Here is a 56,662-nt window from a genome sequence, read left to right as displayed (position 1 = left end):
GCATGACGCCAAGTGCAACGTCACCATCTGCCGGCAGGAGGGCGGGGCCGCGATGATGGCCGAGGCCCATGGCAAGCTGACCGGGCGGCCGGGCATCTGCATGGTCACCCGCGGTCCCGGCGCGACCAACGCCTCGCCGGGCCTGCACATCGCCCAGCAGGATTCGACGCCGATGATCCTGTTCGTCGGCCAGATCGAGCGCGGCATGCGCGGCCGCGACGCCTTCCAGGAGATGGATTACACGCAGTTCTTCGGCGACATGTGCAAATGGGTCGCCGAGATCGACGATGCCGCACGCATCCCCGAAATGGTCGCGCGCGCCTATGCCACCGCCATGCAGGGCCGCCCCGGTCCGGTCGTTCTCGTCCTTCCCGAGGACATGCTGACCGAGAGCGCCGACGTGCCGGATGCTCCTTACGTCGAGGCCGCCGAGACCTGGCCGGGCCTCACCGACATGGCGAAGCTTCAGAAACTGCTCTGGGCGGCGAAAAAGCCGGTGCTGATCCTCGGCGGCTCCCGCTGGTCGGAGAAGGCGGTCGGCTCGGTGACGCGCTTCGCCGAGCGGTTCGACCTGCCGGTCGTCTGCCAGTTCCGCCGGCAGATGCTGTTCGATCACACCCACCCGAACTATGCCGGCGACCTCGGCCTCGGCGGCAGTCCCGACATGCAGAAGCTGATCAAGGAGGCGGACCTCGTCATCGCCCTCGGCGGCCGCCTGTCCGAGATCGCCTCGCAGAGCTACACGCTGTTCGATATCCCGAAGCCCCAGATGACCTTCGTCCACGTCCATCCGGGCGCGGAGGAGATCGGCCGCGTCTATCAGGCGGACCTCGCGATCCAGGCGAGCCCGACCGCCTTCTGCGCCTCGCTGGAAGGCCTTCAGCCGCCGCAGCAGATCGCCTGGGCGGGGCGGGCCAAGACCGCGCACGAGAGCTATCTCGCCTGGACCAGCAATCCCGCGCGCCTGCCCGGCGAGTTCCAGTATGGCGAGGTCATGACCTGGCTGCGCGACAGGCTCCCTGACGATGCGATCATCTGCAACGGCGCCGGCAATTACGCGACCTGGGTCCATCGTTTCATGCGCTTCCGCAACTATGCGACGCAGCTGGCGCCCACGTCGGGCTCCATGGGCTACGGCACGCCGGCGGCGGTCGGCGCGAAGCGCGTCCATCCCGACCGCACGGTGGTCGCCTTCGCCGGCGACGGCTGCTTCATGATGAACGGGCAGGAATTCGCCACCGCCGTCCAGTACGATCTCGGCATCATCGTGGTCGTCGTCGACAACGGCATGTACGGCACGATCCGCATGCATCAGGAGCGCGACTATCCGACCCGCGTTTCGGCCACGACCCTGAAGAACCCGGACTTCGCCGCGCTCGCGCGCGCCTATGGCGGTCATGGCGAGACCGTCAGGACCACCGCCGAATTCGCGCCGGCCTTCGAGCGGGCGCAGGCCTCGGGCAAGCCCGCCATCATCCACTGCTTCCTCGACCAGCAGGCGATCACGCCGTCGACGACGATCGACCAGATCCGCGCCAAGGCCATGAACGAATCCAAGACGCCGGCGAAGGGCTGACGACCATGGCGAAACTCTCCACCGCCGACATCCTCGGCAGGCTCGTCGCCTTCGACACGACCAGCCGCAACACCAACCTGCCGCTGCTCGACTGGGTGGAGGAATACCTTGCCGGCTACGGAGTGAGCGGCGAGCGCGTCTATGACGAAACCGGCAAGAAGGCGAATCTCTGGGTCACCATCGGCCCGAAGGATGTTGCCGGCTACGTTCTGTCCGGCCATGTCGACGTGGTGCCGGTGGACGGGCAGGACTGGTCGACGGATCCGTTCAGGCTTGCCGAGAAGGACGGCCGCTATTTCGGCCGCGGCACCTGCGACATGAAGGGCTTCGTCGCCTCCGCGCTCGCAGCCGCGCCGGCCATGGCGACGGCTCCGCTGACGAAGCCGATCCACTTCGCCATTTCCTATGACGAGGAGGTCGGCTGCCGCGGCGTGCGCACGCTGCTCGCCGTGCTGAAGGACCGGCCGCTGAAGCCCGAGGCCTGTTTCGTCGGCGAACCCACGAACATGCAGGTGATCATCGCCCACAAGACCGGCCGCCCGATGCGCGTGACGGTGAAGGGTTTCGAGGCGCATTCCTCGCTCCGGCCCTACGGCGTCAGCGCCATCGAGGAGGCCGCCAAGCTGATCGTCAGGATCAACGAGATCGGCCAGAAGCTGGCGCGCCGGCAGGATCTCGATCCGCTGTTCTCCGTGCCGTTCTCGACCACCTCGGTCGGCGTCATCAAGGGTGGCACGGTCCGCAACATCGTTGCCGGCGAGTGCGTGGTCGATTTCGATCTGCGCTGCGTGCCGGGAGACGACCCTCACGCCATCGTCGCCGAGATCGAGGCCTATGCCCGCGACGTGCTGGAGCCGCCGATGAAGGCGATTTCCCCCGATGCCGGCTTCACCTTCGAGGAACTGGCGCTGGTGCCCGGCCTCGACACGGCGGCGGACGCCCCCGTCACCGTGCTCGCCAAGAAGCTCGCCGGCCGCAATGACCACGCCAAGGTCGCCTATGGCACGGAAGCCGGCCTGTACCAGGAAATCGGCATCCCGACCGCCATCGTCGGCCCCGGTTCCATCGAACAGGCGCACAAGCCGGACGAGTATGTCGAGGCGGCGGAACTCGACAAGGCCGACGCTTTCATGGCCAAGCTGATCACCCACGCATCGGGTCGATAATCCCGGTCCTTGCAGCGATCGCGGAAGCTTTCGGCGGAGCGGGCTGTCATTTCCCGCCGTTTTCCGCTATGAGCCGCGCCTTCCGGCAATCAGGGCGATCATGAAGTTCCTCGATCAGGCGAAGGTTTACGTGAAGGCGGGCGCGGGCGGCGCTGGCGCCGTCTCGTTCTATCGCGCCAAGTTCATCGAGTTCGGCGGTCCCGACGGCGGCGACGGCGGCCGTGGCGGCGATGTCGTGATCGAATGCGTCGACGGGCTCAACACGCTGATCGACTATCGCTACCAGCAGCACTTCAAGGCCAAGACCGGCATGCACGGCATGGGCCGCAACCGCTCGGGCCCGAAGGGTGCGGACGTCGTGCTGAAGGTTCCCGCCGGCACGCAGATTTTCGAGGAAGACGGCGAGACGCTGATCGCCGACATCACCAAGGTCGGCGAACGCTTCGTGCTGCTGGAAGGTGGCAATGGCGGCTTCGGCAACGCCCATTTCAAGAGCTCGACCAATCAGGCTCCGCGCTACGCCAATCCCGGCCAGCCGGCCAAGGAAGCGACGATCATCCTGCGCCTGAAGCTGATCGCCGATGCCGGGCTGATCGGTATGCCGAACGCGGGCAAGTCCACCTTCCTTGCCGCTACGACGGCGGCGAAGCCCAAGATCGCCGACTATCCGTTCACGACCCTGCATCCCGGGCTCGGCGTCGTGCGTGTCCTCGGCCGCGAATTCGTGCTGGCCGACATTCCCGGCCTGATCGAGGGCGCCCATGACGGCGTCGGGCTCGGCGACCGGTTCCTAGGCCATGTCGAGCGCTGCCGCGTGCTGCTGCATCTCGTCGATGGCACCTCAGAGCATGCCGGCAAGGCCTACAAGCTGGTGCGTGAGGAGATCGAGGCCTATGGCCACGGTCTCGCCGAGAAGCCGGAGATCGTCGCCCTGTCGAAAGTCGAGGCGCTCGATCCCGACACGCGCAAGGAACAGCTTGCCCGGCTGAAGCGCGCGTCGAAGAAGAAGCCGATCGCGCTTTCGGCCATTGCCGGCGAGGGCGTCGAGGAAGCGCTCAAGGCGCTGCTTCAGGTTATCGATGCCGCGCGCGCGGCCGAGCCGAAGCAGGAAGAGCCTGACGACGACGTGCCGATGGAGACCGGCTGGCGCCCCTGAGGCGCCGAGGTCCGCGATCTTCGCCGTGCTGCCCGCCTGAAGTCGGTCTTCCCTTGGGCGCCGGCCGGGCTAATCTCGCCGCCCCACGCAGGGAGGGCCGGGCCATGGCACGCGACAGGCGCATCGAGGAACTCTTCGGCATCGATCTGCCGATCATCCAGGCGCCCATGGCGGGAGCGCAGGCGTCGGCCATGGCGATCGCCGTGGCCAATGCGGGCGGGCTGGGCTCATTGCCCGCGGCACTGCTGACCCATGAGCAGATGCGCACCGAACTGGCGATAATCCGGCAGCAGACTGGCAAGCCCGTCAACGTCAACTTCTTCTGCCACACGCCACCGGCGCCCGACGTCACCCGCGAGGCTGGCTGGCGGGCGCGGCTTTCATCCTACTATGCCGAGTTCGACATCGATCCGGCCGCGCCGATCCCCTCATCCAACCGAGCGCCCTTCGACGAGACCTTCTGCGCCATTGTCGAGGAATACCGGCCGGAGGTCGTCAGCTTTCATTTCGGGATGCCGAATGCGGCGCTGGTCGATCGCGTCAAGGCGACCGGCGCCAGGGTTGTGTCCTCCGCGACGACTGTCGCCGAGGCACGCTGGCTGGAGGCGCGCGGCTGCGATGCCATCATCGCGCAGGGCAACGAGGCCGGCGGCCATCGCGGCATCTTCCTCACCGAGGCCATCGGCAGCCAGCCGGGGCTCTTTGCCCTCCTGCCGCAGGTGGTCGATGCGGTCGACGTGCCGGTGATCGCGGCCGGCGGCATCGCGGACGGTCGCGGCATCGCCGCCGCCTTCGCGCTGGGCGCCAGCGCCGTGCAGGTCGGCACCGCCTATCTGTTCACGCCCGAGGCGAAGATCACGCCGATGCACCGCGTGGCGCTGAAGTCGGCGACGGACGACGGCACGGCCCTGACCAATCTCTTCACCGGCAGGCCCGCGCGCGGTCTGATGAACCGGGTCATGCGCGAGGTCGGTCCGATCTCCGCCGATGCACCGGCCTTTCCGACGGCGGGCGGCGCGCTGATGCCTCTCAAGGCCAAGGCGGAGGCCGTGGGAAGCGGCGACTTCTCGTCGCTCTGGTCCGGGCAGTCCGCGGCGCTCGGCCGGGAAATGGGCGCGGGCGAGCTGACGCTGGCATTGTGGGCCGAGGCGCGGGAACGGATTGGAGAGCGCTGAGAACAGGCGCCTTGCATTGCGCAGCCGCTCTGCTCCACCAGTCCTCTACTCGTTTCCCATCGCCGTCTTGGGGAACCGCTGCCTGATGCGCTGCATCAGCATGTCGCGCACCTGCCGGTAGGCGTCGAGCACCTGTTCGCGCGAACCCTGCGCGGTGGTCGGGTCGGGCGTCGGCCAGTACTCGACATCCATGTCGAGCGTGCGGGTGAGGTCGAGCGCCTTGTGGTGCGCATCGGGCGCGAGCGTGACCACGAGGTCGAAGTTCAGGCCCTCCCACTCCTCCAGTTCCTCGATCGTCTTCGGTCGGGTCTTCTGGGTGTCGATGCCGATCTCGTCCATGACCGCGTCGACGAAGGGATCGTGCTCGCCCTTGTGGACGCCCGCGCTCTCGATGAACACGCGGTTGCCGAAGAAGTGCTTCATGATCGCCGCGGCCATGGGCGAGCGCACCTGGTTCATGGTGCAGGCGAACAGCACGGCCTGGGGGTTGCGGCGGCGATCGGAGACCACCTCAGCCCTTCCAGTGCAGAACCGAGATCAGCGTGAACAGTCGTCGCGCCGTGTCGAAGTCGAGGTCGATCTTGTCCTTCAACCGCTCCCTGAGCGTCTCCGAGCCCTCGTTGTGCAGGCCGCGCCGGGCCATGTCGATGGTCTCGATCTGCGCCGGCGTCGCCGTGCGGATGGCGTCGTAATAGCTGTCGCAGATCAGGAAATAGTCCTTCACGATTCGCCGGAACGGGGTCAGCGACAGGATGTGGGTTATGACCTGCCGCCCGTCCTCGTGCTTGACGTCGAGCATCAGCTTGCCGTCGACCAGCGATATGGCGAGCGTGAACGGACCATCCTCGAAACCGACCGGGCAGAAGGAGTTCTCTTCGATCAGGTCGTAGATGGCGATGGCGCGCTCGTGCTCGATATCGGCCGAGGAGCGGCCGATCGAGGCTTCGTCGATGGTGACGGCGACGAGGCGCCTGCCGGTCTTCGGCGCGCTGTTCATGGCATTACCTAACGTTCATGCGGATGGCGACGGAACGCGCATGGGCCTGAAGCCCTTCCGCCTCGCCGAGCGCGATGGCCGCAGGCCCTAGGGCCCGAAGCTGGTCCGGACCGCATTTCAGCAACGACGTGCGCTTCATGTAGTCGAGCACGCCGAGGCCGGAGGAAAACCGCGCCGAGCGGGCGGTCGGCAGGACGTGGTTCGAGCCGCCGACATAGTCGCCGATGGCCTCCGGCGTATGGCCGCCGAGGAAGATCGCGCCGGCATTGCGGATGCGCGCCGCCAGCGGTTCGGGATCGGCGGTGATGATCTCCAGATGCTCGGCCGCGATACGGTCCGCGAGCGCCACGGATTCGGACAGGTCCGCCACCTCGATGATCGCGCCGTAGTCGCGCCAGCTTGCGCCCGCGATATCGGCGCGCGGAAGGGTGGTCAGCTGCCGCGCCACTGCTGCGGCGACAGCGTCGCCGAGCGAGGGATCGTCGGTGATGACCAGCGACTGGGCGGCGGTGTCGTGCTCGGCCTGCGCCAGCAGGTCGGCCGCGATCCAGTCGGGATTGGCCGTGCCGTCGGCGATCACCAGCACCTCCGAGGGGCCGGCGATCATGTCGATGCCGACCGTGCCGAACACCTCGCGCTTGGCCGCGGCGACATAGGCATTGCCGGGCCCCATGATCTTGGCGACGGCGCGGATGGTCTCCGTCCCGTAGGCGAGGGCGTAGATCGCCTGCGCGCCGCCGATCCGGTAGATTTCGTCGACGCCGGCAAGCTCCGCCGCCGCCAGCACCAGCGGGTTCAGGACGCCGCCGGGCGCGGGCACGACCATGACGATGCGCGGACAGCCGGCGACCTTGGCGGGAATGGCGTTCATCAGCACCGATGAGGGATAGGCCGCCGTGCCGCCGGGCACATAGAGGCCCACGGCCTCGATGGCCGTCCAGCGATAGCCGAGCTCGACCCCGAGCGCGTCGGTGAAACGATCGTCCTTCGGCTTCTGGCGCTCGTGATAGGCGCGGATGCGGTCTGCCGCCAGTTTCAGCGCATCGAGCGTGCGGGCGTCGCAGGCCTTCACCGCAGCGGCGATCTCCTCCGCCGAGACCCTCAGGGTCTCGGGTGTCAGCGTCAGGCGGTCGAACTTCGTGGTGAACTCGATCAGGGCGGCATCGCCGCGCGCCCGAACCTCGGTGCCGATGGCCTTGACGACCTGAGTCACCTCCTCGGAGACCTCGCGCTTCATGGCGAGAAGCTCGGCGAAGCGCTCGGGGAAATCGCCGGAACGGGTCGAGAGGCGAAGCGGCATGGCGGTTGTCCTCGTTGGAGGCGAGCCATGCGGGACGGCCTGTCCCTCGTCAAGCCCATGCGGGTTGGCGCATCGTCCGACCCATTCATCCTGACGCTGGAGCATTGGTTCGGCAAGGGCATCCGGGGCAGCGGCGGCCTGCGCGGCCACTGCTTGCCTTGGCGCGGGCGCGCGATCATGGTCCGCGCCCAAGGAGACCAGCATGACCGACGAAGCCGCCAAGACCGCTGCCAGCGCCGCCGCCCTGCCTGGGGCGATGCCCGGCAACATCCCCGAAAATGCCCGCCAGCCCGAGGACTTCAAGCCGGTGGAATGGGGCCGCGAGATCCTCCGGTCGATCCGCACCGGCGCGCTCGGCACGCTCGACCGCAATACCGGCCACCCCGTGACGACGCTCGCCAATGTCGCGACCGACACCGACGGCTCGCCGCTCATCCTGATCTCGAAGCTCGCGAGCCATACGGCCAATCTCGCCGCCGATCCGCGCGCCTCCATCCTGCTGGCGCGCCTCGGCAAGGGCGACCCGCAGGCCCATCCGCGCCTCACCGTGCTCGGCACCTTCGCGCGGGTCGAGGACGATGCCGAGCGCACGCGGCTGAAGGCGCGCTTCCTTGCGCGCCACCCGAAGGCGCAGATCTACATCGACTTCCCAGACTTCGGCATCTTCCGCATGGCGGTGGCCTCGGCCCACCTCAACGGCGGCTTCGCCCGCGCGGCTGACCTTGCCGGTTCCGATCTCCTGATCGATGTCGCCGACGCCGAGGGCTTGATCGCGTCCGAAGCGAGCGCCATCGCGCATATGAACGAGGATCATGCCGACGCCGTGTCCGTCTACGCGACCGTTCTCGCGAAAGAAGAGCCGGGGCCGTGGCGCATGACCGGCGCCGACCCGGAAGGCTTCGACCTTGCGGCTGGCGACCGCGCCGCGCGCATCCTCTTTCCCAATCGCGTGACATCGGGGGAGATGCTGCACAAGACGCTGGTGCAGATGGTGCGCGAGGCGCGGGCGAGGGCGGCCTGAACCTGGTGGCGTGAATCTGGCGGTCTGATTATCCCGCCAGATAGCCGCCCAGCACTTGCGCGGCGATGTCCTCGGCCAGCCGCTCGCGATGCGCGCGCGTCTCGCCCGGCTGCGGCGAGTACCAGATCGCCACCCAGTTGAGCGCGCCGAGCACCGTGCGCATGGCGAGCGAGGGATCGAGCGGTCCGAGCGAGCCGTCGGCATTGCCCTCGGCGAACAGCCGCCGGAACACGTCCTCGTAGGACCGGCGTATGTCCATCAGTTCCTCCAGCACGGCCTTGTGCACGCCGGCATTGCCGAAGCGGTAGAGGTCGGCGCCAAGCGTCAGCGAACGCTGGAAGGTCTGCGTCTCCATCATCGAGAGGACGTGAATGCGCGAAACCCGCTCGAGCCGCTCGGCGGCGCTGCCGCCGCCTTCCTCGGCTGCCGCCGCGCCATTCACGAGGATCGCCATGGCGCGGCGGTAGACCTCGAAGAACAGTTCCGGTTTCGAGCGGAAATGGTGATAGACGCGCCCCTTCGTGGCCCCGAGCGCCTCGGCGACATCGTCCATCGACGTCGCCTCGTAGCCGCGCCGCATGAAACATTCGGCCGCCGCCGCGAGAACCTCCTCGCGGCGGTCCATCGACGCGGCATCGCTGATAGCCGTCGCGGCCATGTCAGTCGGCATCCGGCAGCGGATGGTCGGCGAACTGCTTGCGCAGCGTCAGTTTCGAGATCTTGCCGGTGGCGGTCAGCGGCAATTGCTCGACGAAGACGATGTCGTCGGGCAGCTGCCATTTGGCGATGGCCTTTTCCAGCGTCGCCATCACCTCCTCCGGCTTCGGATCGGCGCCGGCGGCTTTCACCGCGATCATCAGGGGCCGTTCCTGCCATTTCGGGTGCGGCACGCCGATCACGGCGCAGGCCGCGATGCCCGGATGCGCCATGGCGGCATTCTCGACATCGATGGAGGAAATCCACTCGCCGCCGGATTTCACGAGATCCTTGGTGCGGTCGACGATGATCAGGTAGCCGTCCGGGGTGATCTTCGCGACGTCGCCCGTGCCGAACCAGCCCTCGGCGTCGAAGGCGCGGGCGCTGGCATCGGCGTTCTCGTAATAGCCGGAGATGATGCCAGGGCCGCGCACGAACAGTTCGCCCGAGGCCTCGCCGTCATGGGGCAGGCGGTGGCCGGCTTCGTCGACGATCTTCAGCTCGACGCCGAACATGCGCCGGCCCTGCCGGCCCTTCAGGTCGATGCGCTCCTGCAGGGGCTTGCCGCGATCCTTGGTGGCGAGCACGCCGAGCGTGCCGACCGGACTCATCTCGGTCATGCCCCAGCCGTGGATGACGCCGACATCCATGGTCTCGAAGGCCTCGATCATGGCGCGCGGCGCGGCCGAGCCGCCGATGATCACCTCGCCGAGCATGGACGGTTTGCGGCCGCGCTTCTGGATCTCCTGCAGCAGGCCCATCCAGACGGTCGGCACGCCCCAGGACGAGAACACCTTCTCGTTCTCCAGCAGGTCGTAGAGGTTCGGTCCGTCGAGCTTGACGCCGGGCATGATCAGGTTGAGCCCGACGATCGGCGCCGTATAGGGCAGACCCCAGGCATTGACGTGGAACAGCGGTACGACTGGCAGCACGGTGCGGCCAGTCTTCAGGCTCTCCATGCCGGCGGTCAGCGTGAACAGCGCATGCAGCATGACCGAGCGCTGCGAATAGAGCGCGCCCTTGGGCTCGCCGGTCGTGCCCGACGTGTAGCAGAGCGAGACACCGGCATTCTCGTCGATCTTCGGCCAGGCATAGGCCGTCGGTTGACCGGCCAGCAGGTCCTCGTAGGCGTGGATGCCCTCGAGCCCTTCGCCGGTCGGCAGATGCGCCTTGTCGCATAGGGCGACGTAGACCATGTCCTTCGGCCAGTGCGCCCGCATCTTCGCGATGAGGGGTGCGAGGTTGATGTCGAAGAACAGCACCCGGTCCTTCGCGTGGTTGACGATGTAGACGAGCTGCTCCGGGAACAGGCGCGGATTGATCGTGTGGCACACCGCGCCGATGCCGCCGATGGCATAGTAGAGCTCGAAATGGCGGTAGCCGTTCCAGGCGAGCGTGGCGACGCGGTCGCCCTCCTTCACGCCGAGCGCCTTCAGGGCGTGTGAGAGCTGCGCGACGCGCGGCAGCGTCTCGGCATAGGTCGTGCGGTGCGTGCCGCCCTCAATCGTCGCCGAGACGATCGCGCCGTCAGGGTGCATCTCGGCGCCATATTCCAGGGCCGCCGAGACGTTCAGCGGCGTATCCATCATCAGACCGCGCAGCATGGCGGCATCCTCCCGAAATCATGCGCCTTGGGTGGCGCTTTCTCATTGGCTTTACGGTGCCCCGGACGTTCCTGCCCATCGGCCGGAAGACGGACGCCGAAAATGGCGCGATCCCGGACATGGGGGCTCGACAACGGCCGGGGGGCCGAACATACTCTTGAGTATGTCCCTGTGTCTGAAGGGACGTCAACGAACGAAATGCGGCCGGCCATCGAAATGCCGGCGATCTGGGAGGATGCCGATGGACGCGCTGGAGGCCTTCCGGCGGGACACCCGTGCATGGCTCGATGCCAATTGTCCGGCCGAAATGCGCGTGCCCGTGCGTGGCGACGAGGACATCTGCTGGGGCGGCCGCAACTGGGTGTTCAAGTCCGATGCCCAGAAGGTCTGGATGGAGCGGATGGCCGCGCGCGGCTGGACCGTGCCCGCCTGGCCCAAGGCCTATGGAGGCGGCGGCCTCTCCCACGAGGAGGTCAAGGTTCTCAAGGAGGAGATGGCGCGCATCAAGGCGCGCTCGCCGCTGGAGAGCTTCGGCATCTGGATGCTCGGCCCGGCGCTGTTGGCCTTCGGCTCCGAGGAGCAGAAAAAAGAGCATCTGCCGCGCATCGCGCGCGGCGAGGTCCGCTGGTGCCAGGGCTATTCCGAGCCCAATGCCGGCTCCGATCTTGCCTCCCTTCAGACTCGCGCCGACGATGCCGGCGACCATTTCGCCGTTACCGGTTCGAAGATCTGGACGAGCTATGCCGACAAGGCCGACATGATCTTTTGCCTGGTGCGCACGGATTTCTCCGCGCCCAAGCATCTCGGCATCTCCTTCATCCTGTTCGACATGACCTGGCCGGGCGTCTCGACCAAGCCGATCATGCTGATCTCCGGCAAGTCGCCGTTCTGCGAGACCTTCTTCGACGGCGTGAAGGTGCCGAAGGCGAACCTCGTCGGCACGCTCAACCGCGGCTGGGACATCGCCAAGTACCTGCTGACCCACGAGCGCGAGATGATCGGCGGCGGGGGCGGCGGACTGCTCGGCGGCCGTTCGCCCGGACAACTCGCCGCGAGCGAGATCGGCACGGACGAGGCGGGCCGGCTGGCCGATGCCTTCCTGCGCGCGGACGCCGCGCGCGCGGAGGTCGACGCGCTGGCCTTCGCCTCCACCATGGCCCGCTACAAGGACGAGGCGGCATCCGGCGGCAAGGGCGTCGGCGACAAGTCCTCGGTGCTCAAATATTACGGCACGGAGCTCAACAAGCGGCGTTACGAGCTGATGATGCGCGCCGCCGGTTCGTCCGGCCTCGAATGGGAGGGCGCGCGCACCAATGACGGCGAGCTGGCGCGCGGCTGGCTGCGCACCAAGGCCAATTCGATCGAGGGCGGCACGTCGGAGGTGATGCTCGACATCGTCGCCAAGCGCCTCCTACAACTGCCGTCCGCGTGAGGCCGCCATGCTGGTTCTGAACGACGATCAGACGATGCTCCAGGACGCCGCCAGGGGCTTCGTCCAGGAGAAGGCGCCGGTGGCGGCGCTGCGCAAGATTCGCGACGGGAAGGTCGCCGATGGCTTCGACCGCGACCTGTGGCGCCAGATGGCCGAGATGGGCTGGACCGGCGTGCTCGTGCCGGAGGACCAGGGCGGTCTTGGCTTCGGTTTCGTCGGTGCCGGCGTCATCTGCGAGGAAATGGGTCGCACGCTCACCGCCTCGCCGTTCCTGTCCACGGCGATGATGGCGGCGACGGCGCTTTCGCGCGCGGGCACGCCCGCGCAGAAGCAGCGATGGCTCCCCGCCATCGTCGCGGGCGAGGCGATCATCGCGACCGCCATCGACGAGGGCCGCCGCCACGATCCCGCCGGCACCGCGATGACGGCCGAGCGCTCCGGCAATGGCTTCAAACTGTCGGGCAAGAAGACCTATGTGGTCGACGGCCACGCCGCCGACGCGATCCTCGTCGCGGCGCGCACGGGTGGCGCGGCCGGGGAGAAGGGCGGCCTCAGTCTGTTCCTGGTCGATCCCAAGGCCAGCGGACTTGCCACCGAACGGCTGTCGACCCTGGACTCCCGCGGTGCAGCAGAACTGGCCTTTGACGGCGTCCAGGTAACGTCCGACGATGTGATCGGCGAGGTCGATGACGGTTTCGCTCTTCTGGAGATCGTGCTTGGCGCGGGCCGCGCGGGCCTCGCGGCGGAACTCTCCGGCAACGCGCAGGAGAGCTTTGCTCGCACGGTAGACTACCTCAAGGAGCGCAAGCAGTTCGGCCGCACCATCGGCGCCTTCCAGGCGCTGCAGCACCGCGCCGCGCATCTGTTCTGCGAGGTCGAGCTGGCGAGGTCCGCCGTGCTGTCGGCCCTGCAGGCGCTCGACGCGGATGCGGACAAGGCCTCGCTCGCCGTTTCCGTCGCCAAGTCCAAGGCCTCGTCCGTCGCGCGGCTCGCGAGCCAGGAGGCGGTGCAGATGCACGGCGGCATCGGCATGACCGACGCCATCGACATCGGCCTGTTCATGAAGCGGATGCAGGTGGCCTCGTCGCTCTACGGCGATGCCGATTTCCACGCCGACCGCGTCGCGCTGGCGCGCGGCTTCTGATCGAAGAACCGGAGTTTTTCACCCATGGCGACCGTTACCATCGAGGAACTGGCTGGCAAGGTCGGGCAGGAGATCGGCCTATCGAAATGGATCGACATTCCGCAATCGGCCATCGACGCCTTCGCCGACATCACCCACGACCACCAGTTCATCCACATCGACCCGGTGAAGGCGAAGGCGACGCCGTTCGGCGGCACCATCGCCCACGGCTTCCTCACCGTCTCCATGCTCTCGGCGATGGCCTATGACGCGCTGCCCGAGATCGCCAATCGCGTCATGGGCGTGAACTACGGCTTCGACAAGCTGCGCATGGTCTCGCCGGTGCGCTCTGGCGCGAAGATTCGCGGCCGCTTCGTGCTGAAGGCGCTCGATTCCAAGAGCCCCAAGCAGCACCAGACCACCTACACCGTGACCGTCGAGATCGAGGGGTCGGACAAGCCGGCGCTCGTCGCCGACTGGATCACCCTGTCCTATCTCGCTTGAGGGTATCAGCATGAGCATTCGTTTCGACGGGCGCGTCGCCATCGTCACCGGGGCCGGTAACGGCCTTGGCCGTTCGCATGCCCTGGGCCTCGCCGAGCGCGGCGCCAAGGTCGTGATCGTCGATTTCGGCGGCGCCCGCGACGGCACCGGCGGCTCCTCCGAAGCCGCCGAGAAGGTGGTCGCCGAGATCAAGGCGAAGGGCGGCGAGGCCATCGCGCACGGCGCGAACGTCGTCGATGTCGCCCAGGTGCAGGACATGGTGAAGAAGACCATGGACGCCTTCGGCCGGATCGACATCCTGATCAACAATGCCGGCATTCTGCGCGACAAGACCTTCACCAAGATGGAGCTCGCCGACTTCGAGGCCGTGGTGGACGTGCATCTGATGGGCACGGTGAACTGCACCAAGGCGGTCTGGGACATCATGCGCGCCCAGAACTATGGCCGCATCGTTTTCACGTCGTCGTCCTCGGGCCTCTACGGCAATTTCGGCCAGTCCAACTACGGTGCCGCCAAGGCCGCCATGGTCGGCCTGATGAACGTGCTGCATCAGGAGGGCGCGAAGAACGACATCCGCGTCAACACGCTGGCGCCCACCGCCGCGACGCGCATGACGGAAGAGCTGCTGCCGCCGGAATCGCTGAAGCTGCTGACGCCGGAATCGATCACCCCCGGCGTGCTTTTCCTCGTCAGCGAGAAGGGACCGTCGCGCACGATCCTGTGCGCGGGCGCGGGCGCGTTCGCGCGAACGATCATCTACGAAACCGACGGCATCTGGCTCGACGAAGCCGAGCGCACGCCGGAAACCATCGCCGCCCGCTTCGACGACATCTCGAATCCGGACGGCCAGAAGGCGCTGCAGGGCGCCTTCGAGCAGACCACCAAATTCGCCATGAAGGCCGCAGCGGCGAAGGGCGTCACCCTTCCGCCCCGCGGCTGAACATCAGGATCACGAAGGAGAACAGCCATGCGTGAAGCCGTCATCGTTTCCACCGCCCGCACGGGCCTTGCCAAATCGTTCCGCGGTGCGCTGAACAACACCCATGGCGCGGCCATGGGCGGGCATGCCACCAAACACGCCATCCAGCGCGCCAAGATCGACCCGGCCGAGGTCGAGGACGTCATCGTCGGCTGCGCCAATCCGGAAGGCGCGACCGGCTCCAACATCGCGCGCCAGATCGCGATCTCGGCGGGCTGCCCCGTCTCCGTCTCGGGCCTCACCATCAATCGTTTCTGCTCGTCGGGCCTGCAGACGATCGCCACCGCCTCGCAGCGGATCCTTGCCGGCGAGGGCGACATCTACGCGGCAGGCGGCGTCGAATCGATCTCGCTCGTGCAGGGCACGATGAACAAGTCGAACCTGATCGATCCGTGGCTGAAGGCGCACAAGCCGGCGATCTACATGTCGATGCTGGAAACCGCCGAGACGGTCGCCAAGCGCTACGGCATTTCGCGCCAGCTCCAGGACGAATACGGCGTCGAGAGCCAGCGCCGCGCGGCGGCCGCCCGTCAGGGCCGCAAGTTTGACGACGAGATCGTGCCCTTCACCACCTCCATGACCAAGTTCGAGATGAACGACAAGAAGGAGGTCGTGCGCACCTGGCAGGAGGAGGTCACCCTCAACGAGGACGAGGGCATCCGCGCCGACACGACCTACGAGGGCGTGTCCAAGATCCGTCCCGCCCTCGAGGGCGGCGTGATCTCGGCCGGCAATGCCAGCCAGTTCTCGGACGGCGCCTCGATGGCGATCGTCATGGACTCGAAGCTCGCTGAACAGCGCAACCTCAATCCGCTGGGCATCTTCAAGGGCTTCGCGGTCGCCGGCTGCGAGCCTGACGAGATGGGCATCGGCCCGGTCTACGCCGTGCCGAAGCTCCTGAAGCGCGCCGGCCTGAAGGTCGAGGACATCGATCTCTGGGAGCTGAACGAGGCCTTCGCCGTGCAGGTGATCTATTCGCGCGACAAGCTCGGCATCCCGAATGACCGGCTGAACGTCAATGGCGGCGCCATCGCCGTCGGCCACCCCTACGGCGTCTCGGGTGCCCGCCTCGTCGGCCACGCGCTCATCGAGGGCAAGCGCCGCGGCGCGAAGAACGTGGTTGTGACAATGTGTATCGGTGGCGGCATGGGTGCTGCCGGCTTGTTCGAGGTCGTCTGACCTGTTTGACTGATGAGACGGGCGGTCGCCAAAGGCGGCCGCCGGCCCAATTCGATGAGAGCCGCGCGAAGCGGCCGATCGCTAGAGGAAGCACCCGCGGCCGACGAGGCGCCTCATCGCAGGCGCGGCCGCCCGTTTGAGGAGGACTACATGACCCGTATCGACCGCCGCCAGTTCGTCGGCTCCGCCCTGGCCGCCACGGCGCTCACCGGCATGCCCGCGCTCGCGCAGGGCGAGCCGATCCGCATCGCCTATATCGATCCGCTCTCCGGCCCCTTCGCCAATGTCGGCGACAACGGCCTGAAGCAGTTCCAGTTCGAGGCCGCCCGCATCAATGCCAGCGGCGGCATCAACGGCCGCAAGATGGAAGTAGTCGGCTTCGACAACAAGACCAATCCGAAGGAAGCCATCGTCCAGCTGGAAAAGGCCATCGACCAGGGCTTCCGGTTCGTCAGCCAGGGCAACGGCTCGTCGGTCGCCGCCGCCATCATCGAGGCGGTCGAGAAGCACAACGAGCGCAATCCGAACCAGTCGATGCTGTATCTGAACTATGCGGCGGTCGACCCGGCCTTCACCAACGACAAGTGCTCGTTCTGGCACTTCCGCTTCGACGCCGACGCCGACATGAAGATGGCGGCGATGACCGACTATCTCAAAGGTCTCACCAACATCAAGAAGATCTACGTCATCGGCCAGGACTACTCGTTCGGCAAGGCTGTCGCCGATTCCGCGGTGGCCATGCTGAAGGTCAAGCGCCCGGACATCGAGATCGTCGGCAACGAGCTGCACCCGCTCGGCCGCGTCCGCGACTTCGTGCCCTACATCACCAAGATGCGCGCGGCGGGCGCGCAGGCGGTGATCACTGGCAACTGGGGCACCGACATGACGCTGCTGATCAAGGCGGCGTCCGACACGGGCTTCAACGTGCCGTTCCTCACCTATTACGGCGGCGGTCTCGGCGCGCCGACGGCGATGGGCAAGTCGGCCGTCGGCCTCGTCAAGCAGATCACCGAGTGGCATGCCAATATCGAGAATATCGGTATGGACCAGGTGGTCACGGACTTCAAGAAGCTCCACAATCTCGACTACTATTACTTCCGCGTGAAGGTCATGTTCGACATGCTCGCGGCGGCGATGAAGAAGGCGAACTCGGCCGATCCGAAGGCCGTGGCGCTGGCGCTCGAGGGACTCGAGATCGAGACGCCCACCGGCAAGGCCTTCATGCAGAAGGAAAACCACCAGCTGATCCAGCCGCTCTACATTTCGACCTTCGCCGAGAACGTGAAGTTCGACCTGGAGAATACCGGGTTCGGCTTCAAGACCGACGTCAAGATCGAGGCGCAGGCGACCATCACCCCGACGACCTGCCGGATGCAGCGCCCCGCGGCCTGATCCACGCCCGTCGCGTCCAAGGCCGGGGCGTCCTCGCGTCCCGGCCGGTTTCGCCATACCCGGCCGAGGGTTTCCCGCGCCATCCTGACCGGAGCTTCTCCGCATGGAGACGATCGTCTTTTCGACCCTTAACGGGGTGCTTTACGGCCTCCTGCTCTTCATGCTGTCGAGCGGGCTGACGCTGATCTTCTCCATGATGGGCGTGCTGAACTTCGCCCATGCCAGTTTTTACATGCTCGGCGCCTATTTCGCTTATGCGATCGGGGCCACGACCGGCTTCTGGGTCGCGATGTTCCTCGCGCCGATCCTGGTCGCGGGCATCGGCGCGGTGGTCGAGCGCTACGGCTTGCGGAACGTCCACAGGCACGGCCACGTCGCCGAGCTCCTGTTCACCTTCGGCATCGCCTTCCTGATCGAGGAGATCGTCAAGCTGATCTGGGGCCGCAACCCGGTTCCCTACTCGCCGCCGGCCGTGCTGCAGCAGCCGCTGTTCACGCTGTGGGGCACGCAATATCCCTCGTTCCGCGTGTTCATGATGATCGTCGCGGTGCTGATGTTCATCGCGCTCTGGCTGATGCTGAAGAAGACGCGCATCGGCCTCATCGTGCAGGCCGCGCTGACCCATCCGCACATGGTCGGCCATCTCGGCCACAACGTGCCGCTGGTCTTCATGGGCGTCTTCGCGGTGGGCTGCGGCATGGCGGCGCTGGCGGGCGTCATCGGCGGCGCGCTGCTGGTCACCGACCCGGCCATGGCGCTCACCCTCGGCCCCATCGTCTTCGTGGTCGTGGTGGTCGGCGGCATGGGGTCGCTCGGCGGCGCCTTCCTCGCCTCGATCCTGATCGGGCTCATCCAGACCTTCGCGGTGGCTGTCGATGCCTCGCTGTCCGACCTGCTCGCGAGGTTCGGCGTCATGGTGTCCAACCGTTCCGACCTCGGCCGCATCACGCTGGCGCAGGTGGCGCCCATGCTGCCCTTCCTGCTGCTGGTCCTTGTCCTGATCTTCCGGCCGCGCGGCCTGATGGGAGCGCGTGAATCATGAGCCGGACCTCGACACTCCGCACCCTGGCGGTCTGGGTCGCCTTCGCCGCGATCCTCCTCGCCCTGCCGATGGTGTTCACCTCGCGGACCTCGCTCACCGTGATGAACGTCATGGGCATCTGGGTGGTTTTCGCGCTCGCCTACAACATGCTGCTCGGGCAGTCCGGCATGCTGTCCTTCGGTCATGCCGTCTATTTCGGTCTCGGCGGCTATGCGGCGATCCACCTCGTCGTCGCCATCAAGGCGCAGCGGCTGGGCATCCCGGTCTTCGCCGTGCCGCTGGTCGGCTTCATGGCCGGCATGGCGGCGGGCGCTGTCATCGGCTGGTTCTCCTGCCGCCGCTCCGGCACGCCCTTCGCGATGATCTCGCTCGGCATCGGCGAACTGGTCGCCGCCGCCGGCTTCATGTTCGTCTCCGTCTTCGGCGGCGAGGAAGGCATTTCCGGCGATCGCTCGGCCGGCCCGCGCATCTTCGGTCTCACGCTCGGGCCGCAGATCCACGTGTTCTACTTCATCGCCTTCTGGATGTTCGTCTCGACGCTGGCCATGTGGGCCTTCACCAAGACGCCGCTCGGGCGCCTCGCCAATGCGGTGCGCGACAATCCCGACCGCGTCGCCTTCATCGGTTACGACCCCCAGCGCATCCGCTTCCTGGTCTTCCTGATCTCGGGCGGTTTCGCGGGCCTTGCGGGGGCGCTGTCGGCGGTCAATTTCGAGATCATCAATCCCGAGACGCTGGGCGCCCAGGGCTCGGGCGCCGTGCTGCTGATGACCTTCATCGGCGGCGCCGGCGTGTTCTACGGTCCGATCATCGGCGCGGCGATCATCACCTTCATGCAGTCCATGCTCTCCGACTTCACCAAGGTCTGGCAGCTCTATCTCGGTCTGCTCTTCGTGGTGATGGTGCTCTTCGCGCCGTTCGGCATCGGCGGCATCGTCGCGCGCATTCTCGGCGCGGTGAAGCGCGGCGAACTCGCCGAGAAACTGCCCGGCTGGCTGCTCGGCACCCTCGGCGGACTGACGACCTTCTTCGGCGCCGTGATGGTGATCGAAATGGCCTACCGTATCCGCGAGGGTGGCCGGCCATTCCGCGCCTTCGGCCGCGACTTCGTCCATACCAGCCCGCTCAACTGGGTGCTGGCCGGCATCATCGTGGCGGCGGGCATCGCCATCGTGACCGTCGCGGTGCGCTGGCGGCAACGCGGCACGCTCGGCGCGGCCCTGCGCTTCCGGGAGGTCGCGCCATGAGCGCTCTGGTCCTGACCAATGTCGTCAAGAACTTCGGCGCGGCGCAGATCATCCGCGACGTCTCGCTGGAGGTTCCCGCCGGCGAGCGTCACGCCATCATCGGGCCGAACGGGGCCGGCAAGTCGACCCTGTTCAACCTGATTTCAGGCGCCTTCCCGCCGACCTCGGGGGAGATTCTCGTCAACGGCCAGAAGGCCAGCGGCGCGCCGCCGTTCCAGATCAACCGGAGCGGTCTGTCGCGCTCGTTCCAGGTGACCAACATCTTCCACAACATGAGCGTCTACGAGAACGTGCGCTGCGCGACCCTCTGGGCGCTCGGCCACCGCTACGTCTTCTGGCGCTTCATTTCCGGCATGAAGGATGTCGAGCAGCGGACCGAGGAGATTCTCGACCTGATCGGGCTCTCGGCCGTGCGCGAGACCCCGGCGGGCCTGCTCTCCTATGCCGACCAGCGCGCGCTGGAGATCGGCGTGACCATCGCCGGCGGCGCCAAGGTCATCCTGCTGGACGAGCCGACGGCGGGCATGAGCCACCACGAGACGGAGCGGGCCGTGGCGCTGATCCGCAAGGTCACCGAAGGGCGCACGCTGGTCATCGTCGAGCACGACATGAGCGTGGTCTTCGGCCTCGCCGACCGCATCTCGGTGCTGGTCTACGGCCAGATCATCGCGTCCGGCACGCCGGCCGAGATCCGCGCCAACAAGAAGGTCAAGGAAGCCTATCTCGGCGAGGAGGCCGCCTGATGCTCGAGGTTTCGGGTCTCAACGCCTATTACGGCAAGAGCCACATCCTGCAGGGCGTCGACATCCACGTCGATGCCGGCGAGGTGGTCAGCCTGATCGGTCGCAACGGCGTCGGCCGCTCCACCACGGTCAAGGCCATCATGGGCGAGGTGCCGCCGCACGGAACGATCCGCTTCAAGGGCCGCGACATCGCTGGCCTGCCGAGCCACCGCATCGCCCGTCTCGGCATCGGCTACGTGCCGGAGCACCGCGACATCTTTCCGGACCTGACCGTCCGGCAGAACCTCATGCTCGGCATGAAGGACGCGAAGAAGGAAGGGCGCTGGACCATCCAGGGCTCGCTCGACATGTTCCCCAACCTCGCGGCCCGCGCCGACGCGCCCGCCGGCGTGCTGTCCGGCGGCGAGAAGCAGATGCTCACCATGTGCCGCACCATGATGGGCGACCCCGACCTCGTCATGATCGACGAGCCGACGGAGGGGCTCGCGCCGCTGATCGTGCGTCAGGTCGGCGAGCTGATCTCGGAGATCGCCCGGCGCGGCGTCGCCATCCTGCTGGTCGAGCAGAAGCTCTCCATCGCCCTCGACATCTCGCACCGCGTCTATGTCATGGGCCACGGTCGCATCGTGTTCGAGGGCACCCCGGCGGAGCTCAAGGCCAATGAAACCGTCCGCAAGGAGTGGCTGGAAGTGTAACCGCACTCGTCCGTCCGGCGGACGGGACGCGGGCATGGCGGGCGTGCGACATTCTCCAGCCGAGGCGCATCGCCCTGCGTGGTGCGCCGGTTGCAGTTCGCCGCCCTCGCGAGGGCGCCTTTCGATCCGGAGTTGAGACCTTGGCTTCGCCCGCAGCCCAGCCCGCCATGACGATCGACGAAGCCGCGCTCGGCGCCTATCTCGAGGCCCACTGGCCGGGCTTCAAGGGCCCGGTCAAGGCCGAGAAGTTCGCCGGCGGCCAGTCGAATCCCACGTTCATGCTGACCCATGCCGGCGGCAAGGCCGTGCTCCGCAAGAAGCCGCCGGGGCAGCTCCTGAAGTCGGCCCACGCGGTTGATCGCGAGTACCGGGTCATGAAGGCGCTCGATGGCACTGGCGTTCCGGTCCCGGCCATGCATGCCTTGTGCGAGGACGAGAGCGTCATCGGCACCGCCTTCTACGTGATGGAATTCGTCGATGGCCGCATCATCTGGGACCCGGCCGTGCCGGAGGTCTCGAATGAGCACCGCGCCGGCATCTACGACGCCATGAACGCCGCCCTCGCCGCCCTGCACATGGTCGATCCCGCCAAGGTCGGGCTCGCCGATTTCGGCCGCCCCGGCAACTATTTCGCGCGGCAGCTCTCGCGCTGGGCCGAACAGTATCGCGCCTCGGAGACCGAGGATCACCCGGACATCAACCGCACCATTGTCTGGCTGGAGCAGAACCTTCCCGCCGACGATGGCCGCTCGTCGCTGGTCCACGGCGACTATCGCATCGACAACATGATCTTCGCCCATGACGAGCCGAGGCTGCTCGCCATTCTCGACTGGGAGCTCTCCACCATCGGGCATCCCTTCGCCGATATCGCCTATCAGTGCATGCACTGGCGCCTGCCGCACGAAGGGTCGTTCCGGGGGCTCGCCGGCATCGACCGCAAGGCCGTCGGCATTCCGACCGAGGCGGAATATGTCGCCCGCTACTGCCAGCGCACCGGCCTCGACGGCATCCCCAACTGGGGCTTCTATCTCGCCTTCTCGCTGTTCCGCATGGCGGCGATCCTGCAGGGCGTGCTGAAACGGGCGCTCACCGGCAATGCCTCCAACCCTGAGCGCGCGCTCAAGGTGAAGGACAACATCCCGATCCTCGGCCGCATGGCCGTCGATGTGATCGACAGGGAAGTGAAATGACCGCCATGCGACGCTATGCCGGCAAGACCGTCCTGATCACGGGCGCGGCCAGCGGCTTCGGCCGCCGCGCGGCGGAGCGTTTCGCCGCCGAGGGCGCGAACCTCGTGCTCGGCGACATTCAGGCGGAAGCGCTGGCCGAGACGAAGCGGCGCGCCGAGGCGATCGGCGCGAAGGCCGTGGCGCAGGTGACGAATGTCGCGCACGGGCCGGCGGTGCAGCTGCTCGTCCAGGCGGCGGTCGATGCCTTCGGCGGTCTCGACGTCGCGCTCAACAATGCCGGCGTCGCCCACGGCACGATGAAGCTCGTCGATACCGACGAAGCCGTGATGCGGCGGATGTTCGACATCAACGTCATGGGCGTCTTCCACGGCATGAAGGCGCAGATTCCGGTCATGGAGCGGCACGGCGGCGGGGTGATCCTCAACACCGCTTCGGTGGCCGGCGTCACCGGCGCGCCGCTGCTGGCCGCCTATGCGGCGGCGAAGCACGCGGTCATCGGCCTGACCAAGACCACGGCGGCCGAGGTCGCGCGCAAGTCCATCCGCGTCAATGCCATCTGTCCGGCCTTCGCCGAGACTCCCATGCTGACCGAAAGCCTGATGCAGGACGGGCGCACGCAGGAGGAGATGGTCGGCCGCCTGGTCCAGACCATGCCCATGCGCCGCCCCGGCACGGCCGACGAGATCGTCCAGGCCATGCTATGGATCTGCTCGCCCGAAAATTCGTTCATGACGGGGCATGCCCTCGTCGTCGATGGTGGTTTGACGGCACTCTGATCGCCGGCTGACGGAGCCCGCGGCACTCCCGGAACAGTGGGGTGGAATGACGGTCGAATTCATCCTGCTGGTCGGCATCGGCTTCTTCGCGCAGCTCGTCGACGGCGCGCTGGGCATGGCTTTCGGCCTGATCGCCACCAGCGCCATGCTTTCGCTCGGACTGCCGCCGGCGCAGGCCAGCGCCACGACCCATACCGCGGAAGTCGCGACGACCGCGGTATCCGGCCTGTCGCACCTCTACCACCGCAACATCGACGGCCGGCTGTTCCTGACGCTCGGCATTGCCGGCGTCGTCGGTGGCGTTGTGGGCGCCTGGGTGCTCTCCAACGTCAACGGCAAGGCGATCCTGCCCTTCGTCTCGGCCTATCTGCTGGCCGTGGGCATCCTGATCCTCGTCAAGGCGGCGCGCCTGTCCCGCCCGCGCGAGGATGCGCCGGCCGCCTTCACGGCGCCTCTCGGCATTGTCGGCGGCTTCCTCGACGCCGTGGGCGGTGGCGGCTGGGGGCCGATGGTGACGTCGACGCTGATCGGATCGGGCCATGCGCCGCGCAAGGTGATCGGCTCGGTCAATGCCGCCGAGTTCTTCGTGACGATCGCGGTTTCGACGACGTTCTTCGTCGAACTCGGCATCGCCCATGTCCAGCATATCGCCGCACTGGTGATTGGCGGCGTCCTGGCGGCCCCGCTCGGCGGCTATCTCGTCCGCCACCTGAAGCCGCACCTGCTGATGGGCGTTGTCGGTTTGCTGGTCAGCGGGCTGGCGCTCTACCAGCTGGTGCGCGCGCTCAGTTGACCGTGCGGTTGGCGTGCGGGCTGTCGAGCGAGAAGGCCGGAATCTCCGCCTGGAAGCTCTCGTTGCGCTCGGTGACCATCAGGTAGTGACCGACCATGATCCCGGTCGGCGTCGTCAGCGGGCAGCCGGACGTGTATTCGAACGCCGCCCCCGATTCGATGACGGGCTGCTCGCCGACCACGCCGGGGCCGCGCACCTCGTGAACCTTGCCGTGCTCGTCGGTGATCTGCCAGTAGCGCGCCCGCAATTGCACGCGCTCGCCCGACAGGTTGAGAATCTCGACGCGGTAGGCCCAGAAATACTGGCTTTCGTCCGGCTCCGAGCGCTCGGGCAGATATTCCGGCGTGACCGTGACCTGGATGCCCCGCGTGACGGCGCGATACATGGCGGCTCTCTCTGGCAGCCATTCCGGCCGCTGCTTGGCGAAAGCTTCGGATCACAGGCTTGCGGAGGCGATCCCGCCTGTCAACCGCGCGACGTGTCAGGCGTCCAGCGGCGGGAAGAGATGCGCGCCGTCGGCGCCGAGGGCGAGCGGCCTGGTCCACCGCACCGCGCTCATCGGCAGGTCGCCATAGAGATGGGGGAACAGCGCCCCGCCGCGCGATGGCTCCCACTTCAGCGCCGCACCGAGCGCCGCCGCATCGACGGCGACGAGGAGCAGGTCCTTCTGGCCGGCAAAGTGCTTCGCGGCGGTCTCGCGCACCTGCGCGGCTGTCGAGAAATGGATGTAGCCGTCGGCGAGATCGACCGGAGCGCCGGTGAAGATGCCGGCGGCCTCGGCCTGCCGCCACGCGGCGAGCGGGGATATTTTGTAGATTGTCGCAGACATGGCATTCACCGTTTCCGCGTCAGGCTTTGGCCTCGCCGCGCCGGCGATGCAAGGGCTGGCCGAAAACGCCCCGCCCGGGGCAGCGTATATTCCGATTGACATCGACGTGAAAGGGCAATAATCCTACAATCGGATGGTCTTCCTGAATTCTGACTGCGCCGTGGCGTGGAAGACACGCATCACCGGCCACGCGATCGGGAGTTTGCCATGTTTTCGCATGCCGATATCTGGGCGGCGATCGACCGGCTGGCCGAGACCAACGGCCTGTCGGCCTCGGGCCTTGCCAAGCGCGCCGGGCTGGACGCCACCACCTTCAACAAGTCGAAGCGCGTGATGCTGGACGGGCGCGAGCGGTGGCCTTCCACCGAATCCGTCGCGAAGGTCCTCAACGCTACCTCCACCAGCTTCGGCGAATTCGTCTCGCTCGTCGGAGGCTCCAGGATGAGCACCAGGCCGCTGCCCATTCTCGGCTTCGCGCAGGCCGGCGCGGGCGGCTATTTCGATGCGGGCGGCCTTCCGGCCGGCAACGGCTGGGACGAGGTGTCCTTTCCCGACGTTCCCGACGAGGCGATCTACGCGCTGGAAATCCAGGGGGATTCCATGCTGCCGGTCTACCGCGACGGCGACCGCATCGTTGTCTCGCCGGTCGCGCCCGTCCGGCGCGGCGACCGCGTCGTGGTGCAGACGACCGAGGGCGAGATCATGGCCAAGGAGCTCAAGCGCCAGACCAATAAATCGGTCGAGCTGACCTCGCTCAACGCCGACCACGCCGATCGCACGTTCCCGGTCGCCGAGATCGCCTGGATGGCGCGCATCATGTGGGTGAGCCAGTAGGATCGCCGCGGGAGCGCAGCGATCCGGCGGTCCGTCAGGCGGTTTTGACGAAATCGCCAGCCAGCGCCTTGCCGATCAGCGCGCGCGTCTCGTCGAGGCCGTAGAGCACCGAGAAGGAGCCGAAACGCGGACCCTTCTCCTGCCCCAGCAGCACCTTGTAGATCGCCGAGAACCACTCCGACGAGACGCCCGGCTTTTCCGGTGTCGCGCCCTTGGCCTTCAGGTCCTGATAGCGCGGGATGGCGCGGCCGACATCGTAGACGGCGGCCTGCACGTCCTCGGCGCTGGCGTTCCTGGGCATGGCCATCAGCGCGGCGGAGAGCGCCTGCAGCGCCTCGCGCTCCACCTCGTCGGCGGCCTTGTAGACCTTGGTCGGCTTCACGAAGTCGTGGAAGTAGCGCACGGCATAGCCGGCGAGCTCGTCCAGCTTCGGGTTCTTCTCCGGCGTCGCGTCCGGCGCATAGCGGCGGATGAAGCCCCAGAGAACCTCCTTCGCCGGCGCGTTCGACACCGAGACGAGGTTCATCAGCATGGAGAAGGAGATCGGCACCGCGACCTTCGGCGGCGAGCCGGCATGGATGTGCCAGGCCGGGTTCATCAGCTTCGTCTTCTCGTCCTGCACCGGGTACTTCTCGACGAAGGCGAGATAGTCGTCGGCATTGCGCGGAATGACGTCGAAATGCAGCCGCTTGGCGCTGCGCGGGTTCTGGTACATGAACAGCGACAGGCTCTCCGGCGAGGCATAGGTCAGCCACTCGTCGATGGTCAGGCCGTTGCCCTTCGACTTCGAGATCTTCTGGCCGTCCTGGTCGAGGAACAGCTCGTAGACGAAGTGCTCCGGCGCTTCGCCGCCGAGGATCTCGCAGATCCGGTCGTAGATCGGCGCGTTGGTCTGGTGATCCTTGCCGAACATTTCGAAATCGACGCCGAGCGCCGCCCAGCGCATGCCGAAATCCGGCTTCCACTGCAGCTTGGCGCGCCCGCCGGTCACCGGCATGGTGACGTCGCGGCCATCCTCGTCGGCGAAGGTGATGGTGCCGTCGCGGGCGTTCACCTCCTTCATCGGCACGTAGAGCACGCGCCCCGTCGTCGGCGAGATCGGCAGGAACGGCGAATAGGTCGCCTGCCGCTCCTCGCCCAGCGTCGGCAGCATCACGCCCATGATGGCGTCGTAGCGCTCGGCGGCGCGCAGCAGCACCTCGTCGAAGCGGCCGGCCCGGTAATACTCGGTGGCGCTGGCGAACTCGTAATCGAAGCCGAACTGGTCGAGGAACCGGCGCAGCATGGCGTTGTTGTGGTCGCCGAAGCTCTTGAACTCGTTGGTCCACGGGTCCGGCACCGCCGTCAGCGGCATCTGAAGATAGGGTTCGAGGAAGGCGCGATCCGGCACGTTGTCCGGAATCTTGCGCATGCCGTCCATGTCGTCGGAGAAGCACAGGAGCCGCGTCGGCACCTTGTCGTCCGTCAGCAGGCGGAAGGCGTTGCGCACCATGGTCGTGCGCGCCACCTCGCCGAACGTGCCGATATGCGGCAGGCCCGAGGGGCCGTAGCCGGTCTCGAACAGGACAGGTCCGTCCTTCGGCTTCTTCTCCAGCCGCGCGATGAGTTTGCGCGCTTCCTCGAACGGCCAGGCGGTGCAGGCGCGGCCGGCCTCGATCAGGGCCGGCGTGGAGGGAATGGCGGGAAGCATGGCAAAATCCAGACGGAAACCAATGAAACGGGTGGGTTGCAATAGGGCGGCGGGGGTAACAGGTCAATGAACTCGCTGCTGCCACATGCTGCCATGGCTCGGCGCGGCGCGTGTTAGGAGACCCATCATGCCAAACCAGGGCTTCATCCTGTTCGAGACGGCCATCGGCACCTGCGGCATCGCCTGGGGTGCGGACGGCATTGTCGGCGCGCAATTGCCGGAGGGCGACGACGCCGCGTCGCGGGCGCGCCTGACGCGCCGGTTTCCTGAAGCGGTCGAGAGCGAGCCGCCGCCTGTCGTCCGCGCGGTGGTCGATGCCGTCATCCGCCTGATCGATGGCGAGCCGGTTGACCTGTCGAAGGCGTCGCTCGACTTGTCCGGCCAGCCTGATCTTTACCGCCGCGTCTATGACGTGGCGCTGACGATCCAGCCCGGCGAGACCCTGACCTATGGCGAGGTCGCGCGACGCATCGGCGAGCCGAATGGCGCGCAGGCTGTCGGGCAGGCGCTGGGCAAGAACCCGATCCCGATCATCGTGCCCTGCCATCGCGTGCTGGCGGCGGGTGGCAGGACCGGCGGCTTCTCCGCCAATGGCGGCGTCGAAACCAAGCTGAAGCTGCTCTCCATCGAGCGGGCGCGCACCAGCGCCGAGCCGACCCTGTTCGACGGCGACCCCGCTTTTGGTCTCGCCGCCCGGCCGTCGGCGAAAGGTGCGCCGCCATGATCCGCGCAAAACGGCTCTGCGACTGCGCCTCGCTCCGCGTCATGGACTATCGCTGCGAGGCTGGTCCCGACGACCGGCCCTTCACGGAGATGCACGACCGCCTGTCGCTGTCCTATGTCCGGCGCGGCAGTTTTGGCCTCAGGAGCCGTGGCCGGTCCTATGATCTCGTCGCGGGCTCGATCCTCGTCGGCCGGCCGGGCGACGACTATTGCTGCACCCACGAGCACCACGACAAGGGCGACGAGTGCCTTTCCTTCCAGTTCACCGCGGAAGGCGCGGACTGGCTCGGCCCGCTTCGCGAAGCCTGGGAGACGCGGGCCGTGCCGCCGACCCCTGATCTTGCGGTGCTGGGCGAACTGGCGCAGGCCGCCGCCGAGGGGCGCAGCGATATCGGGCTCGACGAGGTCGGCCACCTCATCGGCGAGCGCTTTCTCACGATCGTCTCGGGATGGAGCGGCAGGCCGCAGGCGGCGAGCGCCAGCGACCGCCGCCGGGCGGTCGAGGCCGCGCTCTGGATCGAAGCGCATGCGGCGGACGCCATCGACCTCGATGCCGTCGCGCGGTTCGCCGGCCTCTCGCCGTTCCACTTCCTGCGGCTGTTCCGCCGCGTGATCGGCGTCACGCCGCATCAGTATCTGGTGCATTGCCGGCTGAAGCGGGCGGCGGGCCTTCTTGCCGAGCCGGAGCCGTCGGTCACCGCCATCGCCTACGATGTCGGCTTCGGCGACCTGTCCAATTTCGTGCGCTCGTTCCACCGCGCCGCCGGCGTCTCGCCGGGCGCCTTCCGCAAGGCTGCGCGCGGCGAGCGCAATTTATTCCAAGAGCGGCTTGCACGCCTCGCCGTAGCCTGACGCTCCAAACACTGGAGGATGTCATGTACGACCATCTCGGACTGCGCGTGAAGGACATGAAGAAGGCGGTCGCGTTCTACACGGCGGCGCTGGCTCCCCTCGGCCACAAGCCGGGCCCGAGCGGCGAGGGCTATGCCGGCTTCGGACCCGACAAGGACACGATCCCGCTCTGGCTGCACCCGACCACCAATGCCGGCGCGACCGGCGTGCATATCTGCTTCAGGGCGAAGAGCCGGGCGGAGGTGGACGCCTTCCATGCGGCTGCGCTCAAGGCGGGCGCGAAGGATAACGGCGCGCCGGGCATCCGCACGGACTATTCGCCGACCTATTACGCCGCTTTCGTCATCGATGCCGACAACAACAATCTGGAAGCCGTGTTCATGGGCTGAGGGAGTATCGTCATGGCGTCGATCCGCAAGGAAGTCGTCATCGACGCGCCATCGGCCGAGGTCTGGTCGGCGGTGCGCGATTACGGGCAGGTGCATACCCGGCTCTGTCCCGGCGTCGTCACCGACGCCCGCATGGAAAGCGGCGACCTGCGCGTCGTCACTTTCGCATCCGGTCTCGTTCTCCGCGAATTGATCGTCGATGTCGACGATCAGGCCCGCCGCTTCGTCTGGTCGGCCATTGGCGGGCGGGCGAAGCACCATAATGGCGCGATGCAGGTCTTCGACGAAGGGGCAGGCGCAAGCCGGCGGGTCTGGATCGCCGACATCCTGCCGCACAATCTCGGGCCGGTCGTCGCCGGCATCATGGAGGAGGGGCTGGCGGCGGCGAAGGCGCATCTGGAGGCGAAGGCGCGGCGGGCGGCCTGAAGCTGGCGCGTATCTTCCCAAGGAAAGAATTTTGTGCCATTCTTTCCTTGGGAGTTTTCAATGCTTCGCTACGATGCCCAGGCCAAAGCTCGGCCGTCCGAGGCCACCGTCGTTACCAAGGCAGTGCTGCGCGCGGCGCAGGCGCTCGACGTTCCCGCCAAGGTGCTGGCGGGGATCATCGGCGTCTCGGAGGCGACGGCCTCGCGCATGAAGAGCGGCGGCTTCGCGCTGGAGCGCGCATCGAAGCCCTTCGAGCTGGCCGTGCTGTTCATCCGCCTGTTCCGCTCGCTCGACGCCATTGCCGGCGGCGACGAGGCGGTGGCGCGCGCCTGGCTGCGCAATCCGAACACGGTGCTGGATGCCGTGCCGCTCGACCATATCCGCACCGTTTCCGGTCTTGTCGATGTCATCGCCTATCTGGACGCCCGCCGCGCTCTCGTCTGAAGCGCGCGCCTATGCGGGCAAGGTCTGGCGTCTCGTCGAAGCGCAGCACCGCGTCTCGACGATGAAGCTCGTCGACGACGTGGAGGAGCAGGCGGTTCTGGAGCGGCTGGTCGAGGCAACCAAGCCGGCGGTGCCGCCGGAATGCCGGCATCTCGACTATCTGCTGGCGACGCCGTTCCGCTATGGCGCGATCTATCCGGCGGGGTCGCGCTTCCGGCGGGTGGGGCGGACAGCGGGCGTCTTCTACGCAGCGGAAAACCCCGAGACGGCGGTGGCGGAGATGGCCTTCTACCGCCTGCTGTTCTTCGCGGAATCGCCCGATACGCCCTGGCCGTCCAATGCCGCCGAGTACACCGCCTTCTCCGCCTCCATCCGCACGCCCTTCGCGCTTGATCTGACGGCACCGCCGCTCGACGGCGACGCAGCGCTGTGGGCGCATCCGACCGACTATGCCGCGTGCCAGAGCCTCGCCGAGGCGGCGCGCGGAGTGGGGGTTGAGGCCATCCGCTATCGCTCGGTGCGCGATCCGGAGGCTCGCGCCAATCTCGCCGTGCTTACCTGTGCGGCTTTCGCCGCCGCCGAGCCGGTCGATCGGCAGACCTGGCGCATCCGGCTCAGCGCCTCGGGGGTGCAGGCGCTGCGCGAGTTTCCCGAGATGCGCCTTGGCTTCGGTCGCGATGCCTTCTCCGTCGATCCGCGGCTTGCTGGCTTTGTCGCGAGGCGCTGAGGGTCATTTCACGCTTCGGCCGGTCCCGAACCATTCGGCCGCCAGCGCCGGCATCCTGCGGCCATGACCCACGCCACTCCTCGCCTGCGCCGCCATGTGACGCCCTTTCGGCTCGCCCGCCTTCCTGCGATCTGGCGGCTCTGGCGGATGCGGAGCGAGACCCGCCCGCCGCTCGCCGAACTCGACCGCGACGGGCTCGCCGATATCGGGTTGACCGATTTCGCGCGCCGGCGCGAATGCGCCCGATGGTTCTGGCAATGACGGTCATGGTCGATCCGGCGCAGCGTCAGTAGATGTCGACCGGGAAGGCCTTCAGGTAGAGCTCGGCATAGACGCCGCGCTCCCAGAGCCGCTGCAGCGCGTGGTTGATCGCCCGCCGCAGCGGTTCGTTGCCCCGCCGCATGACGATGGACAGACCCTCGCCGAAATAGCGGCTCTCGGTGAACGGGCCGCCGAGCAGGCGGCAGCAGCCCGCCGAAGCCTCGCCATTGATCCAGAAGGCACTGGCGACGCCATCGGCGAACATCACGTCGATGTTGCGCTCGCTCAGCGCCTTGCGCGCGGCCTCGATGCTCGGATAGCGGCGGATCGCCGAGCGGCGGAAGAAGGCACTCGCATAGGCTTCGTGGGCGGTGCCTTCGACCACGGCGATGGAGCGTCCGGCCAGCGCCTCCGGCGTGGCTTCGGACAATTGCGTGTCGCGGCGCATGACGAAGCGCGCCGGCAGTTCCAGATAGCGGTCGGAGACCTCGTAGCGGCGGCGGACATCCGGCGTGATCGCCAGCGAGGCGATGATGGCGTCGCCGGCATTGCGGTCGAGGCTGTCCGTCAGCGTGTCGAAGCGGCGCACCTGCACTGTGCAGGGCACTTTCAGCTCCTCGCAGATGGCGCGGGCGAGATCGATGTTGAAGCCGGTCGGCTGGCCGTCCGCGCCGGCATAGTTGAACGGCGGATAGTCGTCCTCGGTCAGGAAGCGGATCTGCGGGACGCGCGTGAGATCGACGCGCTCGGTGCGCCGGCGCGGGTCCCAGAAGCCCGGGATCGGCACGTGCGGCGCGGCTTCGGTCTCCGAGGGGCGACCGCCGGCGGGCGCTGCCGGCGATTGCGGGGTGGCCGGCAGCGTGGCCAGCATCAGCGCGGTTACAACCAAGAGTGAAAGCCGTGCGGGCAAGACACGTGATCCGGGTTCGTCCGACTGATGCCGGTATGGAACCCCTTATAGCGTGATCGACACCGCGCGGGAGGGGCCGCGCGACCGGGACGACGGGGGATGGAGGCAGCGGGGTTCCGCCAGCGGCTTGCCGCCGCCGTGAAGCGTTCCGCGCCTCCTCGCCGGAGCGACGACGCGCGGGCGCGGCCGCCTTACCCGGCGATTCCGGGGATCACTCTGGTCGAGGCGCTGGTGCCCGCCCATGCGCGTTTTCTCGTCGCCTTCGTGGCGCGCAAGTGGGGTGTGAGCGAACTCGAGGCTGCTGTCGCGCTTGGCCGAACCACGCCGGCAGCGGTCGCCAGGGCCTTGGCTGCGCGGATCGGTGGCATCGCCACGTCCCTCGATGGCGCGACGCCGACCATTGCAGCAGACCCTGCCGACTGGCTCGCCATCGTCCAGCGCGGCGAGGTCGGCATCGACCGCGCCGTGGGAGGCAAGGCGCGGCTGATCGCGCCGGGGCCCGAGGAGGCCGAGCGCATCGCGGCGAATCCGCGCGGGGTGGCGGCTGGGCTGCTGCCCGTGCTGGTGACAACGCCGGAAGCCTTTGCCCGGCTCATTCGCGAATGGGCCGCCGGGCATTGGATCGACGAGGCCAATCATGCCCTCTTGCGCGAGGATCCCGACCGGTCGGCGAGCGACGGCGCGCTGATGGCGCGGATGGCGACGGGCGTGACGCTGGCGCTTGCCATTCTGCTCGTCTGCCTCACCACCGGTCCGGCCTGGCTGGCGGCCATGGCGGGCGGGATCATCGGCGCCGCGGTGCTCGTCTGGACGGTCTTCCGTCTGGTCGCTTCGGGCATGGCGGTCGAGGCGCTTCCGCGCAGGTCGCTCGAAGACCGTGATCTGCCGCGCTACACGCTGCTCTGTCCGCTCTATCGCGAGGAGCGGGTGGCGGCCTCGCTGCTGGCGGCTCTCGGGCGCATCGACTATCCGGCCGCCAGGCTCGATATCAAGCTGATCCTCGAAGCCGACGATGGCGAGACGCTCGCTGCCGTGCGTGCGCGGCCGCTGCCGCCGACAGTCGAGATTCTCGTGCTCCCGCCGGGCGGTCCACGCACCAAGCCACGGGCGCTGATGATGGCGCTGCCCTTCGCGCGCGGCGAGCTCGTCGCGGTCTATGACGCCGAGGACCGGCCCGGCCGCGCCCAGTTGCGCGAGGCCGCCGAGACATTCGCCGCCGCCGGGGCGCGGCTCGGCTGCCTGCAGGCGCCGCTCTCCATCGCGAACCCCGACGATACCTGGCTGACCCGGTTCTTCGCGGCGGAGTACGATGCGCTGTTCCGGGTGTTGCTGCCGGCCTTCGCCCGACTGCGCCTGCCCATGCCGCTCGGCGGCACGTCGAACCATTTCCGGATCAACGCCCTGCGCCAGTCGCTCGGATGGGACCCCTACAACGTGACGGAGGATGCCGACCTCGGCTTTCGTCTCGCCTGCAACGGCTGGCGTATCGGCGCCATCGCCACGCCGACCGTCGAGGAGGCGCCGCCCACCTTCTCCGGTTGGCTCAGGCAGCGCAGCCGCTGGTTCAAGGGCTGGTTGCAGACGCTGGCCGTGCTGGCGCGGCGGCCACGCCGTCTCTGGCGCGAACTCGGCGCAGGTGGTGTGCTGGCGCTTGTGGCGACGCTGGCGGGCTCGCTCGGCTCGGCTCTGGTTCACATCGTCTGCTGGGTCGGGCTGGCGGTCACCATCGCGCGGGGTGTCTGGCCGGACTGGATTGGTCCTGCGGCCGCAGTCTTCCTCGCCGGCTATCTCGGCAGCATTCTGCACATGCTCGTCGGCAGGCGGCGCGCCGGCCGGAAAGGGTTCGCGCCCTGGCTCGCCTTGCTGCCCCTGGCTTGGCTGGCCATGGGCATTGCCGCCCTGCGTGCCGTCTGGGAACTGCGCCGCCGGCCACATCACTGGGACAAGACCGAGCACGGGCTGAGTGCGGCATGGGCCGCCGGCGCGGCCGAAGCGGACCTGCCGGGCGTCGCGCAACAGGAGATCGCCGAGCGCGTCCTGGCGATCATCGCCAGTTCCGACCGCCTGATGGCGGACGGACGCCACGCGCCGGCCGATGTCGCCGGCACGCTGAGGCGGCTGAGAACCACGCTCGCCGATCTCCGGCCGGACCCGCAGACGCTGGACCTCTACGATGCCTACTGCGCGTCGGTCGACCGTCGCGCCGCAAATCCCGCTGCCGGGGCCTGACCTCCGGATGGGTTGTCAGCGCCTGTCCGACGCCTCACAAGCGGGGAGCACGCAAGCAGTCGACGAGGGAAACAGGCGGCATGGCAGACACGACCGAACCAGCCGATGCGTCCGAGCTGCACCCGCCGCACCGCCACAGCCCGTTTCACAAGGTCATTGGCTGGAAGGTGGCCGAATGGGGCGAGGGGCGGGCGATCATCACCTGTCCGATCCGGCCGGACTTCATGAACCGGGGCGGCAATCTCCACGGCGGACTTGTCGCGACGCTGATCGATGCCGCCGCCGGCTATGCCGCGCTCGGCGGACCGGCGACGCTGACGGATGGTCGGGGCGGCGGGGACCCGGAGACACGCGGCCCCGCGGGCGCGACCCTGTCGCTGACGATCAATTATCTCGGCACGGCGCGGGAAGGCCTGCTCACCATCCGCGCGGTTCGCACTGGCGGCGGCAGGAGCGTCGCCTTCGTCCGCATCGAGGTTCTGGCCGAGAGCGGCGCGGTCATCGCCGAGGGCGTCTGCACCTACCGGCTGTTCCCGCCGAAGGCGTGACGCCGGCCACCCGGCAGGTCATTCGACCGTATCGAATTCCGACGGCGCGAACCGGTAGCTCGTCGAGCAATATTCGCAAGTCACGGTGATCTGCCCGTCCTCGACCATGTCGCGCCGCTCGTCCACCGTGAAGCTCTTCACAAGATTCTCGATGCGATGGCGCGAACAGGTGCAGTGCTCGGCAACGTCCTGCGCGTCGAACACCCTGACGCCGCGCTCGTGGAACAGCCGGAACAGCAACCGTTCCGGCGACAGGGTGCGATCGACCAGCTCGTCGTCGCCGATCGTGTCGGTCAGCGCGCGCGCCTCGGCCCAGGCCTCATGGGGGTCGGGCGGCAGGGTGCCTTCCGGCGCATCGCCCGGATGGAGATCGCGGGTCACCGCCTCGCCCGATTTCGGCAGGTGCTGGACCAGCATGCCGCCAGCCCGCCAGGCCCGCCGCATGTGGCCGTCCTCCGAGACATATTCCTCGGCGGCGGCGAGACGGACCCGCGTGTCGATCTGCTCCGACTGCAGGAAATAGCGATCGGCGGCCTTCTCCAGTCCCTGCCCCTCGAGTGCGACGATGCCCTGGTAGCGCTGCATGTCGCCGCCCTGGTCGATGGTCATGACCAGCTGCCCGCTGCCGATCAGGCGCGCGGGGTCGCCATGGCCGGCGGCAACCGCCTCCTCCACCTTGTCGGCGTCGAAGCGGACCAGCGCGCGCACGCGGTCGGGCGTGGTCACGTCGACCACCACCATGCGGATGGGGCCGTCAGTCTGGGTTTGCAGGATCAGCCGGCCATCGAACTTGAGGCCGGTGCCGAGCAGCAGGGTCAGCGCCGTCGCCTCGGCGAGCACCCGCGCGACCGGCGGCGGGTAGCCGTGACGGTCGATCATCGTGGTGACGGAATGGCCGAGGCGGACGACGCGGCCGCGCAGGTCGAGCTCGTCGACCTGGAAAGGCACGACGATGTCGTCGGCGCCGTGGGTGATATCGGGGATCGTGGACATGGCGCCTATATGGCCGGTCATGCCGGCGATTGCGAGAGGCTGGGCGGGTCCCGGTCACGTTGCGGTGAGACGGGGCGGCATGCTCCAACCCGGCCGCAGCCCTGCCTTTCGTTCCGCGCATGAGCGTTGCGCGGCGGTCACACTGCGTGAGGAAACGTGGCTTTCCGACCACGCCGGGCATCGCGTCACGGTTGCATTGCGGCCGGCGATTAAGGTCTATCCAACCGGCGGTGTTGCATGATCGGGGCCCTGCCGGCTTCCGGCGCTGGTCAACCGCATTCAGAAGGTCAAGGTGCATCCATGCGGCGCTTCGTGCCCATCCTCGCCACGGCGGCGGCTCTCCTCCTCGGCGCGTCGGCCGCCCAGGCGCAGTTCGTCAACTTCGGTTCGGGCGAGCAGGTCATCATCGACCCGGCCACCAACCAGCCCATGCGCACCATGGCGCGCACCGATGGCGGGCCGCGTCCCGGCACCGGCGTCTCGGCCATTCCGCGCGAGACAGTCTCCTTCTCCGGCCGCTATTCGCCCGGCACCATCGTCATCAACACGCAGGAGCGCCGCCTCTATCTCGTTCAGACGGGCGGCACGGCCATCCGCTACGGCGTCGGCGTCGGCCGGCCGGGCTTTTCCTGGGGCGGCAACCAGAGCATCACGCGCAAGGCGGAGTGGCCGGACTGGCGTCCGCCGGCCGCCATGCTGCGCCGCCGCCCCGACCTGCCGCGCTTCATGGCGGGCGGCCCGGAAAACCCGCTCGGCGCGCGGGCGCTCTATCTGGGTTCGTCGCTCTATCGCATCCACGGCTCGAACGAGCCGCACACGATCGGCACGGCGGTTTCGTCGGGCTGCTTCCGCCTGACCAACGACGACGTCACGGATCTCTACAACCGCGTGCGCGTCGGCACCCGGGTTGTCGTCCTGCGCTGACGCTCACCGCGATACCGCATCATCCAGAGGGCCGGCGGCAGCGCCGGCCCTTTTCGTTGCGGGCTGTTCGCGCAAGGACAGCCGGCGGGTTGGCTTCCGGCCCCGGAACGCCCATTTTGGGCGAGAACCGAATCGGAACATCCGCACGTCATGACAGACCCCGCCCAGCGTCAGCCAAGCCTTGCCGAACGGGCCATGGCCGCCCGCGGCAACCAGGCCGCCGCGGGCTATCTCGCCGGCCTCAATCCCGAGCAGCGCGCCGCCGTCGAGACGATCGACGGGCCGGTTCTGGTGCTGGCCGGCGCCGGCACCGGCAAGACGCGGGTGCTGACCACGCGCATCGCCCATATCCTGTCGCAGCGACGAGCCTTTCCCTCCGAAATCCTCGCGGTGACCTTCACCAACAAGGCGGCGCGCGAAATGAAGGAGCGCATTGCCCATCTGGTCGGCGAGGCGGTGGAGGGCATGCCCTGGCTCGGCACCTTCCACGCGACCGGCGTCAAGATCCTGCGCCGGCATGCCGAACTGGTCGGGCTGAAGTCCGGTTTCACCATCCTCGACACCGACGACCAGATCCGCCTGCTGAAGCAGCTCATCCAGGCCGAGAACATCGACGAGAAGCGCTGGCCGGCGCGCGTGCTGGCGGGCGCCATCGACGGCTGGAAGAACCGGGCGCTGACCCCCGACAAGGTTCCGGCCGGCGAGGCCGCGGCCTACGCCAACGGCATGGGCCTGCGGCTCTATGCCGACTATCAGGCGCGGCTGAAGGTGCTGAACGCGGTCGATTTCGGCGACCTGCTGCTGGAGACCATTCGCCTGTTCCGCGAGAATGACGACGTGCTCGCGGAATATCAGCGCAAGTTCAAGTTCATCCTCGTCGACGAGTATCAGGACACCAACGTCGCGCAATATCTCTGGCTGCGCCTGCTGGCCCAGCGGCAGGAGGGGCGGCCGCAGAACATCTGCTGCGTCGGCGACGATGACCAGTCGATCTATGGCTGGCGCGGCGCGGAGGTCGACAACATCCTGCGCTTCGACAAGGATTTTCCCGGCGCGACGGTCATCCGCCTTGAGCGCAACTACCGCTCGACCGGCCATATCCTCGCGGCCGCCGCCCACCTCATCGCCCATAACGAGGGGCGGCTCGGCAAGACGCTGTTCACCGACGGCGAGGATGGAGCCAAGCCGACGCTGACCTCCGTCTGGGATTCGGAGGAAGAGGCGCGCTCCATCGGCGAGGAGCTGGAGCAGATCCAGCGGCAGGGTCAGCCGCTCAACGGCACCGCCATTCTCGTGCGCGCCTCGTTCCAGATGCGCGAGTTCGAGGACCGGTTCATCACCATCGGCCTGCCCTATCGGGTCATCGGCGGACCGCGCTTCTATGAGCGGCTGGAGATCCGCGACGCGCTGGCCTATCTGCGTTGCGTCGCGCAAGGCTCCGACGACCTCGCCTTCGAGCGCATCGTCAACACGCCGAAGCGCGGTCTCGGCGACGCGACGCTCCAGCAGCTCCATGATCATGCGCGTGCGCGGAACGTGCCGCTGATGCAGGCCGCCCGCGTGCTGGTCGAGACCGAGGAGATGAAGCCGAAGCCGCGCGGCGCGCTGAAAGCCCTCATCGAGAATTTCGACCGCTGGGCCGGCCAGATCGAGGCCATGCCGCACAACGAGCTGGCGCAGCTCGTGCTCGACGAGAGCGGCTATACGGAGATGTGGCAGAAGGACAAGACGGCGGAGGGCGCGGGCCGGCTGGAGAACCTCAAGGAGCTCGTCCGCTCCATGGAGGAATTCGAGAACCTCTCGGGGTTCCTTGAGCATATCGCGCTGGTGACGGAGGCGCGGGGCGAGGGCGAGATCGACGACGCCGTCTCGATCATGACACTGCATTCCGCCAAGGGTCTGGAGTTCGACACGGTGTTCCTGCCGGGCTGGGAGGAGGGGCTGTTCCCGCACCAGCGCTCGCTCGACGAGAACGGCCGTGCGGGCCTGGAGGAGGAGCGTCGTCTCGCCTATGTCGGGATTACCCGGGCACGGCGCAGGGCGAAGATCTACTTCGCCGGCAACCGCCGCATTCACGGCCTCTGGCAGTCGACCGTGCCGAGCCGCTTCGTCAACGACCTGCCGGCGGATCACGTGGAGATTTCCGAAGGCCTCGGCACATCCGGTTACGGCGGCATGGGGCGCGGCAATTTCGGCCAGAGCCGCTTCGACAAGGTGGAGACCTTCTCGTCGACCTATTCGACCCCCGGCTGGCAGCGCGCGCAGGCGCAGAAGGCGCTGGCCGAGGCGCAGGCCCGCTTCACCGGCCGCTCCGGCAGCCAGGCCTTCGGCTCCACCTTCGCCGAAGGGCGCGGCGGCTTTCAGGGGCGGCTGACGGACCGTTCGGGAAGCGGGCGCACCATCGAGGGCGAACTGATCGCCAAGTCGTCTGGCGAGCCCTCGCGCTACCAGCCCGGCGACCGGGTGTTCCACCTGAAATTCGGCTATGGCGACGTGGTCGCGGCCGACGGCAACAAGCTGACCGTGCAGTTCGACAAGGCCGGCGAGAAGAAGGTGGTCGACAGCTTTGTGCAGGCGGCGTGACTTCGCCGCAACCACCAGCTGCCCCGCCGCGCCTAGCATGCATGGTCGGAGGGGCATGACATGCATCACAAGCGCAAACGCCCAAAGAACCGCCGCGCTGGTTGCCTCCTGTGCAAGCCGCACAAGGCGAACGGCGCTTGTCCGCGCCACAAGGACATGCGGTTCGGGGATCGCCGACGCTATGAGGTTGGGCGCGATGAACTGCGCTGCGAGGGTGTTCGGCCGAATATGTGAGCCGCATCCTGCGTGACTCCTTTGTTGTCCAGCGCTATCACGCGCCATGCTCGAAGGCCTGCACCCCGTCTCGCCCACCCATCTGATGCGGCTCGAAACCTCGGAGAAGGCGGCGCGGCGCGTCGCCGACATCGTCTCCGAGACCTTCGATCCGGCGGAGACGGCGGTCGCCGCCTTCGAGGCGCCGGACGGTCGCATCTGGCTGGTCGAGGTGTTCTTCCGCGAAGAGCCGGACGAGGCCAATGTGCGCGAACTCGTGAGGGTCGCGGCAGGCGAGGCGGTCGCCGCCTGCCTCACCTTCCACGCCATCGAGTCCAAGGACTGGGTGCGCACGTCCCTCGACGGCCTCAAGCCCGTGCAGGCCGGACGCTTCACCGTCTTCGGTTCGCATGACCGCGACAAGGTCGCGCCCAACGCCATCCCCATCGAGATCGAGGCGGCGCTCGCCTTCGGAACGGGGCATCACGGCACGACGCTCGGCTGCCTGCGCGCCATCGACCGCCTCGCCAAGGCACGGCGCTCGTTTCGGCCGCTCGACGTCGGCACCGGCACCGGGGTTCTGGCCATCGCGGCGGGCCTGCGCAACCGCGTCTCGATGCTCGCCTCCGACATCGACCTCGTCTCGGTGATCGCGGCGCGCGAAAATGCCGTGCTGAACAAGGCGCGGACCTATGTCCATGCGATCCACGCGGCCGGCCTGAAGGATGCCCGCTTCCGGCGCGGGGGCTCCTACGATCTCATCCTCGCCAACATCCTGCCGCGACCGCTGGTCGGCCTGTCGACCGATCTCTGCCGGCTGGTCGCGCCGGGCGGCACGGTAATCCTGTCGGGCATCATCCCGCCCCATGCCAACCTGGTGATCTCGGCCTACCGGTCGCGCGGGCTCCGTCTTGTCATGCGCGAGGAGATCGAGGGCTGGGTGACGCTGACCATGCGCCGCGGGCGCTAGCTGTGGTGATTTAGGAAAATATGCTTGACAGCGTAACGCTGGTTCGGTAGGTTTCAGGCACGTTCGGCAAGTGCGCCCGGCGGCGGGCTCGCCGGGCCGGCGCTACTCCGCCAGCACCCGCGTCGGCGGGAACACCACCTCCACCAGCGTCCCCTGGTTCGGCGTCGAGGAGATGCCGAACGAGGCCCGGTTGGCTTCCACCAGCGCCTTGGTCAGCGGCAGGCCGAGCCCGGTGCCCTTCGCGGCGCGCGGGTTGGATGTCGCCACCTGCCGGAACGGCTCCATGGCCGCGCGCAGCTCGGTCTCCGTCATGCCGACGCCGGTGTCGCGCACGCGCAGCACCGCTTCGCCGGCATCCGACAGGGCCGTCGAGACGATGATCTGGCCGCCGGCCGGGGTGAATTTCACCGAGTTCGACAGGAGGTTCAGCACGATCTGCCGGAGCGAGCGGGAATCCGCGACGATGTTCGGCAGGCGCGGCTGCAGCGAGGAGCGGATGATGACACGCTCGCGGTTCGCCTGCGGCTGCATGATGGCGACCGTCGACTGGATGATGTCGTTGAGGTCGACGCTGGTGAAGGACAGTTCCAGCTTGCCGGCCTCGATCTTGGAGAGGTCCAGCAGGTCGTTGATCAGCGACAGGACGTGGCCGCCGGAGGAATGGATGTCCTTGAGATAGTCGCGATAGCGCTCGTTGCCGACCGGGCCGAAGCGCTCCTCCATCATCACCTCGGAGAAGCCGATAATGGCGTTCAGCGGCGTGCGGATCTCGTGGCTGATCTTGGCGAGGAAATCGGACTTTTGCGACGAGGCCTGCTCGGCCTGCCGCTTGGCGGCAAGGAGGTCTTCCTCGGCCTTCTTCCACTGGGTCATGTCGCGGAAGACGGCGGCGAGCTTCGGCTTTGTCAAAGGTCCGGTCCGTCCCATCGTCATGTAGAGCGGGATCAGGCCGCCCTGCTTGACCCGTCCGATGATCTGGCGGCCGTCATTGAGGATGCTGGCGACGCCGTTGGAGAGGAGGCCGTCGCAATAGTCGAGCGCCGAGCGATGGCTCTCGGGGGCGAACAGCGCGGTGACGCTGCGGCCCTTCACCTCGGCGGATTCGTAGCCGAACAGGGCTTCCGCCGAGCGGTTCATGCTCTCGATCGAGGCGTCGGCATTGACGATGACGATGCCGTCGGTGGCCGTGTCGAGGATCTGCTCGACCTCGTCGAGACGGCCGCGCAGTTCGGCGAGATCGGCTGTCTCGCTTTCGGCATCGGCGGTCGCTTCCGGCCGGCGCAGCGTGAACAGGAAGGCCGGCTCGCCGGACCATGTCGTCTTGGTCAGGCGGGCGTCGACGGCGATTGTCGAACCATCGCGCGCCGTCAGCGTGACGCTGTCGTCGCCCTCGCCCTGCGCGCGGTCGCTGGCGAAAAGTCGCGCGATGCCGCCGGCCTGTTCCAGCGCCGGGGCATCGGCAAAGCCGATCCAGTCCAGCACGGTGCGGTTGGCGAACAGCACCTGGTTGCCGCGATGAACGACGAGACCGGCGGGCACCTTGTCGAGCAGGGCGCGCATGTCGGTATTGGTATCGGCAGCCGGCGCGCGCGCCGTTTGCGGTTCGGCGGGCGCCGGGCCGTCGGCCGGTGGCGTCGCGCCGAAGGCGCTCGGCAGCGGCCCGAACGGCGTGCCGGAATCGACGAAGTCGCGGATGGCCGGAGGCGGCTCCAGCGGGGCGAGCGGCGGCGGGGCCGCGAAGGCCGGCGGAATGATCGAGCGCTGCTGCTCCACGAGCGGCGGCACGACTTCGGGCGGCGGCACGACTTTGGGCGGCGGCACGACTTCGGGGATCGCAGGCGCGATTTCCGCCGCCGGCATGGTTTCGACGGGCTCGTCGCCGGAATCGGCGGTGACGCCGGCCGCATCCGGCTCGTCGGCGGCTGGCGTCGGGGCCGGGGAAGCCTTCTCGGCGACCTCCGGGGAATCTGCCGGCTCGCTGGCGGCGCTGGTCGCAGCCTCGTCCGGCTGGCTGGTCTCGCTGGTTTCGGCAGTGGTTTCCGGGGTTGCCTCGCGCGTGGCGGCCGGCGTTTCCTCATCGAATTCGGTGCGCGCGCCAAGCGCGCGCGCGATTTCGCGGAAGGCATTGCGCTCGCCGGGCGACAGACCCTGTCGCCGTGGGTCCTGTCCCGCGCTCGACCGCAGGGCGACGACGTTCGGCGGATTGGTATGGAGGGTCAGAACCGGGCGCGCATCGGCGGCCGCATCCTTGCCGGCGGCCGGCGGGACGGCGCTCGCGTCGGCATCGGCATCGGTATTGGCAGCCGCATCCGGCGCATCATTCACCGCAGCTTCGGCCAGCGGGGCATCCGTCGCGGTCTCCTGCGCGCTCGCCGCGTCCGCCATGTCCTCTGGAGCTGCACGCTGTTCCGGCTCGGCGACCTCGACAGGCGCTGACGCCGGGGCGATCTCCTCCACGACAAGACCGAATCCGGCATAGCCCTGAAGCCCGCCCTCGCGCAGCGTCGGGAAGGCGGCGAGCGTCACGGCGAGGCGACGGGGGCCGTCGCCGAGCGGCCAGACGGCCGGCACGCCGCTGAACGGCCGCGATGCCTCGACGGCGCGGGCGAACTGGCTCTCCGGGTCGAGCCCGAAACGGGCCGACGCCTCGCGCAGGGTGAGCCCGGCGGGCGCCGCCATGGTGGCCGGCTCGATGGCGTGGAAGGTCAGCGATCCGTCCATCCGCCAGGCGAAACGCACGGGCGCCTCGATCTGTCCGGCGTCGGCCGGCGCAGAGAGTTCGGCGGTGGCCGGAGCCATGTCCGGGGCGGCCGGCAATTCCGCAGCGGCAGCCGCCTCGGCCTCGGATGCGTCGGCAAGCTCCGGCGCGACCGGATCAGGTTCCGCCTGAATCGCGGGGGTATCAGGTTCCGCGGGCTCCGGCCCGGCAGCCGGCTCAACGGCCGCCTCCGCCTCGGATTCCGCGACGGGGGGAGCCGAGACAACCAGCCTCAGCCCGCCGGTCGAGACCGGCAGGTCCGCCTGCGGCAGCAGGGCGATGATGGCATCGGCGGCGGCGATCCGCGCCAGCGCCATCGTTCCGTTGACCAGCGCGACCGATGCGCGGCCATCGCGGTCGAGATCGGCCGTGACGCGCGCGATCTCCGGGGCGATCAGCTCGGCGAGCGGCAGGCCGCCGATACCGGCCGCAGTGCCGCTGGCGCCGAGCGGCGCGCCGTCGCCCGTGAACAGCAGGGCGGGTTGGCTCATGTCGCCGAGGAAGGCGCGGGCCGCCTCACGGGCATCGCCGCGACCTGGCGCGGCAAGCCGGACCGCGAGCAGACGCCCCTCGCCGGCGGCGATGGAGCGGACCTCCGCCACGGCACTTTCCGAGCCGAACCGGCCGAAGACGCGCAGCCGCTCCGACCGCGCGGCCACGCCGGGCTGGCCGGCCATCCGGCGGATCTGGCTGGCGAAGGCGTGGGTCTGGTCATAGCTCCGCGCCGTGGCGGCGGCGGCTCCGGTCGCGCCCATGGCGCGCGCACCGGCCGCGTTGGTCGCGACGAGATGCGCGGCATCGGCCGTCCACAGCCACCAGGGGCCGCTCTCGGCGATCATGTCGGCGACCACTGGGTCCGCGAGGACCTCGGAGATCGGCGGGGGCTGGGATGTCATGCGGTCGATCCCGTGGCGGCGTGGCCGGCGGCAAGACGCAGCGCCGCCAGAATGGTGAATGATGTCTTTCGCGATTGTGTCGGAACCACGCCGGAAGGTCCACGCCGCCAAGGCCGCACCGGCCGTCAACCCGGCATTAGGGTTAATCCGGGGCCGGGCGCCGCGCCGCAGGCGCTTCGCACCTATGGCGAGGCGGCCGGAACCCATGCTAACCACCGCCGCATCGCGGCTGCAAATCACCCCCGGTTGCCATGATCGACAAGCTTCGCGTCCTGCTGGCCCACCCGCGGTTCGAGCGCTTCATCATTGTCCTCATCGTGGTCAACGCGGTAACCCTCGGCCTCGAGACCAGCAGCACCGCGCGCGCCGTCGCGGGGCCGGCGCTGGCCTTCCTCGATACGGCGATCCTGACCATCTTCGTCGTCGAGGTGGCGGCCCGCATCCTGGTTCACCGCACGGCCTTCTTCCGCGACCCCTGGAGCCTGTTCGACCTTTTCGTCGTGGCCATCTCGGTCGCGCCGACGACCGAATCCCTGTCTGTGCTCCGGGCCCTGCGCGTGCTGCGCGTGCTGCGCCTGATTACCACCGTGCCTTCGCTCAGGAAGGTTGTCGGCGGCCTGATCACGGCGCTACCGGGCATGGGCTCGATCGGCCTGCTGCTGGGGTTGATCTTCTATGTCTTCGCGGTCATCGGCACCAAGCTCTACGGCGAGGCGGCGCCGGAGCAGTTCGGCACGCTCGGTGCGACGGCCTATGCGCTGTTCCAGGCCATGACCTTCGACGACTGGTCGAACGGCATCGTCAAGCCGCTGATGGAAAAGGGGTTTGCGTCCGCCTGGTTCTTCCTCATCAGCTTCATGGTGATCTCGGCCTTCATGGCGCTGAACCTGTTCATCGGCGTCGTCGTGACCGCGCTCGACGCGGAGACCGACGAGGACCAGCCCAAGCTCACCCATCCCGCCGGGTCCGAGCAGGAAATGCTGCACCGCCTCGACGCGGTGGCTGCCGAGATCCAGGGGTTGCGGGCCGAACTGGCGCGGCGGCAGGGCGCCTGACCGCCGCATCCGTTTCACCTTCCGGTGTGTAACGCCTCTGCCGAGGTTTGGCGGGCCCGGCGGAACGGCTATGATTTCCACGGCTGAAACGTGCGAATCACCGACCCCGTAGGAGGGCTCCATGGTGAAGCAGGCATCCGGCGCCCGGACATCGGGTGACCACGAATCCGGCGCCTACGAGATTCCGCTGGAGATGCGTGAGTTCGCCGACAAGAGCGTCGAACAGGCCCGCAGGGCCTTCGACGGCTTCGTGGGCGCCGCCCAGCGCACGGTCGCGGCCATGGAGGACCATGGCGACACGGTTCAGGCGGGCGCGCAGGATATCGGTCGCAAGACCATCGCCTTCGCCGAAAGCAACGTCGCCGCCAGTTTCGCCTTCGCCCAGCAGCTCGTGCGGGCGACGGACATGACCGAGGTGATGAAGCTCCAGTCCGAGTTTTTGCGCAGCCAGATGGAGGCCATGCAGGCCCAGGCCCGCGAGCTCGGCGCGTCGCTGACGCAGGGGCGGCGCAGCAAATAGAACCCGCCCCACCGGCGTCGCACTGTCTTGAATGGCGGTTTCCGCTGCGGCGCAACATGCTGAATTCGCGGAACTTTGCGGCGATTGGCGGGTTATCTTCTTGTGCGCCGCAAAATTTGTTGCATCGCACAACATTTTTGCCTATATTCGCGTCATGCCACGCCGCATGGCCTCCGGGGACGGGGCGCGGCAAGTGCTTATGTCAATGTCCCCTTTGAGGAACTCCCCATGAGCCAGGCTGCCAAAGCGCCCAAGACCGAGAAATCCGCCGCCACGCCGGCCTTCGCCTTCCCGGCCTTCGACCTGTCGAAGTTCGAGATGCCCAAGTTCGACCTGCCGAAGTTCGACGGCACGGCTTTCGACATGTCGAAGGTCGAGGTTCCGGCCGCCCTCCGGGACGCCGCCGACAAGGTCGTCGCGCAGGCCAAGGACGGCTATGCCAAGCTGAAGACCGCCGCCGAGGAGGCCACCGGCCTGGTCGAGGACACCTACGCCACGGCTTCGGCCGGCGTGAAGGACTTCAACCTGAAGGCTCTCGAGGCCTCGCGCACCAACGTCAATGCGAGCTTCGACCATGTCCGCGACCTGATGGGCGCGAAGACGCTGGCCGAGGTGATCGAGCTCCAGTCGGGTTTCCTGCGCAAGCAGTTCGAGACCCTGCAGGTCCAGTCCAAGGATCTCGCCGCGATCGCGCAGAAGACCGCGACCGACACCGCCGAGCCGGTGAAGGCGAAGATCGAGAAGGCCTTCAAGTCCGCCGCGGCCTGATCGCTCCGATTCTCCCGGGACCGCGTCCTTGCAGCCGCGGTCCGAACCTTGAGACCCGGGCTTTTGCCCGGGTCTTTTTCATGGCGCGGCGGCGTTTCGACGAGCGCGCGCGGCGTCTTTGAAAAAAGCCGTGAACCTCAGGCGGGGTCGCGACGACCCAACTTGCAATGGCGGAACCTTCAGACTAGGTTCCGCCCCGCTGGACCGGCCTTGGCGCCGCGTCCGATGTGCAGCTGTAGCTCAGTTGGTTAGAGCGCCAGATTGTGGCTCTGGAGGTCCCCCGTTCGAGCCGGGGCAGCTGTACCAAACCTCTCCGAAATCCGTGCATGGACCGACCGGCCGCCAGGCGGCGTCGTCGGCAATGCAGTCGAGGCGCGCGGCAATGCGATTCCGCGTGCCGTCCGACCGTGACGGCAGACCTCAGGCGGGCTGTCCGTGCTCGTCGAGCAGCGGGTCCGGCCGCGCCAGCCGGATCAGCGCATCGGCGTCCGCGCAGCGGATCGTTCGCCCCGACACCGACACGCCATAATCCGCCAGCGCCGCGAAACTGCGCGACAGCGTTTCGCGCGTCATGCCGAGGAAGCTGGCGAGCTTGACCTTCTCGAAGGCGATCCGGACGACCAGTCCGTCCGGCGTCGCCTCCCCATGGGCGACCAGCCAGGCGGCGAGTCGCTCGATGCCGGTCCGCATCTTCTGGGTCTTCAGCTGGCGCACGATGTCCCGGTAGCGCTCGGCGAGTTCTATGACGACCGCGCCGGCGAAGGCGGTGTCACCGGCGAAGACCTTGCGCACCGCGCCCGCGGGGATCATCAGCAGGCGCGAGGGCGTCAGCGTGCGCGCGGACTGCAGATAGACCTTCTCGACCAGAACGGCGGCCAGGATGAAGGTCGATACCGGCGCCAGAAACCCGATCGTCGTCTCCTCGCCGTTGCCGGAGGCGAACATCTCGACCATGCCCTCCACCACGATGTGCAGGAAATCGGCCTCCTCGCCCTCGTGAATGAGCTGGACCTGGGCCGGAAACCGCTGCAGCAGCGCCGCGTCCATCAGCGCGGCGAACTGGGCCTCGCCGATTCCGGCGAAGAGCGGCAGGGCTCGAACCGTCTGGATGTCCGTTGCGCGCATGCCGTGAATCTCCCGATCTCACGCTGGTTCGAATTTGACAAAAGTCAAAGCGAGATGCGTCGAATGAATGTACTATCGGCAACATTAGACAATGAGCGAGGAGATTGAAGTCAAAAATAGCTTTCGCATTGCAAAATTCAGAACTGTTTTGATTTCCATCAATACATCCGTCTCCGCTCCGGGCTTGTGTCACGGCCATTCCTTGCGGCCAACGCGTCGCAACTGCTCCTGGGGCTGTCATCATGACGCTAGCGCCGTCGCCGTCGAGTGCCGACCAGAATCGCGCGCTCTGGCTCTCAACGTTCTCTTTCACCATCTGCTTCGCGGTCTGGACGATCTTCTCGATCATCGGGATCCAGATTAAGCGCGACCTGTCGCTGAGCGAGACCGAGTTCGGCCTGCTCGTCGGCACGCCGATCCTGACCGGTTCGCTGATCCGCCTGATCCTCGGCATCTGGGCCGACCAGTATGGCGGTCGCGTCGTCTACGCGATCACCATGCTGTCGGCGGCGCTGGCGACCTTCCTGCTCACCTTCGCCTACGACTACCCGACCTTCCTGATCGCCGCGCTCGGCGTCGGCATCGCCGGCGGCTCGTTCGCCGTGGGCGTCGCCTATGTCGTCAAGTGGTTCCCGAAGGAGCGGCAGGGCACGGCGCTCGGCATTTTCGGCGCCGGCAATGTCGGCGCGGCCGTCACCAAGTTCGCCGCGCCCTTCGTGATGATCGCCTATGGCTGGCGCATGGTGGCGGTGGTCTGGGCGGTGGCGCTCGCGGTCACGGCCGTCGTCTTCTTCCTGGGCACCAAGGACGATCCCGACCTCGCCGCACGCCGCGCGCGGGGCGACAAGCCGGAGCCGATCTCGGCGCTCATGGAGCCGCTGAAGAACATCCAGGTCTGGCGCTTCTCGCTCTACTACTTCTTCGTCTTCGGCGCCTTCGTCGCGCTGGCGCTGTGGCTGCCGCGCTATCTGATCGGCGTCTATGGCCTGAGCATCACCGCCGCCGGCATGGTCGGCGCGGCCTATTCGATCCCGGCCTCGATCTTCCGCGCCTATGGCGGCCACCTCTCCGACAAGTTCGGCGCGCGCACCGTGATGTACTGGACCTTCCTGGTCTCGGTCGCCTGCACCTTCATCCTGTCCTATCCGCCGGCGGACTATTCGGTCCGGACCATGACCGGGCCGGTGACGTTCCACATGGAGCTGGGGCTCGTCCCGTTCATCGTGGTGGCCTTCGTCCTCGGCTTCTTCATGAGCCTCGGCAAGGCGGCGGTCTACAAGCACATCCCCGTCTACTACCCGAACCGGGTCGGGCCGGTCGGCGGCGTCGTCGGCCTCATCGGCGGTCTCGGCGGTTTCGTCCTGCCGATCATCTTCGGCCTGATGAACGACCTGACCGGCGTCTGGCAGAGCTGCTTCTGGCTGCTGTTCCTGATCGCCGCCGTTGCCCTCGTCTGGATGCACTTCGCCATCCAGACCATGGAGCGCGAGGCCCGCGAGCAGGGCGTGGACCGTTCGGCCCTTCCCGAGCTCCCGGAAATGCAGCCGGTTCACGGCGCCGCCCAGAAGGGCGCGCTGGCGGCCTCCGGCGCGATCCAGGACTGGGCTCCCGAGAACCCGGCTTACTGGGCCTCCAAGGGCAAGGCCATCGCCACCCGCAACCTGTGGATCTCGATCCCGAACCTCCTGCTCGCCTTCGCGGTGTGGATGGTCTGGTCGGTGGTGGTCGCCAAGCTGCCGGCGGTGGGCTTCAGGTTCACGACCGACCAGCTCTTCTGGCTCGCGGCGCTGCCGGCCCTGTCGGGCGCCACCATGCGCATCGCCTACGGCTTCATGCCGCCGATCTTCGGCGGGCGGCTGTGGACGACGCTGGCGACATGGTCGCTGATGATCCCGGCGGTCGGCATCGGCCTCGCCGTCCAGAATCCGTCGACCCCCTACGCCATCTTCCTCGCGCTCGCCCTGCTCTGCGGCTTCGGCGGCGCCAACTTCGCCTCGTCCATGGCCAATATCGCCTTCTTCTTCCCCAAGGCGGAGAAGGGCAACGCGCTGGCGCTGAACGCCGGCCTCGGCAATCTCGGCGTCTCCGTGGTGCAGTTCGTCGTGCCGCTGGTCATCACGGCGGGCGTGTTCGGCGCCATCGGCGGCGACGCGCAGGTGGCGAGCACCGGCGAGCGGCTGTTCCTGCAGAACGCCGGCTACATCTGGGTGCCGTTCATCGCGGCCTCGGCCATCGCCGCCTGGTTCGGCATGGACGATCTCGCGAGCATGAAGGCCTCCTTCGCGCAGCAGGCGGTGATCTTCCAGCGCAAGCACAACTGGATCATGTGCTGGCTCTATGTCGGCACCTTCGGCTCCTTCATCGGCTATTCGGCAGGCTTCCCGCTGCTGACCAAGACGCTGTTCCCGGAGGTCAACGCCCTGCAACTCGCCTTCCTCGGCCCGCTGGTCGGCGCCGTGTCGCGCTCGCTCACCGGCTGGATTTCCGACCGGTGGGGTGGCGGCCGCGTGACCCTGTGGGTGTTCGTCGGCATGGCGGTTGCGGTTCTCGCGGTGCTGTACTTCATCACCGTCAAGGACCAGCCGGGCGCCTTCCTGGGCTTCTTCCTCAGCTTCATGGCGCTGTTCATGCTCACCGGCATCGGCAACGCGTCGACCTTCCAGATGATCCCCGCGATCATGCGCAAGGACATGGCGCGCCTGATGCCGGGCGCCGACGAGCCCACCCGCGCCCGCCAGTCGGAGATGGAGGCGGCCGCCATCATCGGCTTCTCCTCGGCGATCGGCGCCTATGGCGGCTTCTTCATCCCCAAGGCCTACGGCACCTCCATCGCCATGACCGGCTCGGTCAACGCCGCGCTGTGGGCCTTCTTCGCCTTCTACCTCACCTGCATCGCAATCACCTGGGCGGTCTACACGCGCCGCGGCGGCGTCCTCCACGACGTCGAGCGCGCCCGGACCGCCCCTGTTCTCCAGCCCGCCCAGTGATCACGGGGACCCGGCCATGTCGCACTTCCTTGACCGCCTGACCTTCTTCCGCCGCCCGGCTGGCACCTTCGCCGACGGCCACGGCATCACCACGACCGAGGACCGCTCCTGGGAGGACGGCTACCGGCGGCGCTGGCAGTCGGACAAGATCGTCCGCTCCACCCACGGCGCCAACTGCACCGGCTCCTGCTCCTGGAAGATCTACGTCAAGGGTGGCATCGTCACCTGGGAGACCCAGCAGACCGACTATCCGCGCACGCGGCCGGAACTGCCGAACCACGAGCCCCGCGGCTGTTCGCGTGGCGCGTCCTATTCCTGGTACCTCTATTCCGGCAACCGGGTGAAGTACCCGATGGTGCGCTCGCGGCTGGTCAAGCTCTGGCGCGAGGCGCGCGCGACGCTGGCGCCGGTCGCAGCCTGGGCCTCCATCGTCGAGAGCCCCGAGAAGCGGCAGAGCTACACCTCCAAGCGCGGCCATGGCGGCTTCGTCCGGTCGACATGGGAGGAGGTCAACGAGATCATCGCGGCGGCCAATGCCTACACGGTCAAGACCTACGGGCCCGACCGCGTCTATGGCTTCTCGCCGATCCCGGCCATGTCGATGGTCTCCTACGCGGCCGGCGCGCGCTACCTGTCGCTGCTCGGCGGCGTCTGCATGTCCTTCTACGACTGGTACTGCGATCTGCCGCCGGCTTCGCCCCAGACCTGGGGCGAGCAGACCGACGTGCCCGAATCCGCCGACTGGTACAACTCCGGCTTCCTGATCCTGTGGGGCTCCAACGTGCCGCAGACGCGCACGCCGGACGCCCACTTCTACACCGAGGCGCGCTATCGCGGCGCCAAGAGCGTGGTGATCTGCCCCGACTATTCGGAGGCCTCGAAGTTCGCCGACCTCTGGATCTCGGTGAAGCAGGGCACGGACGCGGCGCTCGCCATGGCCATGGGCCACGTCATCCTCAAGGAGTTCTACGTCGAGCGGCAGGTGCCCTATTTCCAGGACTACGTCCGCCGCTACTCGGACATGCCGATGCTCGTCCGGCTGGTCGAGCAGGACGGCCGCCTGGTTCCCGAGCGCCAGCTGCGCGCCTCGGATTTCGCCGGCGGCCTCGGCGAGACCAACAATGCGGAATGGAAGACAGTCGCCATCGACGAGGCGACCGGCGAGGTCTGCGTGCCGCGCGGCTCGGTCGGCTTCCGCTGGGGCGAAAAGGGCAAGTGGAACCTCGAGGCGAAGGATGCCTCCGGCAACGAGACGCGGCTGCAGCTCTCGCTGGACGGCGCGGGCCGGGAATTCGCGGATGTCGCCTTCCCCTATTTCGGCAACATCGCCCACGAGCATTTCACCTCGACCGACCATGACTCGGTGCTGACGCGCAAGGTGCCGGTCCGCCGTCTCCGGCTCGCCGACGGCGAGGCGCTGGTGGCCACCGTCCACGACCTGATGCTGGCCAATTACGGTGTCGATCGCGGCTTCGTCGGCGATACCGCGCCCACGAGCTTCGACGAGAACGGCCCCTACACGCCGGCCTGGGCGGAGAAGATCACCGGCGTGCCGCGCGACCAGATCATCACGGTGGCGCGCGAATTCGCCCGCAACGCCGAGAAGACCAATGGCCGGTCCATGGTGATCATCGGCGCGGCGATGAACCACTGGTTCCACGCCGACATGAACTATCGCGGCGTCATCAACATGCTGGTGCTCTGCGGCTGCATCGGCCAGTCCGGCGGCGGCTGGTCGCACTATGTCGGTCAGGAGAAGCTCCGGCCGCAGTCCGGCTGGGCGCCGCTCGCCTTCGGCCTCGACTGGGCGCGTCCCTCGCGCCAGCAGAACTCGACCTCCGCCTTCTACGTGAACACCAATCAGTGGCGCTACGAGACCGTGACGCCGGGCGAGATCCTGTCGCCGACCGCGCCGAAGGGCGACTGGGACGGCACGATCATCGACTACAATCTGTGCGCGGTCCGCATGGGCTGGCTGCCGGCCTATCCGACGCTGAAGGAAAACACGCTGGAGATCGCGGCCAAGGCCGCGGCGGCGGGCCTTGAGGCGAAGGACTATGTCGCGAAGGCGGTGAAGACCGGCGACCTCGCCTTCGCCTGGGAGGACCCCGACCACCCCCGCAACTGGCCGCGCAACATGTTCGTGTGGCGCTCCAACCTGCTGGGATCATCCGGCAAGGGCCACGAATATTTCCTCAAGCACCTGCTCGGCACGTCCCACGGCGTGCTGGGCAAGGACCTCGGCGGCACCGGCGGCGCCAAGCCGAAGGAGGTCGTCTGGCACGACGAGGCGCCGGAAGGAAAGCTCGACCTGCTCGTCACGCTCGACTTCCGCATGTCCACGACCTGCGTCTATTCGGACATCGTGCTGCCGACGGCCACCTGGTACGAGAAGAACGACCTCAACACCTCGGACATGCACCCCTTCATCCACCCGCTGACGGCGGCGGTCGATCCGGTGTGGGAATCGAAGTCCGACTGGGAGATCTACAAGGGCATCGCGAAGACCTTCTCGGACGTCGCGCCCGAAGTGCTCGGCGTCGAGAAGGACGTGGTGCTGAGCCCGATCCAGCACGACAGCCCCGGCGAGATCGCCCAGCCCTTCGACGTCAAGGACTGGAAGAAGGGCGAGATCGAGCCGATCCCCGGCAAGACCATGCCGGCCGTCACGGTGGTCGAACGCGACTATCCCAATCTCTACGCCCGCTTCACCTCGCTCGGACCGCTGATGACCAAGGTCGGCAACGGCGGCAAGGGCATGGCCTGGAACACCGAGCACGAGGTCCAGCTTCTCAAGGAGCTGAACGGCGAGCATCGCGACGGTCCCGCCAAGGGGCTGGCGAAGATCGAGACCGACATCGACGCGACCGAGGTCATCCTGATGATGGCGCCGGAGACCAATGGCGAGGTGGCGGTCAAGGCCTGGAGCTCGCTCGGCGGCTTCACCGGCCGGGACCACACCCATCTCGCCATCCCGAAGGAGGACGAGAAGATCCGCTTCCGGGATGTCGCGGCCCAGCCCCGCAAGATCATCTCGTCGCCGATCTGGTCCGGGCTCGAAAGCGAGAAGGTCTGCTACAATGCGAGCTATACCAACGTCCACGAACTGATCCCGTGGCGGACGCTGTCCGGACGTCAGCAGCTCTACCAGGACCACCTGTGGATGCGGGCTTTCGGCGAGGCGCTCTGCGTCTATCGCCCGCCCATCGACCTGAAGGCGGTGAAGCCGGTCGTCGGCCTCAAGCCCAACGGCAACCGGCAGGTCGTGCTGAACTTCATCACGCCGCACCAGAAGTGGGGCATCCACTCCACCTATACCGACAACCTCATGATGCTGACGCTGTCGCGCGGCGGCCCCATCGTCTGGCTGTCGGAGACCGACGCGGCCAGCGCCGGCATCGTCGACAACGACTGGGTGGAAGCCTTCAACGCCAACGGCGCCCTCGTCGCCCGGGCGGTGGTCTCCCAGCGCATGAAGCAGGGCACGGTGTTCATGTACCATGCCCAGGAGAAGATCGTGAACGTGCCGGGGTCGGAGACCACCGGCAAGCGCGGCGGCATCCACAACTCGGTGACCCGCGCGGTGCTGAAGCCGACCCACATGATCGGCGGCTACGCACAGCTCGCCTACGGCTTCAACTACTACGGCACGATCGGCACCAATCGCGACGAGTTCGTCGTCGTCCGCAAGCTGGCGAATGTCGACTGGCTCGAGCGGCCCTTCGATGAATCCAGCGCGCATCAGCGCGGCCCGAAGGCCGTCGCGGCCGAGTGAAGAGGAGAAGATCGATGAAGATCCGCGCTCAGATCGCGATGGTGCTCAACCTCGACAAGTGCATCGGCTGCCACACCTGTTCGGTCACCTGCAAGAACGTGTGGACCAACCGCGAAGGCGTCGAATACGCCTGGTTCAACAATGTCGAGACCAAGCCGGGCATCGGCTACCCGAAGGACTGGGAGAACCAGGACCGCTGGAAGGGCGGCTGGAAGCGCAAGGCGAACGGCAAGATCCAGCCGCGCATCGGCTCGAAGTGGCGGGTGCTGGCGAACATCTTCGCCAATCCCGACCTGCCGGAGATCGACGACTATTACGAGCCCTTCACCTTCGACTACGAGCACCTGCAGAAGGCGCCGGAACTGGAGGCCTTCCCGACCGCGCGGCCCCGCTCGCTGATCACCGGTGAGCGGATCGAGAAGATCGAATGGGGTCCGAACTGGGAGGAGATTCTCGGCGGCGAGTTCTCGAAGCGCTCGCAGGACAAGAATTTCGAGGGCGTCCAGAAGGACATCTACGGCCAGTTCGAAAACACCTTCATGATGTATCTGCCGAGGCTGTGCGAGCACTGCCTCAACCCGACCTGCGTCGCGGCCTGCCCGTCGGGCGCCATCTACAAGCGCGACGAGGACGGCATCGTCCTGATCGACCAGGACAAGTGCCGCGGCTGGCGCATGTGCGTCTCCGGCTGTCCGTACAAGAAGATCTACTACAACTGGCAGACCGGCAAGGCCGAGAAGTGCATTTTCTGCTACCCGCGCATCGAGGCCGGCCAGCCGACCGTCTGCTCGGAGACCTGCGTCGGGCGCATCCGCTACCTGGGTGTGCTGCTCTACGACGCGGACCGCATCGAAGAGGCGGCCTCGGTGGCAGACGAAAAAGACCTGTACAAGGCCCAGCTCTCGATCTTCCTCGATCCGTTCGCGCAGGAGGTGATCGACCAGGCGCGCCGCGACGGTGTGCCGGAAGCCTGGCTCGAGGCCGCACGCGGATCGCCCGTCTACAAGATGGCGATGCACTGGCGGGTCGCGCTGCCGCTGCACCCGGAGTACCGCACGCTGCCCATGGTGTGGTACGTGCCGCCGCTCTCGCCGATCTCCGCTGCCGCCAACAGCGGGCAACTGGGCCTGAACGGCATGATCCCCGACGTGCGTCAACTGCGCATTCCGCTCAAGTATCTCGCCAACCTGTTGACCGCGGGCGACGAGGCGCCCGTGCAGCTCGCGCTGGAACGGATGCTCGCGATGCGCGCCTACATGCGCGACAAGCACGTGGAAGGGCGGGCCAACGAAGCGGTGCTGAAGCAGGTGAACCTGACGCCCGATCAGGTGCAGGAGATGTACCGCTACATGGCGATCGCGAACTACGAAGACCGGTTCGTGATCCCGACCACGCACCGGGAGTACGCGGAGAATGCCTACGACCTGCGCGGGGGCTGCGGCTTCAGCTTCGGCAACGCCTGTTCGGACGGCCAGTCGGAGGCGAGCCTCTTCGGCAAGCAGAAGAAGGTCATTCCGATCAAGGTCACGTCGTGAACGGGGTCCGCGGGGTCGGGGTTCGAGGAGGAACTTGGCGATGATTACGTTCAAGGCACTGGCAGCGCTCCTTGCATATCCGGAGCCGGAGTTCCTGGCGGCGGTGCCCGAGATCGGCGCTGCCATCGATGCCGAAGGGTTGCTGCCGCTGCGGGAGCGGGCGGCGGTCGCGAGCTTCCTGGCGGAGCTCAAGGAGGGTGATCTCTACGCGTGGCAGGAGCGCTATGTCGCGCTCTTCGACCGTACCCGCGCCCTCTCGCTACATCTCTTCGAGCACGTGCACGGCGAGTCGCGCGACCGCGGGCAGGCGATGGTGAATCTGCTCGAGGTCTATCGCCGTCAGGGGCTCGATCTCGCGACGAACGAGCTGCCCGACTACCTGCCCGTGTTCCTCGAATATCTTTCGGAGCTACCCCTTGCCGAGGCGAAGAAGAACCTGGCCGAGACCTCCCACATCCTGCGCGAGCTGGGAGGCCGTCTGCTCGAGAAGGGCAGCGGCTACGCCGCGGTGTTCTCGGCCCTGCTCACATTGTGCGGCGAGAAGGGGCTCGACTTCGCGGGCAAACGCGGCAAGCCGGGCGGACACGTCGAAGACCTGGAAGCGCTCGACCGGGAATGGGCGGAAGCGCCTGCGTTCGGCTGCGGATCGAAGCCCTCTCAGGATCAGGCCGTGATTCACGTCTACAAAGGAGCAGCGCGATGAGCTACGTCCACGAATTTCTATTCGGCATCTACCCCTACGTTTGCCTGGTGGTCTTCTTCGTCGGCAGTCTGATCCGCTTCGACCGCGAGCAGTACACGTGGAAGAGCGACTCGTCGCAGCTCCTGAGTCGACGCCAACTGCGCTGGGGTTCGAACCTTTTCCATGTCGGCATCCTCGGCATCTTTTTCGGGCACCTCTTCGGATTGCTG

At 67.6% G+C, this 56,662-nt stretch carries 51 protein-coding genes and 1 tRNA gene (1 of these 52 cut by a window edge); 40 read left to right on the top strand and 12 right to left on the bottom strand.

The window, feature by feature from the left end:
* The 4 genes from JNK84_RS15245 to JNK84_RS15230 form a co-directional block, all read left to right on the top strand.
* Positions 1-1,576, top strand: partial view of a thiamine pyrophosphate-binding protein gene (locus JNK84_RS15245; RefSeq protein WP_293425322.1) — the 3' portion only. Its footprint begins 122 nt before the window's first position; the window shows 1,576 of its 1,698 coding nt (coding positions 123-1,698); its start codon lies off the left edge, out of view; it ends in the stop codon at positions 1,574-1,576.
* 5 nt (positions 1,577-1,581) lie between these two features.
* Complete coding sequence (gene argE, locus JNK84_RS15240) at positions 1,582-2,742, top strand: acetylornithine deacetylase (RefSeq protein ID WP_293425320.1); 1,161 nt, start codon at positions 1,582-1,584, stop codon at positions 2,740-2,742.
* A gap of 100 nt (positions 2,743-2,842) precedes the next feature.
* Entirely contained in the window at positions 2,843-3,898 is a 1,056-nt protein-coding gene (gene obgE / locus JNK84_RS15235; RefSeq protein ID WP_293425318.1) for a GTPase ObgE, read from the top strand.
* Between the two features lie 104 nt (positions 3,899-4,002).
* Complete coding sequence (locus tag JNK84_RS15230) at positions 4,003-5,073, top strand: NAD(P)H-dependent flavin oxidoreductase (protein WP_293425316.1); 1,071 nt, start codon at positions 4,003-4,005, stop codon at positions 5,071-5,073.
* 45 nt (positions 5,074-5,118) lie between these two features.
* On the opposite strand, the gene JNK84_RS15225 is transcribed toward JNK84_RS15230, so the two are convergent.
* From JNK84_RS15225 to hisD, 3 genes are read right to left on the bottom strand one after another with little or no spacing between them, the layout of a single operon-like run.
* Positions 5,119-5,583, bottom strand: coding sequence for an arsenate-mycothiol transferase ArsC (locus JNK84_RS15225; RefSeq protein WP_293425314.1), 465 nt, complete (start codon positions 5,581-5,583; stop codon positions 5,119-5,121).
* Position 5,584: 1 nt separating this feature from the next.
* Positions 5,585-6,070: a UPF0262 family protein gene (locus tag JNK84_RS15220; RefSeq protein ID WP_293425312.1), complete on the bottom strand. Its 486-nt coding sequence runs from the start codon at positions 6,068-6,070 to the stop codon at positions 5,585-5,587.
* A 4-nt stretch (positions 6,071-6,074) separates the two neighbouring features.
* Positions 6,075-7,370 (bottom strand): histidinol dehydrogenase, encoded by a 1,296-nt coding sequence (gene hisD / locus JNK84_RS15215; protein ID WP_293425310.1) that lies wholly within the window; start codon positions 7,368-7,370, stop codon positions 6,075-6,077.
* A gap of 202 nt (positions 7,371-7,572) precedes the next feature.
* On the opposite strand from hisD, the gene JNK84_RS15210 reads away from it, so the two are divergent.
* Positions 7,573-8,391: a HugZ family pyridoxamine 5'-phosphate oxidase gene (locus JNK84_RS15210; RefSeq protein ID WP_293425308.1), complete on the top strand. Its 819-nt coding sequence runs from the start codon at positions 7,573-7,575 to the stop codon at positions 8,389-8,391.
* 28 nt (positions 8,392-8,419) lie between these two features.
* On the opposite strand, the gene JNK84_RS15205 is transcribed toward JNK84_RS15210, so the two are convergent.
* Together JNK84_RS15205 and JNK84_RS15200 are read right to left on the bottom strand one after the other, a co-directional pair.
* A complete protein-coding gene (locus JNK84_RS15205; RefSeq protein ID WP_293425306.1) occupies positions 8,420-9,049 on the bottom strand; it encodes a TetR/AcrR family transcriptional regulator in 630 nt (209 codons plus the stop codon).
* 1 nt (position 9,050) lies between these two features.
* Complete coding sequence (locus tag JNK84_RS15200) at positions 9,051-10,691, bottom strand: long-chain fatty acid--CoA ligase (protein WP_293425304.1); 1,641 nt, start codon at positions 10,689-10,691, stop codon at positions 9,051-9,053.
* 241 nt (positions 10,692-10,932) lie between these two features.
* Between JNK84_RS15200 and JNK84_RS15195 the strand changes: the two genes are divergently transcribed.
* From JNK84_RS15195 to JNK84_RS15135, 13 genes are all read left to right on the top strand, one after another.
* On the top strand, positions 10,933-12,123 hold the full coding sequence (locus tag JNK84_RS15195) for an acyl-CoA dehydrogenase family protein (protein ID WP_293425303.1): 1,191 nt from the start codon (positions 10,933-10,935) through the stop codon (positions 12,121-12,123).
* A gap of 7 nt (positions 12,124-12,130) precedes the next feature.
* Positions 12,131-13,267 carry an acyl-CoA dehydrogenase family protein gene (locus tag JNK84_RS15190; protein WP_293425301.1) on the top strand — a complete coding sequence of 379 codons (1,137 nt, stop codon included), beginning with the start codon at positions 12,131-12,133 and terminating at the stop codon, positions 13,265-13,267.
* A gap of 24 nt (positions 13,268-13,291) precedes the next feature.
* Positions 13,292-13,750, top strand: coding sequence for a MaoC family dehydratase (locus tag JNK84_RS15185; protein WP_293425299.1), 459 nt, complete (start codon positions 13,292-13,294; stop codon positions 13,748-13,750).
* A 10-nt stretch (positions 13,751-13,760) separates the two neighbouring features.
* A complete protein-coding gene (locus tag JNK84_RS15180) occupies positions 13,761-14,690 on the top strand; it encodes an SDR family NAD(P)-dependent oxidoreductase (RefSeq protein WP_293425297.1) in 930 nt (309 codons plus the stop codon).
* 27 nt (positions 14,691-14,717) lie between these two features.
* Positions 14,718-15,908, top strand: a complete 1,191-nt coding sequence (locus JNK84_RS15175; protein ID WP_293425296.1) for an acetyl-CoA C-acyltransferase — start codon at positions 14,718-14,720, stop codon at positions 15,906-15,908.
* 150 nt (positions 15,909-16,058) lie between these two features.
* Positions 16,059-17,300, top strand: a complete 1,242-nt coding sequence (locus JNK84_RS15170) for a branched-chain amino acid ABC transporter substrate-binding protein (protein WP_367272356.1) — start codon at positions 16,059-16,061, stop codon at positions 17,298-17,300.
* Positions 17,301-17,403: 103 nt separating this feature from the next.
* Positions 17,404-18,342 (top strand): branched-chain amino acid ABC transporter permease, encoded by a 939-nt coding sequence (locus tag JNK84_RS15165; RefSeq protein WP_293425294.1) that lies wholly within the window; start codon positions 17,404-17,406, stop codon positions 18,340-18,342.
* Positions 18,339-19,589 carry a branched-chain amino acid ABC transporter permease gene (locus tag JNK84_RS15160; protein WP_293425292.1) on the top strand — a complete coding sequence of 417 codons (1,251 nt, stop codon included), beginning with the start codon at positions 18,339-18,341 and terminating at the stop codon, positions 19,587-19,589. Before JNK84_RS15165 ends, JNK84_RS15160 begins: the two co-directional genes overlap by 4 nt.
* Entirely contained in the window at positions 19,586-20,332 is a 747-nt protein-coding gene (locus JNK84_RS15155) for an ABC transporter ATP-binding protein (protein WP_293425291.1), read from the top strand. Before JNK84_RS15160 ends, JNK84_RS15155 begins: the two co-directional genes overlap by 4 nt.
* Positions 20,332-21,027: an ABC transporter ATP-binding protein gene (locus JNK84_RS15150; protein ID WP_293425289.1), complete on the top strand. Its 696-nt coding sequence runs from the start codon at positions 20,332-20,334 to the stop codon at positions 21,025-21,027. Before JNK84_RS15155 ends, JNK84_RS15150 begins: the two co-directional genes overlap by 1 nt.
* A gap of 167 nt (positions 21,028-21,194) precedes the next feature.
* Positions 21,195-22,217 carry a phosphotransferase family protein gene (locus tag JNK84_RS15145; protein ID WP_293425911.1) on the top strand — a complete coding sequence of 341 codons (1,023 nt, stop codon included), beginning with the start codon at positions 21,195-21,197 and terminating at the stop codon, positions 22,215-22,217.
* Positions 22,214-22,993 (top strand): SDR family NAD(P)-dependent oxidoreductase, encoded by a 780-nt coding sequence (locus JNK84_RS15140; RefSeq protein WP_293425287.1) that lies wholly within the window; start codon positions 22,214-22,216, stop codon positions 22,991-22,993. Before JNK84_RS15145 ends, JNK84_RS15140 begins: the two co-directional genes overlap by 4 nt.
* A 46-nt stretch (positions 22,994-23,039) precedes the next feature.
* On the top strand, positions 23,040-23,786 hold the full coding sequence (locus JNK84_RS15135) for a sulfite exporter TauE/SafE family protein (protein WP_293425285.1): 747 nt from the start codon (positions 23,040-23,042) through the stop codon (positions 23,784-23,786).
* On the opposite strand, the gene apaG is transcribed toward JNK84_RS15135, so the two are convergent.
* Positions 23,779-24,171, bottom strand: coding sequence for a Co2+/Mg2+ efflux protein ApaG (gene apaG / locus JNK84_RS15130; protein WP_293425283.1), 393 nt, complete (start codon positions 24,169-24,171; stop codon positions 23,779-23,781). The two genes, JNK84_RS15135 and apaG, sit on opposite strands and share 8 nt — an antisense overlap.
* A gap of 96 nt (positions 24,172-24,267) precedes the next feature.
* A complete protein-coding gene (locus JNK84_RS15125; RefSeq protein ID WP_293425281.1) occupies positions 24,268-24,615 on the bottom strand; it encodes a DUF952 domain-containing protein in 348 nt (115 codons plus the stop codon).
* Positions 24,616-24,822: 207 nt separating this feature from the next.
* Between JNK84_RS15125 and JNK84_RS15120 the strand changes: the two genes are divergently transcribed.
* Positions 24,823-25,449 (top strand): S24 family peptidase, encoded by a 627-nt coding sequence (locus JNK84_RS15120; RefSeq protein ID WP_293425280.1) that lies wholly within the window; start codon positions 24,823-24,825, stop codon positions 25,447-25,449.
* A 34-nt stretch (positions 25,450-25,483) separates the two neighbouring features.
* On the opposite strand, the gene JNK84_RS15115 is transcribed toward JNK84_RS15120, so the two are convergent.
* The gene (locus JNK84_RS15115; protein ID WP_293425278.1) at positions 25,484-27,139 is read right to left on the bottom strand and encodes a lysine--tRNA ligase; all 1,656 of its coding nucleotides are present in this window, start codon (positions 27,137-27,139) and stop codon (positions 25,484-25,486) included.
* A 127-nt stretch (positions 27,140-27,266) separates the two neighbouring features.
* Here JNK84_RS15115 and JNK84_RS15110 point away from each other — a divergent pair, with 127 nt between their 5' ends.
* From JNK84_RS15110 to JNK84_RS15080, 7 genes are all read left to right on the top strand, one after another.
* Positions 27,267-27,863: a methylated-DNA--[protein]-cysteine S-methyltransferase gene (locus tag JNK84_RS15110; RefSeq protein WP_293425276.1), complete on the top strand. Its 597-nt coding sequence runs from the start codon at positions 27,267-27,269 to the stop codon at positions 27,861-27,863.
* Positions 27,863-28,714, top strand: a complete 852-nt coding sequence (locus JNK84_RS15105) for a helix-turn-helix domain-containing protein (RefSeq protein ID WP_441343260.1) — start codon at positions 27,863-27,865, stop codon at positions 28,712-28,714. The genes JNK84_RS15110 and JNK84_RS15105 overlap by 1 nt, the downstream gene beginning before the upstream one ends.
* Positions 28,715-28,737: 23 nt before the next feature.
* Entirely contained in the window at positions 28,738-29,103 is a 366-nt protein-coding gene (locus tag JNK84_RS15100; RefSeq protein ID WP_293425273.1) for a VOC family protein, read from the top strand.
* A gap of 12 nt (positions 29,104-29,115) precedes the next feature.
* Positions 29,116-29,529: an SRPBCC family protein gene (locus JNK84_RS15095; RefSeq protein ID WP_293425271.1), complete on the top strand. Its 414-nt coding sequence runs from the start codon at positions 29,116-29,118 to the stop codon at positions 29,527-29,529.
* A gap of 60 nt (positions 29,530-29,589) precedes the next feature.
* Positions 29,590-29,973: an MbcA/ParS/Xre antitoxin family protein gene (locus JNK84_RS15090; RefSeq protein ID WP_293425269.1), complete on the top strand. Its 384-nt coding sequence runs from the start codon at positions 29,590-29,592 to the stop codon at positions 29,971-29,973.
* On the top strand, positions 29,933-30,700 hold the full coding sequence (locus tag JNK84_RS15085) for an RES family NAD+ phosphorylase (protein WP_293425268.1): 768 nt from the start codon (positions 29,933-29,935) through the stop codon (positions 30,698-30,700). The genes JNK84_RS15090 and JNK84_RS15085 overlap by 41 nt, the downstream gene beginning before the upstream one ends.
* 63 nt (positions 30,701-30,763) lie before the next feature.
* Positions 30,764-30,961, top strand: a complete 198-nt coding sequence (locus tag JNK84_RS15080) for a DUF1127 domain-containing protein (RefSeq protein ID WP_293425267.1) — start codon at positions 30,764-30,766, stop codon at positions 30,959-30,961.
* Positions 30,962-30,986: 25 nt separating this feature from the next.
* Here JNK84_RS15080 and JNK84_RS15075 read toward each other — a convergent pair whose 3' ends face one another.
* Entirely contained in the window at positions 30,987-31,832 is an 846-nt protein-coding gene (locus JNK84_RS15075; protein ID WP_293425266.1) for a transporter substrate-binding domain-containing protein, read from the bottom strand.
* 138 nt (positions 31,833-31,970) lie between these two features.
* Between JNK84_RS15075 and JNK84_RS15070 the strand changes: the two genes are divergently transcribed.
* The gene (locus tag JNK84_RS15070) at positions 31,971-34,100 is read left to right on the top strand and encodes a glycosyltransferase family 2 protein (protein WP_293425264.1); all 2,130 of its coding nucleotides are present in this window, start codon (positions 31,971-31,973) and stop codon (positions 34,098-34,100) included.
* An 80-nt stretch (positions 34,101-34,180) separates the two neighbouring features.
* Positions 34,181-34,648, top strand: a complete 468-nt coding sequence (locus JNK84_RS15065) for a PaaI family thioesterase (RefSeq protein ID WP_293425262.1) — start codon at positions 34,181-34,183, stop codon at positions 34,646-34,648.
* 18 nt (positions 34,649-34,666) lie between these two features.
* Here JNK84_RS15065 and JNK84_RS15060 read toward each other — a convergent pair whose 3' ends face one another.
* Complete coding sequence (locus JNK84_RS15060; protein WP_293425260.1) at positions 34,667-35,662, bottom strand: Hsp33 family molecular chaperone; 996 nt, start codon at positions 35,660-35,662, stop codon at positions 34,667-34,669.
* A gap of 279 nt (positions 35,663-35,941) precedes the next feature.
* Between JNK84_RS15060 and JNK84_RS15055 the strand changes: the two genes are divergently transcribed.
* The 3 genes from JNK84_RS15055 to JNK84_RS15045 all read left to right on the top strand — a co-directional run bounded on the left by JNK84_RS15055 (position 35,942) and on the right by JNK84_RS15045 (position 40,331).
* Complete coding sequence (locus JNK84_RS15055; RefSeq protein WP_293425258.1) at positions 35,942-36,565, top strand: L,D-transpeptidase; 624 nt, start codon at positions 35,942-35,944, stop codon at positions 36,563-36,565.
* A gap of 150 nt (positions 36,566-36,715) precedes the next feature.
* Positions 36,716-39,148, top strand: a complete 2,433-nt coding sequence (locus JNK84_RS15050) for an ATP-dependent helicase (protein WP_293425256.1) — start codon at positions 36,716-36,718, stop codon at positions 39,146-39,148.
* Positions 39,149-39,428: 280 nt separating this feature from the next.
* Entirely contained in the window at positions 39,429-40,331 is a 903-nt protein-coding gene (locus JNK84_RS15045) for a 50S ribosomal protein L11 methyltransferase (protein ID WP_293425254.1), read from the top strand.
* A gap of 102 nt (positions 40,332-40,433) precedes the next feature.
* Here JNK84_RS15045 and JNK84_RS15040 read toward each other — a convergent pair whose 3' ends face one another.
* On the bottom strand, positions 40,434-43,985 hold the full coding sequence (locus JNK84_RS15040; protein WP_293425253.1) for a histidine kinase dimerization/phospho-acceptor domain-containing protein: 3,552 nt from the start codon (positions 43,983-43,985) through the stop codon (positions 40,434-40,436).
* A gap of 251 nt (positions 43,986-44,236) precedes the next feature.
* Here JNK84_RS15040 and JNK84_RS15035 point away from each other — a divergent pair, with 251 nt between their 5' ends.
* The 4 genes from JNK84_RS15035 (at position 44,237) to JNK84_RS15020 (ending at position 46,634) form a co-directional block, all read left to right on the top strand.
* A complete protein-coding gene (locus JNK84_RS15035; RefSeq protein ID WP_293425251.1) occupies positions 44,237-45,040 on the top strand; it encodes an ion transporter in 804 nt (267 codons plus the stop codon).
* A 121-nt stretch (positions 45,041-45,161) separates the two neighbouring features.
* Positions 45,162-45,560, top strand: coding sequence for a phasin (locus tag JNK84_RS15030; protein WP_293425249.1), 399 nt, complete (start codon positions 45,162-45,164; stop codon positions 45,558-45,560).
* Positions 45,561-45,788: 228 nt separating this feature from the next.
* A complete protein-coding gene (locus JNK84_RS15025; RefSeq protein ID WP_293425247.1) occupies positions 45,789-46,328 on the top strand; it encodes a phasin in 540 nt (179 codons plus the stop codon).
* Between the two features lie 229 nt (positions 46,329-46,557).
* A tRNA-His gene (locus JNK84_RS15020) sits at positions 46,558-46,634 on the top strand.
* Positions 46,635-46,748: 114 nt separating this feature from the next.
* Here JNK84_RS15020 and JNK84_RS15015 read toward each other — a convergent pair.
* Positions 46,749-47,453, bottom strand: coding sequence for a cyclic nucleotide-binding domain-containing protein (locus JNK84_RS15015; RefSeq protein ID WP_293425245.1), 705 nt, complete (start codon positions 47,451-47,453; stop codon positions 46,749-46,751).
* Positions 47,454-47,695: 242 nt separating this feature from the next.
* Between JNK84_RS15015 and JNK84_RS15010 the strand changes: the two genes are divergently transcribed.
* The 5 genes from JNK84_RS15010 to JNK84_RS14990 all read left to right on the top strand — a co-directional run.
* A complete protein-coding gene (locus JNK84_RS15010) occupies positions 47,696-50,440 on the top strand; it encodes a nitrate/nitrite transporter (protein WP_293425243.1) in 2,745 nt (914 codons plus the stop codon).
* 16 nt (positions 50,441-50,456) lie between these two features.
* The gene (locus JNK84_RS15005; protein ID WP_293425241.1) at positions 50,457-54,215 is read left to right on the top strand and encodes a nitrate reductase subunit alpha; all 3,759 of its coding nucleotides are present in this window, start codon (positions 50,457-50,459) and stop codon (positions 54,213-54,215) included.
* A 14-nt stretch (positions 54,216-54,229) separates the two neighbouring features.
* A complete protein-coding gene (narH, locus tag JNK84_RS15000; RefSeq protein ID WP_293425239.1) occupies positions 54,230-55,750 on the top strand; it encodes a nitrate reductase subunit beta in 1,521 nt (506 codons plus the stop codon).
* A gap of 40 nt (positions 55,751-55,790) precedes the next feature.
* Positions 55,791-56,453: a nitrate reductase molybdenum cofactor assembly chaperone gene (gene narJ, locus JNK84_RS14995; protein ID WP_293425237.1), complete on the top strand. Its 663-nt coding sequence runs from the start codon at positions 55,791-55,793 to the stop codon at positions 56,451-56,453.
* On the top strand, positions 56,450-56,662 hold a 213-nt coding region (locus tag JNK84_RS14990), incomplete at its 3' end, for a respiratory nitrate reductase subunit gamma (protein WP_293425235.1). The genes narJ and JNK84_RS14990, both read left to right, overlap by 4 nt.

Source organism: Phreatobacter sp., assembly GCF_016793595.1.
GTDB lineage: Bacteria > Pseudomonadota > Alphaproteobacteria > Rhizobiales > Phreatobacteraceae > Phreatobacter.
This window is presented reverse-complemented; position numbering and strand designations above follow the sequence as displayed.

Coding starts and splice junctions, on each gene's coding strand:
- hisD (WP_293425310.1), bottom strand. CDS start 7,370: ATGCCGCTTCGCCTCTCGACCCGTTCCGGCGATTTCCCCGAGCGCTTC.
- JNK84_RS15115 (WP_293425278.1), bottom strand. CDS start 27,139: ATGCTTCCCGCCATTCCCTCCACGCCGGCCCTGATCGAGGCCGGCCGC.
- JNK84_RS15070 (WP_293425264.1), top strand. CDS start 31,971: ATGGAGGCAGCGGGGTTCCGCCAGCGGCTTGCCGCCGCCGTGAAGCGT.
- JNK84_RS15085 (WP_293425268.1), top strand. CDS start 29,933: ATGTCATCGCCTATCTGGACGCCCGCCGCGCTCTCGTCTGAAGCGCGC.
- JNK84_RS15110 (WP_293425276.1), top strand. CDS start 27,267: ATGCCAAACCAGGGCTTCATCCTGTTCGAGACGGCCATCGGCACCTGC.
- JNK84_RS15100 (WP_293425273.1), top strand. CDS start 28,738: ATGTACGACCATCTCGGACTGCGCGTGAAGGACATGAAGAAGGCGGTC.
- JNK84_RS15150 (WP_293425289.1), top strand. CDS start 20,332: ATGCTCGAGGTTTCGGGTCTCAACGCCTATTACGGCAAGAGCCACATC.
- JNK84_RS15050 (WP_293425256.1), top strand. CDS start 36,716: ATGACAGACCCCGCCCAGCGTCAGCCAAGCCTTGCCGAACGGGCCATG.
- argE (WP_293425320.1), top strand. CDS start 1,582: ATGGCGAAACTCTCCACCGCCGACATCCTCGGCAGGCTCGTCGCCTTC.
- JNK84_RS15045 (WP_293425254.1), top strand. CDS start 39,429: ATGCTCGAAGGCCTGCACCCCGTCTCGCCCACCCATCTGATGCGGCTC.
- JNK84_RS15010 (WP_293425243.1), top strand. CDS start 47,696: ATGACGCTAGCGCCGTCGCCGTCGAGTGCCGACCAGAATCGCGCGCTC.
- JNK84_RS15030 (WP_293425249.1), top strand. CDS start 45,162: ATGGTGAAGCAGGCATCCGGCGCCCGGACATCGGGTGACCACGAATCC.
- JNK84_RS15040 (WP_293425253.1), bottom strand. CDS start 43,985: ATGACATCCCAGCCCCCGCCGATCTCCGAGGTCCTCGCGGACCCAGTG.
- JNK84_RS15120 (WP_293425280.1), top strand. CDS start 24,823: ATGTTTTCGCATGCCGATATCTGGGCGGCGATCGACCGGCTGGCCGAG.
- JNK84_RS15135 (WP_293425285.1), top strand. CDS start 23,040: ATGACGGTCGAATTCATCCTGCTGGTCGGCATCGGCTTCTTCGCGCAG.
- JNK84_RS15060 (WP_293425260.1), bottom strand. CDS start 35,662: ATGACCGGCCATATAGGCGCCATGTCCACGATCCCCGATATCACCCAC.
- JNK84_RS15210 (WP_293425308.1), top strand. CDS start 7,573: ATGACCGACGAAGCCGCCAAGACCGCTGCCAGCGCCGCCGCCCTGCCT.
- JNK84_RS15055 (WP_293425258.1), top strand. CDS start 35,942: ATGCGGCGCTTCGTGCCCATCCTCGCCACGGCGGCGGCTCTCCTCCTC.
- JNK84_RS15035 (WP_293425251.1), top strand. CDS start 44,237: ATGATCGACAAGCTTCGCGTCCTGCTGGCCCACCCGCGGTTCGAGCGC.
- JNK84_RS15065 (WP_293425262.1), top strand. CDS start 34,181: ATGGCAGACACGACCGAACCAGCCGATGCGTCCGAGCTGCACCCGCCG.
- JNK84_RS15230 (WP_293425316.1), top strand. CDS start 4,003: ATGGCACGCGACAGGCGCATCGAGGAACTCTTCGGCATCGATCTGCCG.
- JNK84_RS15205 (WP_293425306.1), bottom strand. CDS start 9,049: ATGGCCGCGACGGCTATCAGCGATGCCGCGTCGATGGACCGCCGCGAG.
- JNK84_RS15195 (WP_293425303.1), top strand. CDS start 10,933: ATGGACGCGCTGGAGGCCTTCCGGCGGGACACCCGTGCATGGCTCGAT.
- JNK84_RS15140 (WP_293425287.1), top strand. CDS start 22,214: ATGACCGCCATGCGACGCTATGCCGGCAAGACCGTCCTGATCACGGGC.
- JNK84_RS15175 (WP_293425296.1), top strand. CDS start 14,718: ATGCGTGAAGCCGTCATCGTTTCCACCGCCCGCACGGGCCTTGCCAAA.
- JNK84_RS15005 (WP_293425241.1), top strand. CDS start 50,457: ATGTCGCACTTCCTTGACCGCCTGACCTTCTTCCGCCGCCCGGCTGGC.
- JNK84_RS15185 (WP_293425299.1), top strand. CDS start 13,292: ATGGCGACCGTTACCATCGAGGAACTGGCTGGCAAGGTCGGGCAGGAG.
- JNK84_RS15015 (WP_293425245.1), bottom strand. CDS start 47,453: ATGCGCGCAACGGACATCCAGACGGTTCGAGCCCTGCCGCTCTTCGCC.
- obgE (WP_293425318.1), top strand. CDS start 2,843: ATGAAGTTCCTCGATCAGGCGAAGGTTTACGTGAAGGCGGGCGCGGGC.
- JNK84_RS15095 (WP_293425271.1), top strand. CDS start 29,116: ATGGCGTCGATCCGCAAGGAAGTCGTCATCGACGCGCCATCGGCCGAG.
- JNK84_RS15180 (WP_293425297.1), top strand. CDS start 13,761: ATGAGCATTCGTTTCGACGGGCGCGTCGCCATCGTCACCGGGGCCGGT.
- narJ (WP_293425237.1), top strand. CDS start 55,791: ATGATTACGTTCAAGGCACTGGCAGCGCTCCTTGCATATCCGGAGCCG.
- JNK84_RS15125 (WP_293425281.1), bottom strand. CDS start 24,615: ATGTCTGCGACAATCTACAAAATATCCCCGCTCGCCGCGTGGCGGCAG.
- JNK84_RS15200 (WP_293425304.1), bottom strand. CDS start 10,691: ATGCTGCGCGGTCTGATGATGGATACGCCGCTGAACGTCTCGGCGGCC.
- JNK84_RS15075 (WP_293425266.1), bottom strand. CDS start 31,832: ATGCTGGCCACGCTGCCGGCCACCCCGCAATCGCCGGCAGCGCCCGCC.
- JNK84_RS15025 (WP_293425247.1), top strand. CDS start 45,789: ATGAGCCAGGCTGCCAAAGCGCCCAAGACCGAGAAATCCGCCGCCACG.
- JNK84_RS15170 (WP_367272356.1), top strand. CDS start 16,059: ATGACCCGTATCGACCGCCGCCAGTTCGTCGGCTCCGCCCTGGCCGCC.
- JNK84_RS15090 (WP_293425269.1), top strand. CDS start 29,590: ATGCTTCGCTACGATGCCCAGGCCAAAGCTCGGCCGTCCGAGGCCACC.
- JNK84_RS15160 (WP_293425292.1), top strand. CDS start 18,339: ATGAGCCGGACCTCGACACTCCGCACCCTGGCGGTCTGGGTCGCCTTC.
- apaG (WP_293425283.1), bottom strand. CDS start 24,171: ATGTATCGCGCCGTCACGCGGGGCATCCAGGTCACGGTCACGCCGGAA.
- JNK84_RS15145 (WP_293425911.1), top strand. CDS start 21,195: ATGACGATCGACGAAGCCGCGCTCGGCGCCTATCTCGAGGCCCACTGG.
- JNK84_RS15220 (WP_293425312.1), bottom strand. CDS start 6,070: ATGAACAGCGCGCCGAAGACCGGCAGGCGCCTCGTCGCCGTCACCATC.
- narH (WP_293425239.1), top strand. CDS start 54,230: ATGAAGATCCGCGCTCAGATCGCGATGGTGCTCAACCTCGACAAGTGC.
- JNK84_RS15190 (WP_293425301.1), top strand. CDS start 12,131: ATGCTGGTTCTGAACGACGATCAGACGATGCTCCAGGACGCCGCCAGG.
- JNK84_RS15165 (WP_293425294.1), top strand. CDS start 17,404: ATGGAGACGATCGTCTTTTCGACCCTTAACGGGGTGCTTTACGGCCTC.
- JNK84_RS15155 (WP_293425291.1), top strand. CDS start 19,586: ATGAGCGCTCTGGTCCTGACCAATGTCGTCAAGAACTTCGGCGCGGCG.
- JNK84_RS15080 (WP_293425267.1), top strand. CDS start 30,764: ATGACCCACGCCACTCCTCGCCTGCGCCGCCATGTGACGCCCTTTCGG.